The sequence below is a fragment of the Rhizobium sp. WSM1328 genome (assembly GCF_057653715.1).
The window spans coordinates 1,566,764-1,623,140 of record NZ_CM172788.1 but is presented as its reverse complement, the minus strand read 5'-3'; the positions used below and the strand labels follow the sequence as shown (position 1 = coordinate 1,623,140).

At 60.7% G+C, this 56,377-nt stretch carries 56 protein-coding genes, 1 tRNA gene and 1 pseudogene (2 of these 58 cut by a window edge); 33 read left to right on the top strand and 25 right to left on the bottom strand.

All coding sequences use genetic code 11. The annotated features are described in order from the left end of the window. Positions 1-116 carry the final stretch of a glycerate kinase type-2 family protein gene (locus AC2444_RS08345; RefSeq protein ID WP_012757201.1) on the top strand. It extends 1,150 nt beyond the left edge of the window, so only the last 116 of its 1,266 coding nucleotides appear in the window; its start codon lies beyond the left edge, outside the window; the stop codon is at positions 114-116. Between the two features lie 87 nt (positions 117-203). On the opposite strand, the gene AC2444_RS08340 is transcribed toward AC2444_RS08345, so the two are convergent. Next, positions 204-1,160, bottom strand: a complete 957-nt coding sequence (locus AC2444_RS08340) for an NAD-dependent epimerase/dehydratase family protein (protein WP_171815683.1) — start codon at positions 1,158-1,160, stop codon at positions 204-206. A 92-nt stretch (positions 1,161-1,252) separates the two neighbouring features. Continuing rightward, entirely contained in the window at positions 1,253-2,209 is a 957-nt protein-coding gene (locus tag AC2444_RS08335; protein WP_012757199.1) for a lytic transglycosylase domain-containing protein, read from the bottom strand. Positions 2,210-2,430: 221 nt separating this feature from the next. Between AC2444_RS08335 and AC2444_RS08330 the strand changes: the two genes are divergently transcribed. Both AC2444_RS08330 and AC2444_RS08325 read left to right on the top strand, forming a co-directional pair. Then, entirely contained in the window at positions 2,431-3,153 is a 723-nt protein-coding gene (locus AC2444_RS08330) for a glutathione binding-like protein (protein WP_012757198.1), read from the top strand. Positions 3,154-3,397: 244 nt separating this feature from the next. Then, on the top strand, positions 3,398-4,168 hold the full coding sequence (locus AC2444_RS08325) for a gamma-glutamyl-gamma-aminobutyrate hydrolase family protein (protein WP_017993734.1): 771 nt from the start codon (positions 3,398-3,400) through the stop codon (positions 4,166-4,168). A gap of 67 nt (positions 4,169-4,235) precedes the next feature. On the opposite strand, the gene AC2444_RS08320 is transcribed toward AC2444_RS08325, so the two are convergent. The 6 genes from AC2444_RS08320 to AC2444_RS08295 are packed head-to-tail and all read right to left on the bottom strand — an operon-like array spanning position 4,236 to position 10,069. Continuing rightward, positions 4,236-4,895 (bottom strand): peroxiredoxin, encoded by a 660-nt coding sequence (locus tag AC2444_RS08320; RefSeq protein ID WP_003538881.1) that lies wholly within the window; start codon positions 4,893-4,895, stop codon positions 4,236-4,238. After that, the gene (locus tag AC2444_RS08315; RefSeq protein ID WP_244432251.1) at positions 4,892-5,146 is read right to left on the bottom strand and encodes a hypothetical protein; all 255 of its coding nucleotides are present in this window, start codon (positions 5,144-5,146) and stop codon (positions 4,892-4,894) included. The genes AC2444_RS08320 and AC2444_RS08315 overlap by 4 nt, the downstream gene beginning before the upstream one ends. A gap of 42 nt (positions 5,147-5,188) precedes the next feature. Next, positions 5,189-6,187, bottom strand: a complete 999-nt coding sequence (locus AC2444_RS08310) for a TRAP transporter substrate-binding protein (RefSeq protein WP_012757197.1) — start codon at positions 6,185-6,187, stop codon at positions 5,189-5,191. 13 nt (positions 6,188-6,200) lie between these two features. Continuing rightward, positions 6,201-8,033: a TRAP transporter large permease gene (locus AC2444_RS08305; protein ID WP_012757196.1), complete on the bottom strand. Its 1,833-nt coding sequence runs from the start codon at positions 8,031-8,033 to the stop codon at positions 6,201-6,203. 24 nt (positions 8,034-8,057) lie between these two features. Then, on the bottom strand, positions 8,058-9,188 hold the full coding sequence (locus tag AC2444_RS08300; RefSeq protein WP_012757195.1) for an LLM class flavin-dependent oxidoreductase: 1,131 nt from the start codon (positions 9,186-9,188) through the stop codon (positions 8,058-8,060). 14 nt (positions 9,189-9,202) lie between these two features. Next, complete coding sequence (locus AC2444_RS08295; RefSeq protein ID WP_012757194.1) at positions 9,203-10,069, bottom strand: ABC transporter substrate-binding protein; 867 nt, start codon at positions 10,067-10,069, stop codon at positions 9,203-9,205. A gap of 220 nt (positions 10,070-10,289) precedes the next feature. On the opposite strand from AC2444_RS08295, the gene AC2444_RS08290 reads away from it, so the two are divergent. The 8 genes from AC2444_RS08290 (at position 10,290) to AC2444_RS08255 (ending at position 20,542) form a co-directional block, all read left to right on the top strand. After that, entirely contained in the window at positions 10,290-10,655 is a 366-nt protein-coding gene (locus AC2444_RS08290; protein WP_012757193.1) for an ArsR/SmtB family transcription factor, read from the top strand. A gap of 7 nt (positions 10,656-10,662) precedes the next feature. Continuing rightward, a complete protein-coding gene (locus tag AC2444_RS08285) occupies positions 10,663-11,292 on the top strand; it encodes a glutathione S-transferase family protein (RefSeq protein ID WP_128449067.1) in 630 nt (209 codons plus the stop codon). A gap of 134 nt (positions 11,293-11,426) precedes the next feature. Next, positions 11,427-12,014 carry an ANTAR domain-containing response regulator gene (locus tag AC2444_RS08280; protein ID WP_018241751.1) on the top strand — a complete coding sequence of 196 codons (588 nt, stop codon included), beginning with the start codon at positions 11,427-11,429 and terminating at the stop codon, positions 12,012-12,014. A 34-nt stretch (positions 12,015-12,048) separates the two neighbouring features. Next, positions 12,049-13,329: a CmpA/NrtA family ABC transporter substrate-binding protein gene (locus AC2444_RS08275; protein ID WP_171815682.1), complete on the top strand. Its 1,281-nt coding sequence runs from the start codon at positions 12,049-12,051 to the stop codon at positions 13,327-13,329. 478 nt (positions 13,330-13,807) lie between these two features. Further along, complete coding sequence (locus AC2444_RS08270; protein WP_012757189.1) at positions 13,808-15,076, top strand: MFS transporter; 1,269 nt, start codon at positions 13,808-13,810, stop codon at positions 15,074-15,076. A 17-nt stretch (positions 15,077-15,093) separates the two neighbouring features. Then, the gene (nirB, locus tag AC2444_RS08265) at positions 15,094-17,544 is read left to right on the top strand and encodes a nitrite reductase large subunit NirB (RefSeq protein ID WP_012757188.1); all 2,451 of its coding nucleotides are present in this window, start codon (positions 15,094-15,096) and stop codon (positions 17,542-17,544) included. Positions 17,545-17,548: 4 nt separating this feature from the next. Continuing rightward, positions 17,549-17,884, top strand: a complete 336-nt coding sequence (gene nirD / locus AC2444_RS08260) for a nitrite reductase small subunit NirD (protein WP_041935510.1) — start codon at positions 17,549-17,551, stop codon at positions 17,882-17,884. Further along, positions 17,885-20,542: a nitrate reductase gene (locus AC2444_RS08255; RefSeq protein ID WP_012757186.1), complete on the top strand. Its 2,658-nt coding sequence runs from the start codon at positions 17,885-17,887 to the stop codon at positions 20,540-20,542. Between the two features lie 29 nt (positions 20,543-20,571). Here AC2444_RS08255 and AC2444_RS08250 read toward each other — a convergent pair whose 3' ends face one another. Beyond that, positions 20,572-21,249 (bottom strand): HAD family hydrolase, encoded by a 678-nt coding sequence (locus tag AC2444_RS08250; protein ID WP_017993725.1) that lies wholly within the window; start codon positions 21,247-21,249, stop codon positions 20,572-20,574. A gap of 116 nt (positions 21,250-21,365) precedes the next feature. Then, positions 21,366-21,683, bottom strand: coding sequence for a hypothetical protein (locus tag AC2444_RS08245; protein WP_012757184.1), 318 nt, complete (start codon positions 21,681-21,683; stop codon positions 21,366-21,368). 210 nt (positions 21,684-21,893) lie between these two features. Here AC2444_RS08245 and AC2444_RS08240 point away from each other — a divergent pair, with 210 nt between their 5' ends. From AC2444_RS08240 to AC2444_RS08220, 5 genes are all read left to right on the top strand, one after another. Further along, entirely contained in the window at positions 21,894-22,220 is a 327-nt protein-coding gene (locus AC2444_RS08240) for a hypothetical protein (RefSeq protein ID WP_012757183.1), read from the top strand. A gap of 262 nt (positions 22,221-22,482) precedes the next feature. Next, a complete protein-coding gene (locus AC2444_RS08235) occupies positions 22,483-23,931 on the top strand; it encodes a cryptochrome/photolyase family protein (protein ID WP_012757182.1) in 1,449 nt (482 codons plus the stop codon). Further along, entirely contained in the window at positions 23,928-25,259 is a 1,332-nt protein-coding gene (locus AC2444_RS08230) for an NAD(P)/FAD-dependent oxidoreductase (protein WP_012757181.1), read from the top strand. The genes AC2444_RS08235 and AC2444_RS08230 overlap by 4 nt, the downstream gene beginning before the upstream one ends. Beyond that, entirely contained in the window at positions 25,256-26,107 is an 852-nt protein-coding gene (locus AC2444_RS08225; RefSeq protein WP_012757180.1) for a DUF1365 domain-containing protein, read from the top strand. The genes AC2444_RS08230 and AC2444_RS08225 overlap by 4 nt, the downstream gene beginning before the upstream one ends. 97 nt (positions 26,108-26,204) lie before the next feature. Next, positions 26,205-27,464: an SAM-dependent methyltransferase gene (locus AC2444_RS08220; RefSeq protein ID WP_012757179.1), complete on the top strand. Its 1,260-nt coding sequence runs from the start codon at positions 26,205-26,207 to the stop codon at positions 27,462-27,464. Here the strand turns inward: AC2444_RS08220 and AC2444_RS08215 are convergent, their stop codons facing one another. Together AC2444_RS08215 and AC2444_RS08210 are read right to left on the bottom strand one after the other, a co-directional pair. Further along, positions 27,465-28,298: an SDR family NAD(P)-dependent oxidoreductase gene (locus AC2444_RS08215; protein WP_012757178.1), complete on the bottom strand. Its 834-nt coding sequence runs from the start codon at positions 28,296-28,298 to the stop codon at positions 27,465-27,467. Positions 28,299-28,396: 98 nt separating this feature from the next. Further along, a complete protein-coding gene (locus AC2444_RS08210; protein ID WP_017993720.1) occupies positions 28,397-29,056 on the bottom strand; it encodes a ChrR family anti-sigma-E factor in 660 nt (219 codons plus the stop codon). 226 nt (positions 29,057-29,282) lie between these two features. On the opposite strand from AC2444_RS08210, the gene AC2444_RS08205 reads away from it, so the two are divergent. The 4 genes from AC2444_RS08205 to AC2444_RS08190 are packed head-to-tail and all read left to right on the top strand — an operon-like array spanning position 29,283 to position 32,518. After that, the gene (locus tag AC2444_RS08205) at positions 29,283-30,320 is read left to right on the top strand and encodes a cysteine synthase A (RefSeq protein WP_012757176.1); all 1,038 of its coding nucleotides are present in this window, start codon (positions 29,283-29,285) and stop codon (positions 30,318-30,320) included. 6 nt (positions 30,321-30,326) lie between these two features. Further along, positions 30,327-31,064 carry an alanyl-tRNA editing protein gene (locus AC2444_RS08200; protein ID WP_012757175.1) on the top strand — a complete coding sequence of 246 codons (738 nt, stop codon included), beginning with the start codon at positions 30,327-30,329 and terminating at the stop codon, positions 31,062-31,064. A gap of 18 nt (positions 31,065-31,082) precedes the next feature. Then, positions 31,083-31,952 carry a 3-mercaptopyruvate sulfurtransferase gene (sseA, locus tag AC2444_RS08195; RefSeq protein ID WP_012757174.1) on the top strand — a complete coding sequence of 290 codons (870 nt, stop codon included), beginning with the start codon at positions 31,083-31,085 and terminating at the stop codon, positions 31,950-31,952. A 5-nt stretch (positions 31,953-31,957) separates the two neighbouring features. After that, positions 31,958-32,518 (top strand): GNAT family N-acetyltransferase, encoded by a 561-nt coding sequence (locus tag AC2444_RS08190; protein WP_012757173.1) that lies wholly within the window; start codon positions 31,958-31,960, stop codon positions 32,516-32,518. Between the two features lie 31 nt (positions 32,519-32,549). Here AC2444_RS08190 and AC2444_RS08185 read toward each other — a convergent pair whose 3' ends face one another. Beyond that, complete coding sequence (locus AC2444_RS08185) at positions 32,550-32,717, bottom strand: hypothetical protein (protein WP_003558735.1); 168 nt, start codon at positions 32,715-32,717, stop codon at positions 32,550-32,552. 80 nt (positions 32,718-32,797) lie between these two features. Continuing rightward, a pseudogene (locus AC2444_RS08180) lies at positions 32,798-33,625 on the bottom strand (class I SAM-dependent methyltransferase). A gap of 392 nt (positions 33,626-34,017) precedes the next feature. Between AC2444_RS08180 and AC2444_RS08175 the strand changes: the two are divergent. Further along, complete coding sequence (locus AC2444_RS08175) at positions 34,018-34,521, top strand: DUF1203 domain-containing protein (RefSeq protein WP_012757171.1); 504 nt, start codon at positions 34,018-34,020, stop codon at positions 34,519-34,521. 16 nt (positions 34,522-34,537) lie between these two features. On the opposite strand, the gene ald is transcribed toward AC2444_RS08175, so the two are convergent. Then, complete coding sequence (gene ald, locus AC2444_RS08170) at positions 34,538-35,656, bottom strand: alanine dehydrogenase (RefSeq protein WP_003558729.1); 1,119 nt, start codon at positions 35,654-35,656, stop codon at positions 34,538-34,540. Between the two features lie 156 nt (positions 35,657-35,812). Here ald and AC2444_RS08165 point away from each other — a divergent pair, with 156 nt between their 5' ends. The 4 genes from AC2444_RS08165 to AC2444_RS08150 all read left to right on the top strand — a co-directional run bounded on the left by AC2444_RS08165 (position 35,813) and on the right by AC2444_RS08150 (position 40,067). Next, positions 35,813-36,274, top strand: a complete 462-nt coding sequence (locus AC2444_RS08165) for an Lrp/AsnC family transcriptional regulator (protein ID WP_012757170.1) — start codon at positions 35,813-35,815, stop codon at positions 36,272-36,274. Between the two features lie 179 nt (positions 36,275-36,453). Then, entirely contained in the window at positions 36,454-37,335 is an 882-nt protein-coding gene (locus tag AC2444_RS08160) for a DMT family transporter (protein WP_012757169.1), read from the top strand. Positions 37,336-37,419: 84 nt separating this feature from the next. Beyond that, complete coding sequence (locus AC2444_RS08155; RefSeq protein WP_012757168.1) at positions 37,420-37,824, top strand: PilZ domain-containing protein; 405 nt, start codon at positions 37,420-37,422, stop codon at positions 37,822-37,824. Between the two features lie 254 nt (positions 37,825-38,078). Beyond that, entirely contained in the window at positions 38,079-40,067 is a 1,989-nt protein-coding gene (locus tag AC2444_RS08150) for a bifunctional 2',3'-cyclic-nucleotide 2'-phosphodiesterase/3'-nucleotidase (RefSeq protein ID WP_012757166.1), read from the top strand. 42 nt (positions 40,068-40,109) lie between these two features. Here the strand turns inward: AC2444_RS08150 and AC2444_RS08145 are convergent, their stop codons facing one another. After that, positions 40,110-41,078 (bottom strand): LysR family transcriptional regulator, encoded by a 969-nt coding sequence (locus tag AC2444_RS08145; RefSeq protein ID WP_012757165.1) that lies wholly within the window; start codon positions 41,076-41,078, stop codon positions 40,110-40,112. Between the two features lie 139 nt (positions 41,079-41,217). On the opposite strand from AC2444_RS08145, the gene AC2444_RS08140 reads away from it, so the two are divergent. Next, the gene (locus AC2444_RS08140; protein ID WP_012757164.1) at positions 41,218-41,832 is read left to right on the top strand and encodes an FMN-dependent NADH-azoreductase; all 615 of its coding nucleotides are present in this window, start codon (positions 41,218-41,220) and stop codon (positions 41,830-41,832) included. Positions 41,833-41,880: 48 nt separating this feature from the next. Here the strand turns inward: AC2444_RS08140 and AC2444_RS08135 are convergent, their stop codons facing one another. Next, positions 41,881-42,456, bottom strand: a complete 576-nt coding sequence (locus AC2444_RS08135) for a TetR/AcrR family transcriptional regulator (RefSeq protein WP_012757163.1) — start codon at positions 42,454-42,456, stop codon at positions 41,881-41,883. A gap of 108 nt (positions 42,457-42,564) precedes the next feature. On the opposite strand from AC2444_RS08135, the gene AC2444_RS08130 reads away from it, so the two are divergent. Next, the gene (locus tag AC2444_RS08130) at positions 42,565-43,341 is read left to right on the top strand and encodes an SDR family oxidoreductase (protein WP_012757162.1); all 777 of its coding nucleotides are present in this window, start codon (positions 42,565-42,567) and stop codon (positions 43,339-43,341) included. Positions 43,342-43,399: 58 nt separating this feature from the next. On the opposite strand, the gene AC2444_RS08125 is transcribed toward AC2444_RS08130, so the two are convergent. From AC2444_RS08125 to ilvA, 4 genes are all read right to left on the bottom strand, one after another. Further along, complete coding sequence (locus tag AC2444_RS08125; RefSeq protein WP_012757161.1) at positions 43,400-44,629, bottom strand: MFS transporter; 1,230 nt, start codon at positions 44,627-44,629, stop codon at positions 43,400-43,402. A 197-nt stretch (positions 44,630-44,826) separates the two neighbouring features. Next, positions 44,827-46,098, bottom strand: coding sequence for a GGDEF domain-containing protein (locus AC2444_RS08120; RefSeq protein ID WP_012757160.1), 1,272 nt, complete (start codon positions 46,096-46,098; stop codon positions 44,827-44,829). Positions 46,099-46,332: 234 nt separating this feature from the next. Next, the gene (locus tag AC2444_RS08115; RefSeq protein ID WP_003538786.1) at positions 46,333-46,659 is read right to left on the bottom strand and encodes an HlyU family transcriptional regulator; all 327 of its coding nucleotides are present in this window, start codon (positions 46,657-46,659) and stop codon (positions 46,333-46,335) included. Between the two features lie 37 nt (positions 46,660-46,696). Next, positions 46,697-47,947, bottom strand: coding sequence for a threonine ammonia-lyase (gene ilvA, locus AC2444_RS08110; protein WP_012757159.1), 1,251 nt, complete (start codon positions 47,945-47,947; stop codon positions 46,697-46,699). A gap of 137 nt (positions 47,948-48,084) precedes the next feature. Here ilvA and AC2444_RS08105 point away from each other — a divergent pair, with 137 nt between their 5' ends. After that, complete coding sequence (locus AC2444_RS08105; RefSeq protein WP_171815716.1) at positions 48,085-48,519, top strand: VanZ family protein; 435 nt, start codon at positions 48,085-48,087, stop codon at positions 48,517-48,519. Between the two features lie 10 nt (positions 48,520-48,529). On the opposite strand, the gene AC2444_RS08100 is transcribed toward AC2444_RS08105, so the two are convergent. The 3 genes from AC2444_RS08100 to wrbA all read right to left on the bottom strand — a co-directional run bounded on the left by AC2444_RS08100 (position 48,530) and on the right by wrbA (position 49,686). Next, entirely contained in the window at positions 48,530-48,661 is a 132-nt protein-coding gene (locus AC2444_RS08100; RefSeq protein WP_012757157.1) for a hypothetical protein, read from the bottom strand. A gap of 133 nt (positions 48,662-48,794) precedes the next feature. Beyond that, positions 48,795-48,879, bottom strand: a tRNA-Leu gene (locus AC2444_RS08095). Between the two features lie 210 nt (positions 48,880-49,089). Further along, positions 49,090-49,686 carry an NAD(P)H:quinone oxidoreductase type IV gene (wrbA, locus tag AC2444_RS08090; protein ID WP_003538774.1) on the bottom strand — a complete coding sequence of 199 codons (597 nt, stop codon included), beginning with the start codon at positions 49,684-49,686 and terminating at the stop codon, positions 49,090-49,092. Between the two features lie 284 nt (positions 49,687-49,970). Between wrbA and AC2444_RS08085 the strand changes: the two genes are divergently transcribed. From AC2444_RS08085 to AC2444_RS08070, 4 genes are all read left to right on the top strand, one after another. Further along, the gene (locus AC2444_RS08085; RefSeq protein WP_012757156.1) at positions 49,971-50,747 is read left to right on the top strand and encodes a competence/damage-inducible protein A; all 777 of its coding nucleotides are present in this window, start codon (positions 49,971-49,973) and stop codon (positions 50,745-50,747) included. A gap of 107 nt (positions 50,748-50,854) precedes the next feature. Further along, positions 50,855-51,697: a universal stress protein gene (locus tag AC2444_RS08080; RefSeq protein ID WP_012757155.1), complete on the top strand. Its 843-nt coding sequence runs from the start codon at positions 50,855-50,857 to the stop codon at positions 51,695-51,697. A gap of 180 nt (positions 51,698-51,877) precedes the next feature. Next, a complete protein-coding gene (gene gpt / locus AC2444_RS08075) occupies positions 51,878-52,372 on the top strand; it encodes a xanthine phosphoribosyltransferase (RefSeq protein WP_128439336.1) in 495 nt (164 codons plus the stop codon). A gap of 194 nt (positions 52,373-52,566) precedes the next feature. Continuing rightward, positions 52,567-53,157 carry a hypothetical protein gene (locus AC2444_RS08070; RefSeq protein WP_041935508.1) on the top strand — a complete coding sequence of 197 codons (591 nt, stop codon included), beginning with the start codon at positions 52,567-52,569 and terminating at the stop codon, positions 53,155-53,157. Between the two features lie 186 nt (positions 53,158-53,343). On the opposite strand, the gene AC2444_RS08065 is transcribed toward AC2444_RS08070, so the two are convergent. Beyond that, entirely contained in the window at positions 53,344-53,625 is a 282-nt protein-coding gene (locus tag AC2444_RS08065) for a hypothetical protein (protein WP_157628321.1), read from the bottom strand. A gap of 121 nt (positions 53,626-53,746) precedes the next feature. Between AC2444_RS08065 and AC2444_RS08060 the strand changes: the two genes are divergently transcribed. Then, positions 53,747-56,377: the 5' portion of a vitamin B12-dependent ribonucleotide reductase gene (locus AC2444_RS08060; RefSeq protein WP_012757152.1), read on the top strand. It continues 1,185 nt past the right edge of the window; 2,631 of the gene's 3,816 nt are visible here — the first part of the coding sequence; it begins with the start codon at positions 53,747-53,749; its stop codon lies off the right edge, out of view.

The window sequence follows — 56,377 nt, the reverse complement described above, 5'->3', positions numbered from 1 at the left end:
GCCGGCTGCTCGACGGCAATAACAGCTATTCGGGCTTTGCGGCCACCAGCGATCTCTTCGAAACCGGCCCGACCGGAACCAATGTCAATGATTTCAGGGCTATCCTGATCCGTTAGAGCAATTTCAGGAAAAGTGCGAAGCGGTTTCCCGTCCGGAATTGCGTAAAATAAAAGCAGCCGACCGCTACGCGCGGCGCTGGCGGATCAGGTCTCGATCCGCCCCTGCCCGACCAGCCAACCCACGGATTCCTGCACCGCCTGCAGGGAGGTGTATCTCGGAGTGTAACCGAGCAGGCGTCCGGCTTTTGCGATCGAACAATTCGGGCTGCGGGCAATATGTTCCCAGGTCGCCTTCGCATCCTCAGCCGTCTGACTTTCGGCCCAGGCGTCGAATGGGGCGAAGCTGAGCTTCGGCTCGTGCCCGAACCAGCGAGACATGGATTCGGCATAACCGCGAAGGGTCAATGCCTGCTCCGAAACCGCGTGGAAACTTTCGCCGGTCGACGCATTCCAGTTGGCGATCGCATCCATGAACATCGCCGCCACGTCATCGGCATGGACGTGATGAACGGTCTCCAAGCCGAAATGGGGCAACGCCAGGGTCTCTCCGCGGGCAAGGGTTGAAAAGACCTGCAGGTTGAAATTGCCGGCCGGATTGAGCGGCGTCCAGCCGGGACCGACAATGTGCCCGGGATGGATGATGGTTGCCGGAAATCCGCGAAGCCTTGCCTGCTGCAGCAGATAGGTTTCGATTGCCGCCTTCTGCGTCCCATAGTCGCCGAAGGGAAATTTCGGCGTCTCCTCCAGCGTGGGTACGACCGTCGAATGGCCATGCGTCCAGATCGTGCCGGTATGCAGGAAGTGACCGACATGCCCCGACAGCGCCGTCACCAGATGCTCGGCACTTTCCAGCGAGAAGCAGATCATGTCGATGACGATGTCGGCTTTCACACCACGCACGGCCGGGCCGAAATCACCCGTCTGCTCCATCGCTGCCCGATCCATCTGACGCTGATCGACGGCAGCCCAGGCGTGGTTTGCCGTATAGGGCTTTGCCGTGCCGCGGCTGATCGTGACGACGTCGTGACCGGCTTCCACCAGACGGGGAACGAGATAGGTTCCGACATGGCCCGTTGCTCCGATTACCAAAACCCGCATCATCGTTCCTCCCTTGGCATTTCCGTGTTGAATATGCTGCGCTTGGGTGATCCTGCAAGCGGACTTTTCGTGATCAAGGGGCTGGACCAGGCCCGCTATCGATTTTTGAAAACAAGGCAGGTGCCGCCGTGTTTGCGGATCTGGTTGCAGAGGTTGTTGGCGTCCATGCGCGTCTGCCGGCCGATGCGGGCAGCATAACGTGGGCGAAAACCAAAGCTGCGATCACGCTGGCGCAAGATCAGCGGCTGCTCCGCATTCAGGGGCGCGGGCAGATCCTGCACGGCATCGAGAAACATTCGCCTGACTATCGCGACATTCGCATTCGCGGCGATCTGGACGCCCCAGGGCGCCCATTCACCCTCCTGACGCCAGGGCGTGTCCTTTAACGTCCGTCTCTCCGCAAGCGCCACGCAGCCGTCCAGGAAGGACTTGTCCTTGTCGAGCGGGGCAGCCGCGTCTTCCGGCGGATTATCCTTCCATTCCTCGACCGTATGCGCGGTGATTGCCAGGACGTAACCGCGCGTGTCGTAAGGTAATCTCCCTGACGTAAGGTAAGAGGAAAGTCCATTTTCGCCGGCATTGTAGGCAGCGGCGGCAAGGCCGAGATTGCCGAAACGATTGCGCAATTCGTTGAGATACTGCGCCGATTTCCGCAGGGCTTCCAATACCTGGTAGCTGTCCTCGAGACCGCGCAGTTTCGCCGTTCCGGGCATGAATTGCGCAATCCCCTGCGCTCCCTTGAAGCTAACGGCATCGGGGCGAAAGGTGCTTTCCCGCCAGATGAGACGGGCGAAATAATCCGGCGGCAAGTGACTGGCGCTGGCGAAATGCTCGATCGCGACGCAAAGATCGCGGTTGAAACTATCTTTCCGGATGCAGAGCGTCTCACCGGATCCCAACGCCGAAGGTCCCGAATACAAGCAGGCCGCCGGCCCGACGCTCCCCTCAGGCTGGGCCTTTACCGTGTCCACTTGGGAAAACAGAAGACAGAGCGAAAGCATGGCCTTGGCCAATCTCTTCCCAATGTCGGACTGACGTTTTCGGCGTGTCATCGGATCTCATGAGGTTCGAACTTCCATCGCGACGCTGGATTCTAGATACCATCGATCAAGGCGCGACGCTTCCCCATTTCCATATCTGCACCTCGGTTGTTGGCACGGACGGTCACAGGTTTCTAATTTCGCCATCGATTTTGGAACAAACATATTCGACCTGCCATGGTCGTAGCGGCATCCTGTTTGCCAGGAAGTCCCGAGCGAACGAGGATACGCAGATGATTGATCTCCACTACTGGCCGACGCCGAACGGCAAGAAGGTCTCGATCTTCCTGGAGGAAACCGGCACGCCCTACCGGCTGGTGCCGGTCAATATCGGCCGAGGCGACCAGTTCAAGCCTGATTATCTCAAACTCAACCCCAATCACCGCATGCCTGCCATCGTCGATCACGAGCCTGCCGATGGCGGCGGTCCGTTGAGCGTGTTCGAATCCGGCGCGATCCTCTTCTATCTCGCCGAGAAGACCGGCAAATTCTGGCCGCAGGATCTGCGCGGCAAATACGAGGTTACGCAATGGGTGATCTGGCAGATGGCGAACCAGGGGCCGAAGCTCGGCGAGGCAGGTCACTTCCGTCGCCTTGGCGATCGCGAAGGCGATCAGTCCTATGCGGTGCGGCGCTTCACCGACGAAGCCAACCGCCTCTACGGCGTTCTCAACATGCGGCTTCGCGACCGGCGCTATCTGGCCGGTGACGAATTCACCATCGCCGATATCGTCAGCTATCCATGGACCGTCAACTGGCAGGCACAGGGTCAGGACATCAACGAGTTCAAGCATTTCAAGCGATGGTTCGAGGAGGTCGGCGCAAGACCTGGCGTCCAGCGCGGCCTTGCGGTCGGCGCCGATCTTAGCACCGACAACAGTAAGCTCTCAGAAGAGGAACAGGCACGCATCCGCAAGATCCTCTACAACCAGCGCGCCCTTCCCGTTCCGGATTGAGCATCGGCTCGGCCAAGGAAATTCGCTTCTCCGAGCTTCGCCTTGTTCAGGCTTTTTACGGACCTGCCTTGGCGGTCGCAAAAGCTCTTGCACCTGCATCGCGACCAAGGATAACCATATAGTGACAACCGAGCCGGCAGTCAGCCCGGGGCCGGTTCCGGTTTCGCGGCGTTGCAAATCACCTGCCCGAGGGGCCAGGCGGCTTGGGTAGCAGCTGGCGTTGCGACTTGGGGTGTGACAAGCAATGGCAAGACCTGTAATCGGCATCATCGGGAACGCCCGCATCATCGAAAGCCGATTCTCGACCCAGCTTGTCGGAGAATACAATTTGCGGGCTGTGGCCGATGTCGCCGAAGCGTTGCCGCTGATGTTTGCCGGCAATCCTAAACTGGCCGATATCGCGGATCTGCTGGCTGTCGTCGACGGCATTCTGCTGACGGGTGCCAGAGCCAATGTCCATCCCAGCCGATTCAACATGGTGCCGGATCCCAAGCATGAGCCTTATGATGAGGATCGTGACGGGCTGGCGCTGCCCTTGATCGAAGCCTGTGTTGCGCAAGGCGTTCCTATTTTCGGCATATGCCGCGGTTTTCAGGAAATGAATGTCGCCGCCGGGGGCTCGCTGCATCCCGAAATCCGGGAATTGCCCGGACGCATGAACCACCGGATGCCGCGCCTTGAGACCGGCGAGATCCATCCCGACCCCACCATCGTTTTCGGCGATCGTCACGATGTTCGACTTATAGAGGACGGGATGTTTGCGCGCATCCTCGGCCGGGAGACGATCCGGGTGAACTCCCTGCATGGACAGGGAATCCTCGAACTTGGTGAGAGGGTCGTTGCCGAAGGCATTGCCGAGGACGGGACGATCGAGGCGATACGGTTCAAGGACGCGTCGGGATTTGCTCTGGGTGTGCAATGGCATGCCGAATACGATCCGCAAACCAACCCTGTTAATCGTGCGCTGTTTCAGGCATTCGGCGATGCGGTGAGAGCTCATAAAGCCATCGCTTAGTCTGATCAATAAAAAGCCGCCGCGAAGTGCTTTCGCGGCGGCTTGAGGAATGGCTTGAAAGCAGTAGTCAGGCCGTCGGCTGCTTGGTCTTCCTGAGATAGGGCAGAACCGTATCGAAGGAGCCGAAACGCGTGATCGCGTCTTCGTTGGAAACCGCGGCGGTGATGATGACGTCTTCGCCCTGGTTCCAGTTCGCCGGTGTGGCCACCTGGTGCTTGGCCGTCAGCTGGATGGAATCGATGGCGCGCAGGATCTCATTGAAATTGCGGCCCGTCGTCATCGGATAGGTCAGAATCAGCTTGATCTTCTTATCGGGACCGATGATGAAGACCGAACGCACGGTGGCGTTGTCGGCAGGCGTACGGCCTTCCGAGCTCTCGCCGGCGCCGGCCGGCAGCATGTCGTAGAGCTTGGCGACCTTGAGGTCCTTGTCACCGATCAGCGGATATTCGACGTCGAAGCCGGTGGCGGTCTTGATGTCGTTTTTCCATTTGGCGTGGCTTTCCACCGGATCGACGGAGATGCCGATGACCTTGGCGCCACGCTTGGAAAATTCCCCGGCCAGGCCGGCCATGGCGCCGAGCTCGGTCGTGCAAACCGGCGTGAAATTCTTCGGATGCGAGAACAGGACGGCCCAGCCGCTGCCGATCCACTCATGGAAGCTGATCGGTCCCTGGGTGGTATCGGCGGTAAAATCGGGGGCAATATCGTTGATGCGTAAGCTCATGGTCGGCCCTCCAAAGCCTTGTGTTCAATGTTGTTTATCTCAAATCGAGGCCATGGGATCCGTCCGCCGGAAGCGGTAGCAACATTGCGGTCAACAGGATCGCACCGGCCGAAGGTAAAAACTTCCCATTCCAGGATTTTAAGTAAGTCATATACCACGATCACCGAAGGCATGCTCTTTCGATTTCCGGCCTGCTCCGGCATTATTTTTCCGGCAAGTGCGCGCGATGAAGAGACCGATGGTTTTTCCATCGGTCCCCGTTCAAAGCTGCAGGAGAACCGTCCGCCGCTTGCTCAGGCGGCCTGGATCGATTTGATCCTGTCGATGCCGCCGACAACCGGCGCGAAATCGTCCCACACCCCCTGGGCGCCCTTCTGCCATTCGTCGAAGGCTTCCGGCTTCAAGAGTTTTCCGCCGTTGGCAAGCGCCGTCTCGACGGATTTGGATTCGTCATCGACGATCAACTGGTTGAAATAGGCAGCCCCCTCGCTGGAGGCCTGCTGGAACACCGCCTTCTGCTCGTCATTGAGGCCGGCCCAGAAGGTCGAGGCATAATAGATGACGCCGGATGCCCAGATGTGGCCGGTCTCGGTCATATCGGGCACGACCTCGTAGAGCTTGAAGCCGGCATAGGCCGACTTGGTCAGATCCATCGCGTCGGCGACGCCGGTTGCGAGCGCATTATAGGTCTCGGTGATCGGAATGCCGATCGGCGTCGTGCCGAATGCGCTCCAGAGCTTGGTGTGCAGAGGGCTCTGGATGACGCGAATGCGCTTGCCCTTGAGTTGTTCTGGCCGCGTCACCGGCTCCTTGGTCAGGAGATGGCGGGCGCCGTAATTGATGAAATCGCCGACGACGAAATTCTGCGCCTGCAGTTTCTGCTTGAGATCGGCGCCGACATCACCGGCGACGGTCCTGCGAACATGGTCGGCATCGCGGAAGAGAAAGGGCAGATCGAGGATCTGCAGTTCCGGCGCCCAGCCGGAGAGCGACGAGACCGTCGAGAGGCTGGCCTGGATGGAGCCGAGGCGCACGCCTTCGGCCACTTCCTTCTCGCCGCCGAGCGCGCCGTTCCTGACGATATTGAACTTGAACTGGCCGGGGAGTTTCGCTTCGACCAGTTCGCCGATCTTCACCCAGATCTTCGTTTCCGGCTTGTCGTCACCGAGCAGCGAGGCGATCGTGATCGTCGTCGTGCGGGCGGCGGCCGTGCGGACGAAGGCGGGCGCTGCAAGCGCCGTTCCGGCGAGAGCTGCGGTCTTCAGGAAATTGCGTCGGTTGAAATTGTCCATGGGGTTGTCCTGTTTACGAGAAGATGATGGCCCATGCGCAGAGGATTGCGAGCGAGACCAGGAGAGCGAGCAGATAGGGAACCACCGCCCGAAAGAGCTCTGAGGCGGGAATGCGCGTGACGCCGCTGACGACGAAGATCAGCATGCCGAGCGGCGGTGTGAGTCCGTGGATCATCAGGTTGACGACGATGATCACCCCGAACTGGATGGGATCGATACCGGCGGCGACCGCTGCCGGCAGCAGGATCGGGCCGAAGAGTAGGATCGCGGCGCCGATATCGAGAACGAGGCCGACGACCAGCAGGATGACATTCGACAGCAGGATGACCGTAAGCGCGCTGCCGCCGAGCACTGTCGTCAGGTGCGAGATCAGTCCGGACACGTCGTCGACCGCCAGCAAAAAGGCAAAGGGGCCGGCCGTGCCGATGAGAAGGCCGATCGCCGCCGCTTCGACTGCTGCCTGACGGAAGGCGGCATAGAGCGAGAGAATGCCGAGGCGCGCGCCGATGCCGAGCAGCAGCGTGTAGAAAGCAGCAAGAGCGGCTGCTTCCGTGGTCGTGACGATACCGATGCGGATGCCAACGACGACGATGACGCCGAGCCCGAAAGCCGGGATTGCCTGGACCGCCGATTGCCAGCGCTGTCTCGCATTTGCGCGCGGCAAGGGCACCTGTTCGCTGACCGTCAGATGGATTGCGACCGCCAGGCATATGGCCATCAAGCCGCCGGCAAAGAAGCCGCCGACGAGCAGCGAACCGACGGAGAGATTGGTCGCGGTCGCAAGGATGAGAAATGCGATCGACGGCGGGATGACATTGTCGAGAACCGATGTCGAGGCGATGATCGCCGCCGCCTGCGCCGGCCGATAGCCGTGTTTGACCAGCTCGGGCTGGAAGGTCGAGGCGCCGAAGGCGGCATTTGCAACCGACGAGCCGGAAGCGCCGGAAAAGAGGACGCTGGTCAACAGTGTCGTCTGCGCCAGCCCGGCCCGGCGATGTCCGACCATTGCGGCGGCGAAGCGCACGAGCTGGTTGGCGACGCCGGAAGCCGTGAGAAGACCGCCAGCGAGCAGGAAGAAGGGAATGGCGAGCAGCAGGAATTTCGAGACGCCGGTGACCGTCGCGGAGACGATCGCCGGCTCCGGCAGGCTGCTGCCGAAGGCGATGACGACATAGGCCGCGGCAAGAAAGGCGTGCGGCAGCGGCGCAGCAAGCACGAGGCCGACCGCGGCGATCAACCCCAGGAAGATGCTCGGCGGCCAGTCGAGATCGAGCGAGACATGCGGGATGCCGGCATAGAGCGCGACACCGACGGCAAGCGAGATCACAACCGGCAGGATCTTGCCTTCGGCGATGCGCTGCAGAAGCAGCACGACGAGGATCAGTGCGCCGCCAGCGCCGAGGAAGCCGAAGCGGATCCATTCCGGCACGCCGAGCGTCGGCGAGACGCCGCCAAGCATCGTCATGATCTCGCTGCCGCCGAAGCTCAGGATCAGCGCCGAAAGCACGGTGAAGACGTCGGCGCCGATCGGCGTGACCTTCTGCAGGTTTTCCGGCAGCATCTTGACGAAGACGTCGAGGCGCATGGCAAGCGCGCTGTTGAGGCCGAGCGGCGCGCCGAGCGCGATCAGGCCCACATGCAGCCAGATGCCGAGATCCTCGGCACCGATGAAGCCGGCGCTGAAGAAATAGCGCAGGCAGACGGTGACGAGCACCATCACGAGCAGCACGGCCAGAACGACTGCCGCGGCAATGCCGAGAATCGCCTCGATCGCCCGCAGCAGGCGCGCTGCCACCCCGCTATCCGGAGCGGTTTGTTCGATCGGATGAAATTCACTGGTGGCCACAAAACTTACCTTCTGGCGAGAGGATCAGGCGCTCTTGACGGTCGAAAGATCGCGATCGAAGAGCGTCGACCAAGTGTAGTTCCGCGCCTTCGAGACTTCCCTGCTGACATCGAGCCGCGGCAGCACCTTTTCGCCGAAACGATAGGCTTCCTCAAGCAGCGGCATGCCAGAAAGAATGAAAGTGTCGACGCCAGCCTTCTGATAGGCTTCGAGCGTGCGCAGAACCGTATCCGGCGAACCGACGATCGCCGTACCCGGGCCTGGCCTGACCAGACCGATCCCGGCCCAGAGGTTCGGCGCAACTTCGAGATCGCGCAGGTTTTCCGGCTTGAGGCCGCCATGCAGTGCGGTCATGCGCTGCTGGCCGACGGAATCGCTTCTTGCGACGAAGCGCTGGTTGGCGGCGATCGCCGCATCGTCCATGCGACCATAGAGATCGGCCGCCGCCTCCCAGGCCTTTTCGTCGGTGTCGCGAACGATGACATAGAGGCGGATGCCGTATTCGAGTTCACGCCCGTAGTGGGCGGCGCGCGCCTTCACCGCCTCGACCTTCTCGCCGATCTGGGCGGGCGTCTCGCCCCAGGAGAGATAGGTGTCCACATGTTTTGCCGCGACCTCCAGCGCCTTGTCCGAGGAGCCGCCGAACCAGAGCGGCGGCGGTGCGATGCTCTCGCCGACCGGCAAGGCGAGCTTGGCGCCGTCGGTCGAGAAATACTTGCCCTGATAAGTGACGCTCTCGCCGGCAAAGAGCCGGTGCCATAGCTGAAGATATTCGTCCGCCATGTCGTAGCGCTCGTCATGCGGCAGCGTCATGCCATAAGCGCCGAGCATCTTGGCGTCGCCCGAGACGACATTGATCAGCAGCCGGCCGCGGGCGAATTCCTGAAAGGTCGCCGCCATCTTGGCAAGCAATGTCGGCGCGACGAGACCGGGATGGATGGCGACGAGAAAGCGTAGCCGCTCGGTGTGGGCAAGCAGCGCGCTGGCCAGCACCCAGACGTCGTGGGCGCCGGTCGCAAACAGGGCGCCGGTGTAACCCAGATGGTCATAGGCCTGGGCAAGCTGCTTGTAGTAGCCGTAGTCGACCTGGCGAGAGCCTTCCGGCTGCCAGGGATAGGCGCCGTCGGGCGCGCACATGTACCAGAAAACGTTCATCGCCTGATTCCTTGTTATCTCGTCGTTTCCCGGCGTTTCAGCACGATGGGCTTGGAGAAATGGCCGTGACGCAGCAGCGTGTCGGCCTCTTCCTGCTGTTCGGCGATGATCTCATCGTCGATCGGAAAGACCGTGAAATCGCGCGAACGCACCACTTTTTCCCAGGCGTCGATATCCGTTCTCCCGCGGTCGCCAGATCCGCCGCGGTCGCCAGATGCAAGAAGCCGGGCGGCGGCACGCGGATCGGCAGTGATCTCGACGCCGATCCGGCTGAGCTCGGAGACGATTGACCGGATCTCCTCCGCGGAAAGGCCGTTCCGCTCCAATGTCCAGAACAAAGAACGGTTGGGAATGGCCGCGCCACAGCGGACGATCAATCTGACGTCATCGCGCTCCAGCGCCTTTTCGAGACGCGGCGACATGGCAACCCAGGCATCGACGCGCCCTTCGAGCAGGTCCGCGAGCGAATCGCGCGCGCCGCTTTCGACGCGCTCGCGCTCGACATCCGGCAGGCTCAGTCCCTCGCCTTCCAGGCTGCGGGCTAGGAGATAGGTGTGAAACGAACCGTCGATCAGCGAGATCCGACGACCTTTCAGTTCAGCGACGGAGCCGATCGGACTGCCGCGCCTGACGAAGACGGCGCCGTTGGCAGGGCGCGGCGCCGAGGCAGCGACATATTCGACGCCGAGCCCACGCATATCCGCCTCGATCGGCGGCGTGGAGCCCGTGCCGCCGAGATCGATGTCGCCACTTTCCAGCAGCGCCGCCGTATCGCGGCCTTCGGCATAGGAGATGAATATCGGCTGCAGATCGACGAAAGCGCCGGGCCAGAGCCGCGCGAGGCGAAGATGCAGATTGTTGGGATGAACACCAATTTTCATTCTGTGCGACCGATGACGTAGCTCCTAGTAATCAATTTACTTTTTTATAAATTGATTACTAGGAAGCGATTGTCGTCGACGAGCGGAAATCGGATTGCATATTCCATAAAATCTAGAGGCAATAAAATCTTTTATCGGTTTGACCGAAGTGGGTTTCTTGGCAGTTGAAATTTCACCTCCGTCACTTTACTTTTTTATAGAACATTCAAGGACGATGCCGTTGACGAAGCCCGTTTCCTCAAGAGTCTGCCGCGATGTCGGAGCAGCCAGCGAATTGCTGAAGCTGATCGCCAATTCCAACCGCCTGGCGATCGTCTGCTACCTCATGGAGACGGAAGCCTCGGTCTCTGGGATGGAGGACGAACTCGGTATCCGCCAGCCGACGCTTTCCCAGCAGTTGAGCGAGCTTCGCGAGGCCGGTGTGATCGAAGGACGCCGCGACGGCAAGGCGATCGTCTATCGCGTCATCGATCCGCGCGTCGAGACAATCGTGCAAACTCTGCGGGACATGTTCTCTGGCCTCGACGATGTCACCGGGCGCTTCGGAATGACGAAGCTGCCGGTCGACGAAATGATGTTCGATTGAACCTGGGATGATCGACCTCTATACTTGGATCACGCCGAATGGCTTGAAGGTCTCGATCGCACTCGAGGAGTTCGGCCTCGCCTACCGCCCCCACACGATCGACATCACCAAGGGGGATCAATTCCAGCAGGATTATCTCGCCATCAATCCGGGTGGCAAGATTCCTGTTATCGTCGATCACGAGACCGGCATCACGCTTGCCGAATCCGGCGCCATCCTGCTCTACCTCGCCGAAAAGACCGGCCGCTTCCTGCCCCGGCATGGTGCCGCCCGGCATCACACGATCGAATGGCTGATGTGGCAGATGGGCGGCTTCGGGCCGACGCTCGGCAACGCCCATTATTTCCTGACCTACAATGCAGGTGAAGCGCCGTTCGCAGAGGATCTCTTTCGCAGGGATACCCGCCGCCTGTACGAGACGTTGAACGTGCGGCTCGAAGGCCGCGACTATCTCGTCGACGATTATTCCATCGCCGACATGGCGGTCTGGCCCTGGGTTTCCCGTTTTAAGCGCCACGAGATCGACCTGAATGCATTCCCGAACATCAAACGATGGTATCTCAGGCTTGCGGCGCGGCCACAGGTCAAGCGCGGCTATGACGTTCCCCATTTCACATCCGAAATACCGCAGCCCTGAAGACTTTGCCGACGCGGTATATTGATCCCGCCCGAAATTTCGGCAATTTGATTATTTTTTGCGCACACCTATTTTTGCACATTTTTCAGGCGAACGCCTTGCTAAATTTGCTGCACTGCGTCATGAATATAGCAATGACGCATCTCGATCTGACAATTCTGGTGATCGACGAAAATGCCATTCGCGCCTCCATCATCGAAGAAGGCCTGCGCGAGGCAGGGCATGTGCGCGTCACCGTGGTGCATGAGGTCAACGGCATCGCGCGAATCATCGAAACGCTGATGCCCGACGTGATCATCATCGATATCGAGAATCCCAACCGCGACATGATGGAGCACCTGTTCCAGCTGACGCGCACCGTCAGCCGCCCGATCGCCATGTTTGTCGATCGCTCCGACACAGCCTCGATCGAGGCTGCCGTCGATGCCGGCGTCTCGGCCTATATCGTCGACGGATTGAAGAAGGAACGCGTCAAACCGATCCTCGACATGGCCGTCAGCCGCTTCAATGCCTTCAACCGGCTACGGCGGGAGCTTGCCGATGCCCGCTCCGCGCTGGAGGAACGCAAGCTGGTCGAGCGCGCCAAGGGCATATTGATGAAGATGCGCGGCCTCTCCGAGGAAGAGGCTTTCGCCCTGCTGCGCCAGACAGCGATGAACGAAAAGAAGAAGATGTCGGAAATTGCCCAGAGCGTCGTCACTGCCGCGGGGCTGTTGATGTAATGGCCGACCTGATGAATTTCCGGAGGAAACCGGAGTGGATATGATGACAACGACCTCCAACTCCGGCGACGACATGCCGTCGCCCGTGCGGGTGAACAGCGAAGGACCGAAAGTGCTGCGGGCCGGTTTCATTCCGCTCGTCGATGCATCGGTGCTGATTGCGGCGGCGGAATTCGGCTTCGCGCGGAAGGAAGGCCTGACGCTCGATCTCGTCAAGGACGTCTCCTGGGCGAATGTGCGCGACCGCCTGGCATTCCGCCAGTTCGACATCGCCCACATGCTGTCACCGATGCCCGTCGCCTCCATGCTCGGTCTCGGCTCCAATCCCTCACCGACGATCACGCCATTTTCGCTGGGGCGCGGCGGCAACGCGATCACGCTATCGACGCGGCTCTTCGACAGGATGCGGAATGACGTGGGATTGCCGGAAACGGCAAGCGCGCTCGACAATGCCCGCGCCCTGGCAAAAACATTGGCGGCAATGAAGGCCCGCGGCGAGCCGCTGCCGACTTTCGGGGTCACCTACCCCTTCTCCTCGCACAATTACGAATTCCGCTACTGGCTGGCAGCCGGCGGCATCGATCCCGACAAGGATGTCAAGCTCGTCGTCGTGCCGCCGCCCATGACTTCGGATGCGCTGGCGGCCGGTGCGATCGACGGTTTCTGCGTCGGTGCGCCGTGGAACATGGTCGCTTCAGAGCGCGGCGTCGGCCGCATCGTCGCCGCCAAACAGGATATCTGGCCGTCGGCACCTGAAAAGGTGATCGGCATGCGGCCGGACTGGGCGGAAAGCCATCCGGAAACCGTTTCCCGGCTGATCGTGGCGCTCGACGCGGCAGCCCAGTGGTGCGATCGGCCGGAAAATCACGATGCGCTGGCGGCAGCTCTTGCCGACCCGCGCTATATCGCTGCCCCCGTCGAAATCATTCGCCGTGTGCTCGCCGGCGAATTCAGCCTCGACGCAAAGGGCAACCGCCGCATCATCGCCGATTATTTCATGTTCCATTCCGGCTTCGCCAATTATCCCCGGCCAAGCCATGCTCTTTGGATCTACAGCCAGATGATCCGCTGGGGACAGGCCGAGATCAGCCTTAACATGGCAAGGGCCGCAGCATCCGCTTACCGCCCGGATCTCTATCGCACGGCTCTCGGTGACGACAAATCACCTGAAGATGCCGATATCCGCATCGAAGGCAGTGACGAGGGCGACCGTTTCATGGACGGCCACGTCTTCGACCCGGCGAGGTTGCCGGACTATGTCGCAGGTTTTGCCGTCAAAAGCGCCCTCGCCTTCGTTTGCGACGACGAGGTTTAACCGATGCCGGCCTGCACAAAACGCCAGCAAGTATCTGCCCGCCTCACGACAAGCGCACAAAATATTTGCATGAGCGGGTGGCCGCCCGAAAAACAAGCAGGCGGCGCGTTTCGTAAAATATCATTTGTATTCAGTGGATTGAACGCAGATCACAAAACTGGCACGCAGTTTGCATGATCTTTATTGCACCGGTCAATGGCGATCAGCGCAGAGTGAGTGATAGACGCTCGCGGAAGATACAGAGACTGCTCTTCGGTTTGAAGAGGTAGGTTTTTAGCTTGAGCAATCCGGCCAACGGATTGCTTCCAGGCAAGTGGGCCAGAAGGCCCAAGAATTCGGCGTCCAACGGCGGGCGCCACCAGCAAAGCCGCTGATCAGGATATTTTGCGCGCCTCGGGTATGCGCGTCCTGACCAGCGGCTTTTTGTTTTAACCCTCAGCGATGGATCGGCACGACCTTGTCGGGCCTCGGAGAAGTTATGTCTGTCATCGAGAAATCACAGTTCATGTCCGCCGGCGAACCAGCCAAGGCATTGTGGATCTCCACTGTAGCCTTCACCCTCTGTTTTGCCGTCTGGACGATCTTCGCGATCATCGGCATTCGCATCAAGCAGGATCTCGGCCTGAACGAGGCCGAGTTCGGATTGCTGGTCGGCACCCCCGTGCTCACCGGTTCGCTCGTGCGCATCGTCCTTGGCATCTGGACGGGGCGTTACGGCGGCCGTCTCGTCTACACGCTGACCATGCTGGCCGCCGCATTGGCGACCTTCCTGCTCTCTTACGCCCAGACTTATACGCAGATGCTGATCGCCGGCCTCGGCGTCGGCCTCGCCGGCGGCTCCTTCGCGGTCGGTGTCGCCTATGTCTCGCCTTTCTTCCCGGCTGAGAAGCAGGGAACCGCGCTCGGCATCTTCGGTGCCGGCAATGTCGGCGCCGCCGTGACCAAGTTCGCCGCTCCCTTCGTGCTGCTCGCATGGGGCTGGCAGGCGGTTGCGGAGATCTGGGCCGTCTGTCTGGCGCTTATGGCAATCGTCTTCTGGTTCACCACGACCGATGATCCGGCCTTCCGTCTCCGCCGCGAACGCCGCGCTGTCTCCAAGAGTTTCGCGCAGGAATTCGCGCCGCTGCAGAACGTTCAGGTCTGGCGCTTCTCGCTCTACTATTTCTTCGCCTTCGGAGGCTTCGTCGCCCTGTCGCTGTGGCTGCCGCGTTATCTGGTCGGCGTCTACGGCTTCAACCTGGAAACCGCCGGCATGGTCGCCGCCGCCTATTCCATCCCGGGCAGCATCTTCCGCGCCTTCGGCGGCGTGCTGTCGGATAAAAAGGGCGCGCGCAGCGTGATGTATACGATGCTTGCCGTGTCGGCCGTCGCCACTCTCATCCTTTCGCTGCCGGCTGCTTCTGGTGGCGGGGCGGGTCCGGCGTTCGGCATCACCCCTGTCATCTTCATCGTCGTCATCTTCGTGCTCGGCTTCTTCATGAGCCTCGGCAAGGCTGCCGTCTACAAGCACATTCCGGCCTACTACCCCGAAAACGTCGGCGCAGTCGGCGGTGTCGTCGGGATGATGGGCGGCCTTGGCGGCTTCATCCTTCCAATTGCCTTTGGCCTCCTCAAGGACATGACCGGCCTTTGGTCCAGCTGTTTCCTGCTGCTCTTCGCGATCGTCGTGATCTCTCTCATCTGGATGCACCTGTCCGTAAAGCAACTGTCGCGCCAAGGGCATTCGGCGCCCGTGGCTGCAACCTGATCTAAGGACCTGGAAATATGACCGAAAAACTCGTCATCATCGGCAATGGCATGGCGCCCGGGCGCATGCTGGAGCACCTCTTCGAGCAGGCGCCGGGACGCTATGAAGTTACGATCTTCAATGCCGAGCCGCGCGTCAATTACGACCGCATCATGCTGTCGCCGGTTCTCTCCGGAGAAAAGGACTACGAACAGATCATCATTCACGGTGACGGCTGGTATATCAAGCACGGCATCATGCTCTACAAGGGCCACAAGATCGTCAACATCGATCGTGCCGCCAAGACCGTCACCTCCGACCACGGCGTCACCGAAAGCTACGACAAGCTGGTGATCGCAACCGGTTCCGTGCCTTTCATCATCCCTGTTCCCGGCAAGGATCTGCCTGGCGTCATCACCTATCGCGATCTCGACGACGTGCAGGCGATGCTGCTTGCCGCTCAGTCGCGCGAAAAGGCTGTCGTCATCGGCGGCGGCCTGCTTGGCCTGGAAGCGGCGGCCGGCCTTGCCCAGCGCGGCATGGACGTCACCGTGCTGCACGTCATGCCGACGCTGATGGAGCGCCAGCTCGACCCCGCCGCCGGTTATCTGCTGCAGAAGGCAGTCGAGGAACGCGGCATCAAGGTCATCTGCAAGGCCAATACCAAGGCGATCGTCGGCAACGGCAAGGTCGAGGGCATCGAGCTTGACGACGGCCGCATCATCCCGGCAACGCTGGTCGTCATGGCCGTCGGCATTCGTCCAAGCGTCGGCCTGGCAAAGGACGCCGGCATTGCGGTCAATCGCGGCATCGTCGTCGATGCCGGCATGCAGACCTCGGACGGCAATATTCTCGCGCTCGGCGAATGCGCCGAGGTGGGCGGCATGGTCTATGGTCTCGTTGCGCCGCTCTATGAAATGGCCCGCATCGCCGCCGCGCATCTCTCCGGCGATCGCTCGCCGGCCTTCGTTCACGCGGATACGCCGACCAAGCTCAAGGTCACCGGCATCGAGCTTTATTCACTCGGCGATTTCGCCGATGGCGACGACCGCGAGGAGATCGTGCTGCGCGATGCCAGCGCCGGCGTCTACAAACGCCTGGTGCTGAAGGACAATAAGATCATCGGCACCGTGCTTTACGGCGAAACCGCCGATGGTGCCTGGTTCAACGACCTGAAGAAGAAGGCGACCGATATTTCGGAGATGCGCGAGACGCTGATCTTCGGACAGGCCTATCAGGGAGGGTCGCCGCTGGACCCTATGGCGGCCGTTGCAGCCTTGCCGGATGACGCGGAGATTTGTGGCTGCAACGGCGTATGCAAGGGCAAGATCACCTCGACGATTTCAGGCAAGGGGCTGACGTCGCTCGACGACGTACGCGCTCACACGAAGGCATCCGCCTCGTGCGGTTCCTGCACCGGCCTTGTCGAACAACTCATGGCGCTGACGCTCGGCGACAGCTACAATCCGACTGCGGTCCAGCCGATGTGCACCTGCACCGAACTCGGCCATGACGACGTTCGCCGGCTGATCAAGGCCAAGGGTCTGAAGAGCATCCCTGCCGTCATGCAGGAGCTCGAGTGGAAGACCTCCTGCGGCTGCGCCAAATGTCGGCCGGCACTCAACTATTACCTGGTCAGCGACTGGCCGGACGAATATGCCGACGACTATCAGTCGCGTTTCATCAATGAACGCGTGCATGCCAACATCCAGAAGGACGGCACCTACTCCGTCGTTCCGCGCATGTGGGGCGGCGTCACCAATTCGAACGAGCTGCGCGCTATCGCCGATGTCGTCGACAAGTTCGAGATCCCGATGGTGAAGGTCACCGGCGGCCAGCGTATCGACCTGCTCGGCATCGAGAAGGAAGACCTGCCCGCCGTCTGGGCCGATCTCGGCAAGGCCGGTTTCGTCTCCGGCCAGGCTTATGCCAAGGGCTTGCGGACGGTGAAGACCTGCGTCGGCTCCGACTGGTGTCGCTTCGGCACCCAGGATTCCACCGGCCTCGGCATCCGCATCGAGAAGTTCATGTGGGGTTCCTGGACGCCGGCCAAGCTGAAATTGGCTGTGTCCGGCTGCCCGCGCAACTGCGCGGAAGCAACCTGCAAGGACATCGGCGTGATCTGCGTGGATTCCGGTTTCGAGATCCATTTCGCCGGTGCGGCCGGCCTTGACATCAAGGGCACGGAGGTCCTCGGGCTTGTCCGGACCGAGGACGAGGCGCTGGAGTATATCGTGGCGCTGACGCAGATGTACCGTGAGCAGGCCCGTTACCTCGAGCGCATCTACAAGTGGGCAAAGCGCGTCGGCCTGGAGGAAATCCGCCGCCAGATCATGGGTGATGCCGAAAAGCGCAAAGCCTATTACGAGCGCTTCGTCTTCAGCCAAAAATTTGCCCAGATCGACCCCTGGTCGGAGCGTGTTTCCGGCAAGGACAAGCACGAGTTCAAGCCGATGGCGACGATCGGCTATCCGCAGGCTGCAGAGTAAGGAGATGGACATGAAATGGATCGCAATCGGTGACATCTCCGACATCCCGCTGCGCGGCGCGCGTTGCGTGAAGACACCGCAGGGCAAGATCGCCGTCTTCCGCACCGCCGAAAACGAAGTCTTCGCCATCGAGGATCATTGCCCGCACAAGGGCGGCCCGCTCTCCCAGGGCATCGTCCACGCTAAGTCAGTCACCTGCCCGCTGCACAACTGGGTGATCTCGCTGGAAACCGGCAAGGCGCTCGGCGCCGACGAAGGCGAGGTCCGGACGATATCGGTGCTGAACGAAGACGGCAGGCTGTTCATCGCCCTGGAAAGCCTGATGATGGCGGCGGAATAGATGGCTGCTGAGGTCAAGACCACCTGTCCCTATTGCGGTGTCGGCTGCGGCGTTGTCGCCACGGTCGATGAGGCAGGCGCAGTCAGCGTGAAAGGAGATCCGGAACATCCATCGAATTTCGGCCGGCTCTGCTCGAAGGGTTCAGCCCTTGCCGAAACCATCGATCTCGATGGCCGGCTTCTCCATCCCGAGATCGAAGGCAAACAGAGCGGCTGGGACGAGGCGCTTGATCTGGTCGCCCGCCGCTTTTCAGAAACGATCGCCGAACACGGGCCTGACGCCGTTGCCTTCTACGTCTCGGGCCAGTTGCTGACCGAGGATTATTATGTTGCCAACAAGCTGATGAAGGGCTTCATCGGCTCCGGCAATATCGACACCAATTCAAGGCTCTGCATGTCGTCTTCCGTAGCGGGGCATCGCCGCGCCTTCGGCGCCGATACGGTGCCCGGGACCTATGAGGATATCGAACTTGCGGATCTGGTGATCCTGACCGGCTCCAACCTTGCCTGGTGTCATCCCGTCATCTACCAGCGGCTTGCCGCCGCAAAGACGGCGCGGCCAAACATGCGGATCGTCGTCATCGATCCGCGCCGGACGATGACCTGCGACATCGCCGACTTGCATCTCGCCATCCGTCCTGATGGCGACGTTGCACTGTTCATGGGGCTGCTTGCCCATCTCGTGACAAGTCCGGCAATCGACCAGAATTATATCGGCGCCCATACCGAAGGTTTCGGCGACGCTTTTGCGGCCGCCGCCGCGCTTGATATCAACGATCTCCTGGAACGGACCGGCCTGCCCGCCATGCAGATCAGGGAGTTCTTCCGCCTGTTCGAGACGACGCCGAAGGTCGTGACCTGCTACAGCCAGGGCGTCAACCAATCCTCCTCCGGCACCGACAAGGTCAATGCGATCCTCAACTGCCACCTGGCGACCGGCCGCATCGGCCGCCCCGGCATGGGACCGTTTTCGCTGACCGGACAGCCGAACGCCATGGGCGGGCGCGAGGTCGGCGGTCTCGCCAATATGCTTGCCGCCCATATGGCAATCGAGAATGCCGAAGACCGGGATCGCGTGCAGCGCTTCTGGAACTCGCCCGTCATCGCAGCAAAGCCCGGCCTGAAGGCAGTCGACATGTTCCAAGCCGTAGCCGACGGACGCATCAAGGCGCTGTGGATCATGGCGACCAATCCCGTCGTCTCGATGCCGGATGCCGATAGCGTCGAAAGCGCGATCGCCGCCTGTCCTTTCGTCGTCGTGTCGGACATCCTGAAAGAGACGGATACGACCCGGCACGCAGATGTGCTTTTGCCCTCGCTCGGCTGGGGCGAGAAGGATGGCACCGTCACCAATTCCGAACGGCGCATTTCAAGGCAACGGCCGTTTCTCGACATCCCCGGCGATGCAAGGGCCGACTGGTGGCAACTTGCGGAGGTCGGACGCCGCATGGGATTTGCCGCCGCCTTCGATTTTGATGCGCCGGACGCAATCTTTGCGGAGCACGCCGCGCTTTCCGCCTTCGAAAATAACGGCAGCCGCGATTTCGATATCGGCGCGCGCGCAGGCATAAACGGCAGCGCCTATGACGAGCTGTCGCCCTTCCAGTGGCCGCAGGCGGCAGGGACAGAACCCAGCATCACCCGCTTCTTCGCCGAGGGTGGTTTCTTCCATCCTGATGGCAAGGCGCGCTTCGTCGCGGTCAAACCGCCCGCAACCGATCGCACCAATGCCGAGTACCCCTTCACGCTAAATACCGGACGCATCCGCGACCAGTGGCACACGATGACCCGAACCGGAAAGAGTGCGCGGCTTTCCGCCCATATCGCCGAACCCTTTGCCGAGATCCATCCGCGCGACGCGATCGAGACCGGCATATCAAGCGCGGGCCTGGTCGAGATCGACAGCCCGCACGGCAAGGCAATCGTCAGGGCGCTGGTCACCGATCGCCAGGCACGCGGCGGCATCTTTGCGCCGATGCACTGGAACGACCAGTTTGCTGCAAAAGCGCGGATCGACGCGGTGGTCGCGCCGATAACCGATCCCGTTTCCGGTCAGCCGGCGTCGAAGAACGTTGCCGTCGCCGTCCGGCCCTTCCGCGCCACCCATTACGGTTTCGCCGTCTCTGCCACAAAACCCGCCGCGCCTGATGCCGCCTATTGGGCGCTGGCGAAAGCCGCCGGCGGCTGGCGGCTGGAGCTTGCCTTCGGCGAAACCGTCGAAGACTGGACGGCCTGGTGCCGCGCGGTTTTCGCCATTCCGGCCGAGATCGAACCGCTTGGTTATGCCGACCGGCAATCCGGCGACCTCAGGCTCGCCTTCTTCGACGGCGAGGTCCTGCTTGCGGCGCTGTTTCTGGCACGCGAGCCCGTCGCCGTCGCGCGCAACTGGGCGATCTCGCAGCTTTCAGCCTCGCATGGCGACCTCAGGAAACGCTTTGCGCTCGTTGCGGGTCGTCCGGGAGCAGGCAGGCCAGATCCGGGCGCCACCGTCTGCTCCTGCTTCAGTGTCGGGGTCAACCAGATCGCGGCTGCCGTGCGCGGCGGATGTCACAGCGTCGAGGCGGTCGGCAAGGAAACCAGCGCTGGAACCAATTGCGGCTCCTGCCGCAGCGAAATCGGCAGCATCATCGATCGCTGTCTTGCCGCAGCCGCGGAGTGAACCGCGCAGAAGCAAGCAGGGGAGCACTGTCAGGCCGCGTTCGGGACGATCAGCATCCTGTGATCGGAGGAGATGCGGACCGAGATCTCGTCATAGGATGAAAGCGTCGGGTGCGGCGTCTCCATCTTTTGGTGATGTGTTGCCGTGATGACCATGACATCGGCCCCCGCCGCCTCGCCGGCGGTAATGCCGGCTGCGACATCTTCGAACACCAGGCAATCCTGGGTACTGACGCCGAGGCGCTCGGCGCCCAGAATATAACATTGCGGGTCTGGTTTTCCGACCTTCACGTCCTCCGCCGTCACCATGAATCTCGGCACCGGCAGACCTGCTGCCTCCAGTCGCCGGTGAGCGAGGCGCAATGGCGAGGAGGTGACGATCGCCCAGCGATCCGGGGGCAATGAACTCAGAAAGGTCGCGGCGCCGGAAATGGCAACGACGTCGCCGACATCGACGATTTCGGCTTCGGTCACCAGCTTCGATTCATGTTCGGGATCGACTCCCGGCAGGTTCAGCCGGGTGATCGTGTCAATGCCGCGCGACCCATGCATCTTCGGCAAAAAGGTGGCGACATCGAGCCCATGGCGCCTTGCCCAGTCACTCCAAACACGCTCGGCCGCATGGATCGAATTGAGGATGGTGCCGTCCATATCGAACAGGAAGGCGGCATAGGGCTTCTCGAAGCCACGGGGCATCGGCATAGACAAAAGGCTGAATCCTTCAGGGAAAGAGTCGGACGGTGGTCGCTATCGCGATGAAACGGCAAATCATTGGGTTTTGCAAGCTTTCGGGGATGGCGGTGACGCCTCCCGACCGCCTTCACCTAAAAAGCCGCCGTACCGGAGGTCACGATCAAGTCGCAGGAAAGCCGCAGGCCGATCGGGTCGTGGCAGAGGTCGTCGGCACCATCGGCGAGTTCCAGTGCGGCCGAAACATCGGCGCGCAGGTAGGCTTGCGTCGCCGGATCGACGCGCATCGGAGCGGCGGTCCAGAGTGAGGGACGGCTGACGTCGATTGCCGAAATTTTAGCCTTGTCATTCCTGACGGCGTAGGAGGCGACCGCCATGCCACTCAGCGTCAAGGTGAGTGCAAGTACGATCTGGAGACCGAGATCTGCGGCTTCGCGAAAGGAGATGAACATAGCGGCCTCATGCCACGGTTTTTTAGTATCTCCGCATGCAAGTAGGGCATGCGCCGGCGCCGATCCAGCGACATCGCCCGTTAAGGTTTACGCATAACCATGCCGTACAGGCCGCGCGTGAATGCAGGTTTTTAGCAAATTTCGGAACAATGATTCCATCAGGCAGTTACCCCAGGGTCATCCAAGATGAAAATCCAAGGAGGATATCCCATGTCTAGATCCCTTATTGCCGCTTCGCTGCTCGCGATCGGCATGGCGTCGTCGGCTTTTGCCCAGTCTAACCCGAGTCCCATCGGGCCAACGAATGGCGGCTCGACCGATCCCGGTTCCGGCACCTATTCATCCGACTACACCAACGATGACAACGGCATTCGTCCGGTACCCGCCTCGCCGGTCGATCCGACGACGACACAGAGCATCGGCCGACCGCAGACGATGGAATGCCCCGGCATGCCGCAACAGATGTCCGGCGTCGACACGCGCGGCGGTCAGAGCGGCGCATCGATCAGCGAAGCCTGCCGCGAATACGACAACTAAAGCGCGTCGCGATCTTTCAGATTCGCTTGTCGCGCTTTACGTCTTTGTTTTTACGCATGTCGTTGTCGCAAAACCGCTGCACACTTTTGCGCGACATGCTTTAAGCGACAGACTCCCGCTCTCAGAAAAAGGCCGGTTCACACCGGCCTTTTTCATGCCGCCGACAGCCGTGAAAGCTTTTTTCCACCGGATGAAACTTTTGATCCGGGCGTTCCGTACATGCGTAGCGGGTTGAAAAGAACACAAGCGGGGAACGGCTTCATTGGCAAAGGACGCGGCAAAACCGGTCATCCTCTGGTTTCGCAAGGACCTGCGCCTTGACGACAATCAGGCACTCACCGCCGCCCATCGCTCCGGGCGGCCGATCATCCCGCTCTATATTAGAGAACCGGCGGCAGCAGGCACCGGTCCGCTGGGTGCTGCACAGGCCTGGTGGCTGCATCATTCACTGGAAGCGCTCAACAGGTCGCTGCAAAAGCTGAATGGACGGTTGGTGTTGGCAAGCGGCGAGGCGCTCGAAGTGCTTTGCGCCTTTATCAAGGAAAGCGCTGCCGAAGCCGTCTTCTGGAACCGGCGCTACGATCCAGCCGGAATCTCCATCGACGCCCGTATCAAGCACGAACTGGAAAAGCAGGCGATCGAGGCAAGAAGCTTTGGCGGCCAGCTGCTGCACGAACCTTCCCGGCTGATGACCGGCAACGGCACGCCCTATCGCGTCTACACGCCATTCTGGCGCGCGCTGGAGGGCGGCGGCGAACCGGAGCCGCCGCTGGACGCGCCGGCAAAACTGCGGCTTGCGTCGCAACCGAAATCAGAAGTGCTGGGGAGCTGGAAGCTGCTCCCGACGAAGCCGGACTGGGCAGGCGATTTCGTTGATCTCTGGACACCCGGCGAAGAGGGTGCCCAGCAGAGACTCCACGTCTTCGTTGAAGACGCGCTCGAGGGCTACAAGGAAAACCGAGACTATCCAGCGAGGCCGGCGACGTCGATGCTGTCGCCGCATCTGGCGCTGGGCGAGATATCCCCTGCCCGCATCTGGGATGCCACACGCGGCCTGTCGCAACGCGTGCCGGCGGCTGACATCGTGCATTTTCGCGAGGAGATCGCCTGGCGCGAATTTTCCTATCACCTGCTTTTCCATTTCCCGCGTCTTGCCTCTGCCAACTGGAACGATCGTTTCGACGGCTTCGAATGGCGCAACAACAGCGGAGATTTCGAGGCGTGGCGCCGCGGCATGACCGGCTATCCGATCGTCGATGCCGGCATGCGCCAGCTCTGGCGCCATGGCTGGATGCACAATCGCGTGCGCATGATCGTCGCCTCCTTCCTCATCAAGGATCTGATGATCGACTGGCGCCGGGGCGAGGCCTGGTTTCGGGATACGCTCGTTGATGCCGATCCCGCCAACAATGCCGCAAGCTGGCAATGGGTGGCGGGCTCGGGAGCCGATGCCTCGCCATTTTTCCGCATCTTCAATCCGGTGCTGCAGGGCGAAAAGTTCGATCCCGACGGCGACTATGTCAGGACCTACGTGCCGGAGCTTCGAGAACTCGGGCCAAAATACATCCACCGGCCGTTCGAGGCGCCGAAGAGCATGCTCGACGAGGCCGGCATCACGCTTGGCCAAACCTATCCGAAACCGATCGTCGATCACGCGAGCGCCCGCAACCGGGCGCTTGCCGCCTACAAAGCAATAAGGGATGCCGCATGAACGCGCACTTCTGTCCCGCTCCCCGCCGGCTGAGGATCGCCGTCATCGGCTCTGGCATCTCGGGCGCCTCCGCAGCCTGGGCACTGTGTCAGGTGCATGACGTTACGCTGTACGAAAGCCAGGCGCGGGCGGGAGGCCATACGGCGACGGTGGACGTGGAATACGACGGGGTTCAGATTGCGGTCGATACCGGCTTCATCGTCTATAACGAACAGAATTACCCCAATCTGACGGCGCTCTTTGCCGAACTCGGCATCGCGACGCATGCAAGCGATATGAGCTTTTCGCTCTCGCTCGACCGCGGCAGACTGGAATGGAGCGGCGGCGGGCTGTCCTCAGTCTTTGCGCAAAAGCGCAACCTGCTGCGGCCCTCGTTCTTGTGGATGATCCGCGAGATCCTCCGCTTCAACCGCACCTGCCTCGAAGATCGCACCGCCGGTCATCTCGCCTCGCGCTCGATCGGCGATTATCTCGACTGGCGCGGCTTCTCGCCCGGTTTCACCAACAACTATCTCGTGCCGATGGCGGCGGCGATCTGGTCGACACCATCAGCCCGCATGCTGCAGTTTCCCGCCGAGCAGTTCGTCAATTTCTTCGATAATCACCGGCTGATCTACCGCCGGCAGCACCAGTGGCGCACAGTGACCGGCGGCAGCCGCACCTATCTCGACCGGCTGCTTCAGCCGCTCGGCGAACGCGTGAGACTTTCCTGCGGCGTGCGCGGGGTCATCCGCTCCGAACGCGGCGTCACGATCATCGACGAAACGGGCGGCGAACACCCGTTCGACAAGGTGATCTTCGCCTGCCACAGCGATCAGACAGCCCGCTTGCTTGTCGATGCCACCGATCGGGAAAGCAGGCTGCTCGCCGCCATCCCCTATCAGCCGAACCGCGTCGTCCTGCACCGCGACCAGTCGCTAATGCCGCAGCGACGCAAGGTTTGGGCCTCATGGAATTATCTCCGTTCCAGCCGTGAAGATGGAAAGGCCGACGTCGCCGTGACTTACTGGATGAACCGGCTGCAAGGCATCGACAACAGATTCCCGCTGTTCGTGACCCTCAATCCCGACCGCGAGCCGGACCCCCATAAGATGTTTGCCGAATTCACCTACGAACATCCGCAGTTCTCGGCGGACGCCATGGCTGCGCAACAGGCGCTTGTCACCATTCAGGGACAGAACAATTGCTATTTCGCCGGTGCCTGGACGGGATACGGATTTCACGAGGATGGACTGGTTTCCGGTCTGGCGGCGGCAGAAGCCTTGGGCGGGATCATACCCTGGCGGACGGCCCGAACCTGGGAACCTCAACCGGACGTGGCGGCATGACAGAGCTCGGCGAAAAGCGTGGCATGAACGCGGTGGCCAACGGCCCTCCACCGGATGCCGCCGCAGGTCTCTATGTCGGCGAGATCATGCATCAACGCATGAAACCCTTCGGCCATCGCTTCCGCTACCGTGTCTTCTCGCTGCTTGTCGATCTCGACAGGCTGGACGAGGCTGGCCGGCTATCGATGCTGTTTTCCGTCAACGGGCGCAATCTCGTCTCGTTCCAGGAAAAGGACCACGCCGAAACCAGAAATACGTCGCTGCGCGCCTATGCCGACCGGCTGCTCGCCGAGGCGGGGCTCGACCGCGCCGACAGGATCCTGCTTGTCTGTTATCCCCGCATTCTCGGCTATGTCTTCAATCCGCTTTCCGTCTATCACGCCTATGATGCCGCTGGCGCAGTCATCGCGATGATCTACGAGGTGCGCAATACTTTCGGCGAGCGGCACAGCTATGTCTGTCCCGTCGGCCGTGGCGAGATGTCGGAAAGCGGGCTTCGCCAGAGCTGCGACAAGCTCTTTCACGTCTCGCCCTTTATCGGCATGGCGGCGCGCTATCATTTCCGCATGCTGCCGCCCGGTAAAGAGATCCGCTGGCGCATCCTTGAAACAGATAGTGAAGGACCGCTGCTCTCGGCGACATTTTCCGGACGGCAGGTGCCTTTGACAAACGCTTCGCTGCTGGGCTTGACGGCGCGCATACCCATCCTCACTTTCAAGATCATGACCGGAATTCATTGGGAAGCACTCAAATTGTGGCTGAAGGGCGCGCGGTATGTCAGGCGTCCTGCGCCCCCACCTGAAGTCAGCGTCCGCCAAACCCGCCCGCTTGCGGAAGCGGCGGAATGACATTAGCGTTCGATGCAATGGCCGGGGGGCGGCTGCGTGTATCATCAAGGGTGGCTTCGTCCCTAACCGGCAGGAAAATGCTGGAGGAGGAAGAGAAATGAGCAAGGCGCAGGACTGGAATCTGCTGGCTCGTGATGCTGTGACGCTGACGGCCGAAAACATGTCCCGCATGGTGAAGGGTCTGCCCTTCAAGGCAAAGCTGGCGCTGCGCGGACTTCTGCATATGCAGCACGGTTCGCTTGCCGTTACCCTTCCCGACGGCCGCAGGCTGCTGGTCGAGGGCAAGAAGGCCGGGCCAAAGGCGGCGCTCAGCCTCCACAACTGGAACCTTGCCTATCGAGCGCTGACGAGCGGCACGATCGGGGTCGCCGAAACCTATATGGACGGCGATTGGGACAGCCCTGATATCGCCGCCTTCCTCGAACTCTTCCTCGTCAACGGCGAGGCCGTATACAGCTATGCGCATGGCAAGGGCGGTCTTGGCCGCCTGTTCGAGCGCGTCCGCCATTGGATGAACACCAACACCAAGACGGGCTCGAAGCGCAACATTTCCGCTCATTACGATCTCGGCAACGATTTCTACAGGGAATGGCTCGATCCGAGCATGACCTATTCTTCTGCACTCTATTCGACCGGCGCCAACGATCTGCAATCGGCCCAGAACGCCAAATACCGGGCGCTTGCCGAGGCGACCGGCATCGGGCCCGGCGATCATGTGCTGGAGATCGGCTGCGGCTGGGGCGGGTTTGCCGAATTTGCGGCGAGTGAGCTGAACTGCAAGGTGACGGGGCTGACGATCAGCCGCGAGCAGCTCGCCTTTGCCGAGGAGCGCATTCGCAAAGCCGGCCTCGATGACCGCGTGGAATTCCGCTTTCAGGATTACCGCGATGAGGCAGGGCTCTACGACCGGATCGTCTCGATCGAGATGTTCGAAGCGGTCGGCGAGAAATACTGGCCGTCCTATTTCTCCAAGCTCAGGCAATGTCTGAAGCCGGGCGGGAAGGCTGGGCTGCAGATCATCACGATCAAGGACGAGTCCTTCGACCAGTATCGCAGCAACCCCGACTTCATCCAGAAATATGTCTTTCCCGGCGGTATGCTGCCGACGCGCAATCATCTGGCCGAACTTGCCGGCAAGGTCGACCTGTCGCTGGTCAAGGACTTCGGCTTCGGGCTCGATTACGCCCGCACGCTGGCCGAATGGCGCGAGCGTTTCTGGTCGGTCTGGGAACGCATCCGCCCGATGGGCTTCGACGAGCGTTTCAAGCGGCTCTGGGAATTCTATCTGTTTTATTGCGAGGCCGGCTTCCGTGCCCGCAATATAGATGTGCGCCAAGTCGTGTTCGCGCGCCGTTGATCATTCCGCCGCATGCGGTGTCACCGGGTGGCGACCAGCCGATGGCGGTCGCTCCCGCCAGCCGGTCACGCGGTTCACCAGCGTGAAATAAGCGCTGTAGGGGAGCAAGCGCGCGAGCTTCAGCATGGTGGTGAAGCGCTTCGGAAACGTGATCTCGAAGGCCTGCGATTTCAACCCGGCGGCAATCTCCCGGGCGGCCTCCTCGACCGATACCAGCGACGGCATCGGAAAGGCATTCTTCCTCGTTGCCGGCGTATCGACAAAGCCCGGGCAGACGAGCTGGATGCGGATGCCCATCTTGTCGAGATCGAATTTCAGGCTTTCGGCCATATTGATCAGCGCCGCCTTGGTAGCACCATAGGCAGCCCCCGTCGGCAGGCCGCCATAACCGGTGACGGAGGAAACGATGGCAATTTGTCCCTGCCCCTTCGCCTTCATATGGCGGATCGCCGGCAGCAGACAGTTGACGACGCCGGAGAGGTTGACGGCAAAGCTCTTCTCGAAATCGGTGCGATTCAGATCCTCGGCATGGACAGGCAGGTAGACGCCGGCATTGAGGATCGCCATGGCGAGCGTGCCGTGCTCATATTCGATGGAGGCCATGACATGTTCCATGTCCTCGGCATCGGTGACGTCGCCGTCGAGCACAATGATACTGCCCGAGAGGCCATTGGCTTCGGCTTGCAGTTCGACAAGCTTTTCGTGGCTTCTGGCCGTGACGGCGACCTTGTATCCTTCGCCGACGAGCCTCAGTGCAAGCGCCCGGCCGATGCCTGAGCTCGCGCCCGAAATCCAGACGATTCCATGTTCGGGATGGGCAATGAAGTCACGCATGACATGTTCCTCCGGGCTGCCTGATCAATGCGAAAACAGGTCCGGAAGTTCCTCAACCCCGCCGGATTTACGGCTCTATCACACCATTGTGGCTGCTTTCAGCCGATCAAGTCGCCGATCATCTGACGAAAGGATCCGGTGAGCTTGACCGGTCCATCCGAGACGGCAAAGGCGATGCAAGGCCTGTCCTTTTCGGCTACCGGCCGGTGGTCGACCGTCTCGTCGGCAATGGAGATGTCGCCGGGACCGAAACGGCCGCGTTCATCGTTGAAGGCGCCGTCGAGAATGAGGATCAGTTCCATGCCTTTGTGGGTGTGCGCCGGCAAGGCTCGGCCCGGCCGGATCCACATCAGGCTGACCTCGCAGCCGTCCATGTCGAGCGAATATTCCCTGAAACCGGGCAACCGCCGACGCCAGCGAACGTCCTCGGCCTCGAAGCCCAAGAGATTGCGCAACGCTTGGGGAAACAGCGCGTTCTCCGGCCGCGCGGCCGTCTGCGGCGCCGTGACGGGAGACGCAGAGGAAAAGATCGCCGCAAGCCGCCCGTCGCGATCGGCAATGGCGACTTCAGGCGCGTTTTCCAGAGCTTCGCCGGCCAGCAGCTCGAGGCTGTTCACCAGGCTGCGATTATCCGGTTTCATTTCGAGATGAGACTGCACCAACACACGCGCCGGCTCGGGCAAGGAGCCGGCAACATAATGCGCCATCAATGCATCGATCGTGTCGATCTGCTCGTGAACCATGTCGGTTTTGGTCACGCCCTGTTGCCGCGCTCCGTTTTCGCTTTGTCGTCATCCGTACGGGGAAAGTCAATCTTCGGATCACCTCTCACACCGCTGGATTGCCAGCCATGCGTCATTTCGGGGGAGGAAAGCCAAATTTTATCGCGTCCGACAGAGGTGTGGAATAGCTTTTCTTGCCAACTCAGCCTTGTGAAGGGAAAAGACCGTTCCTAAAGTAAGAGTTCGAATAGAGGCAGATTCCATGACCTTCCACCCCTCCGTCCTTGAAGCCATCGGCAACACGCCCCTAATCAAACTCAAGGGCGCCTCAGAGGTGACCGGCTGTACCATTCTTGGCAAGGCGGAGTTCCTGAACCCCGGCCAGTCGGTGAAGGATCGGGCCGCGCTCTACATCATCCGCGACGCAGAGCGGAAGGGATTGCTTCGTCCGGGCGGCGTCATCGTCGAGGGTACGGCCGGCAATACCGGCATCGGGCTGACGCTGGTCGCCAAGGCGCTCGGTTATCGTACCGTCATCGTCATCCCGGAAACGCAGAGCCAGGAAAAGAAAGACGCGCTGAAGCTGCTCGGCGCCGAACTCGTCGAAGTACCCGCCGTTGCCTACAAGAACCCGAACAACTACGTGAAGGTGTCCGGGCGGCTGGCAGAGCAACTGGCGAAGACCGAGCCGAACGGGGCAATCTGGGCAAACCAGTTCGACAACGTCGCCAACCGTCAGGCGCATATCGAAACAACCGCCAAGGAAATCTGGAAAGACACCGACGGCAAGGTCGACGGCTTTGTCTGCTCGGTCGGCTCCGGTGGCACGCTGGCAGGTGTGGCGGCCGGCCTCAAGGCTTTCAGGTCTGCCGTCAAGATCGGCATCGCCGATCCCGATGGCGCTGCTCTCTATGAATTCTACCAGAACGGCGCGCTGAAATCCGAGGGATCCTCGATCACCGAGGGCATTGGCCAGGGCCGCATCACCGCCAATCTCGAGGGTTTCACGCCTGACTATGCCTATCGGATCTCGGATGCCGAAGCGCTTCCCTATCTCTTCGACCTTGTCGAGAACGAGGGCCTCTGCCTTGGCGGCTCGACGGCGATCAACATTGCCGGCGCGGTCAATCTCGCCCGGGACCTTGGACCTGGTCACACGGTGGTGACGATCCTCTGCGATTACGGCAACCGCTATCAGTCCAAGCTCTTCAACCCGGACTTCCTCACCTCGAAGGGGCTGCCCGTTCCGGGCTGGATGGCCAAGTCGCCCGATATCCACGTTCCCTACGAGCCCGTGTGAGACCCCATGTCCGTCAATGCCCTCTATCGTGACGACTTCTATCTCTCGACGTGCGATGCGGTCGTCACCGCCGTTCACGAAGACGGGGGCATCGAACTGGACCAGACCTGCTTCTATGCGACATCAGGTGGCCAGCCTGGTGACACCGGAGAGCTCGAACGCGCCGACGGCAGCAAGATCGCGCTCGGCCAGACGAAGCATGGTCCAAGCAAAGATGTCATCATCCATGTGCCGCTCGAAGGTGCGCCGCGGCCCGTGGTCGGCGAGACGCTGGTGCTGCATGTCGACTGGCCGCGCCGCTACAGGCTGATGCGCATGCACACGGCCTGCCACCTGCTTTCCGTCGTCTGCTCCTATCCGATCACCGGGGCTGCCGTCGGCGAAGAGGAAAGCCGCGTCGATTTCGACATGATCGAGACGATCGACAAGGACGCGGTGACGGTCAAGCTGATGCAATTGGTCGAGCAGAATCATCCGGTCACTCTGCAATGGATCACCGACGAGGAGCTTGTGGCCAATCCCGATATCGTCAAATCGAAGAACGTGCGCCCACCGATGGGGCTCGGGCGCGTCAGCCTCGTCTGCATCGGCGAGAACTCCTCGATTGACAGCCAACCCTGCGGCGGCACACATGTCTCCGAGACTCAGGAAGTCGGCCGGATCCATATCGCCAAAATCGAGAAGAAGGGCAAAGAGAACCGGCGCTTCCGCATCCGCTTCGGCACGCCCGGCGACGAAGCCTGACCATCAAGGGAGACCATCATGAGTGAGACCAAGAGCCGTTTCGTCGTTTCGGCCGACTGGCTGCAGTCCGAGCTCGGCAAAGCTGACCTTCGGGTGCTGGACGCCTCCTTCTATCTGCCGGCGCAGAAGCGCGATGCCGATGCCGAATATGCTGCCGGCCATATTCCCGGCGCCATCCGCTTCGATCAGGACAAGATCGCCGACCATTCGACATCGCTGCCGCACACGATCCCCTCGCCCGATTATTTCGCCGCCGAAGTCGGCCGGCTCGGCATCAGCGAGAATGATCGGATCGTCGTCTATGACGGTATCGGTCTGTTCGCCTCGCCCCGCGTCTGGTGGCTTTTCCGGGTGATGGGCGCGAAAAACGTCTTCGTGCTCGATGGCGGTCTCGACGGCTGGAAGGCCGAGGGCCGTCCGCTGGAAACCGCAGCACCCAATCCTGCGTCGGCGACCTTCACGCCCAATTTCGATGAAAGCCGCGTGGTGACGCTCGATAGGATGCGCGACATCGTCTCCAGCGGCGCGATGCAGATCGCCGATGCCCGCAGCGCCGGCCGCTTCGCAGCCGCCGAGCCCGAACCGCGCGCCGGCATGCGCTCCGGCCATATGCCCGGCGCCCGCAGCCTGCCCTCCGGTGTCTTCGCCAGTCAGGGCCGTTTCAAGTCGCTGCCCGAACTCAGGCAGACGATCGAGGATGCCGGCATTGATCTTTCAAAACCCGTCGTCACCTCCTGCGGCTCGGGAATCACCGCCGCGATCATCACGCTGGCGCTGGAATCGCTCGGCCATCACGACAACAAGCTTTATGATGGCTCGTGGAGCGAATGGGGCAGCCGTGACGATACACCCATCGTTACCGGTCCGCCGACGCCGGTCAAAGCCTGATCGCCATGGGAAAGGCACCCGCTTCGCTGAAAGCTCACATCACCCGGCTCGAAATGACGGCGCCGCCAAAGGCAAGCATGCCGGTGCCCGTCAATATCCAGACGGCGATCATGCGCGCTCCCGAGATCCCGCTGCCCTTCTACCGCTATCTCTACCGGCAGGTGGGTGCCCGCTGGCAATGGGTGGATCGGTTGCGCATGAGCGACGAGCAGCTTGCCGAGACGCTGAACGACAAGCGCAACAATATCAGCGTTCTCTACGTGAACGGCGCGCCCGCCGGCTTCTACGAATATTTCTGCGAAGACGAGGATATGATCGAGCTCAGCCATTTCGGCCTGATCGAACATGCGCTCGGTCTCGGCATCGGCAAGTGGTTCCTGCTGCAGGCGCTCTATGCCATCTGGTCGCTCAATCCGAAGCGGGTCACCACCACCACCAACAACCTCGACCATCCGCGCGCGCTGCAGCTCTACCAGATGTACGGCTTCTCCCCCGTCTCGACCGGCACCGGCATCGTCCGGCCGCTCAGCGACAAGGAGCTTCTGGAGATTGCGCGGAAAAGCTGACGGCTTCTTTCCCTGACGTAGCCAGAGGCAACTAACGCTGCGTCAGGCTGTTCGGGCGGCGTGGGTCGTTGCGGCGCTCGAAATCGAGCGTGCGGCCCGACTGCTCCTTCAGTTCCGCCACTTCCCGGCGCAGAGCCCTGAGCTCTTCCAGTATTTCCGCATTCTGTTGCGCCAGCAGCGCGAGATCGATGTCGGGCAAGGGCTTCTCCTTTTCGTCATGCAGTTTTGCGGAATTCGATAGCAAATGCCAGCAATGTCGGCTTGACCCAAAGCCGACATTCACGCTGAGCGGAAATCACATAACGCACGAGGGACTGTCGCCGTACCGGCGGCCGCTGATCAGCCATGCGCGCGAATCGAATTGAATTCCGTGGGGTGTCTGGTGCGCCTCCAGCATGTCGAGCAGCCCCGCGCCCGTATTTCGGCTGTCGCGACGGAACGATCGAGGGCGTTCTTCACATTTTCAAATGTCTGAATCGTCGCCAATGCAGTCTCGGGATCTGGACCGTAGAACACAGGCTCGTTGATTTCACGAAACTCGATGGTAGCGAACCCTGCCGTTTCGAGCAGTCCAGACGTAACCGAGGGTTCGCTCAGCGAAAAGGCTTTGCTGGCCGCAACCGGACCGGTTGAATCCGGGTCAAGCGCCTCATGTATGGCGGTCGCCCACTCATTGCGGTCTCTGTCCTGCCAGACCATGAAAATGAAACGCCCACCCGGGCGTACGGCGTTGGCGATGTTGGCGAAAGCCACCGCCGGATCGGCGAAGAACATGACGCCAAATCGACTGATGCAAAGGTCGAATTCCCCTTTTGCGAAGTGGTAGTTCTGTGCATCCGCCACTTCGAACGTCGCATTGGGTAATCCCTCCTCGGCGCTGCGCCGGCGGGCAATCTCCAGCATCGTGACGGACAGGTCTATTCCGTGCGCTCGTCCTGCTTCAGCAGCGCGCGCGGCGTCACGTGTGGTTTGTCCGGCGCCGCAACCGATATCGAGAACACGATCAGACCGCCCCACCGCGGCGGCGACCCGAAAATGCGCGTTATGGAGAGCAAGCTCGGCATCATAGAAGTCCGCGAAGTTCAATGCTGCTTCTTCAGCCATCATCTGTCCCTCCAAACCGAAATTCGTGAGGCCGCCAGCCAGCGCACCCTCTCAAAACCGAACAGCGGCCCGACCCTGTGCCACCCGATCGTGTACCACGGTATGAAGACGCCAGACATACCCGGCGCAGCGACGAGAGACACGATCGAGCCGACGAGCAGCGAGAAGAAAGCTGGTCCATGACAGGCGTCGACCCGCTTGGGGGCGACCCGTGGTGACCCGCTTTTGGCGCACTCCCGCAGTGTCTGAGGTTACGCGGAGGGTGGAAGCGTGCGCTTTGAGGACGAAGCATATTCCGCGTTTCACTCGATCGCCCAATGCCTGCGGCGCGCAAGAATCGGGTGGCTTGCGCGCTCGTCGAGGTGCATTTCATGGCAATACAAAGGAGATCTATCGTGACCGCCATTCGTTTTGTTGCCATGCCGACGACCGACGCCGAACACCTCTGGAACGGCGGCCGCGACGCCTATGACAGGCTGCCCGAGACGATCGTTTCCGATGGTCCCGGTCATCCCTGCCGCCATTGCCTTGAAAATATCGATGCGGGCGAGGCGTTGCTGGTCTTCGCCTATCGGCCCTTCCCCGAACTGCAGCCCTATGCCGAAACCGGCCCGGTCTTCCTGCACAAGCAGCCTTGTGCACGCTATGCCGCCGAAGAGATCATGCCGCCGGTGCTGACGACGAGCCGCGACTTCATCGTCCGCGGCTATAGTGAAAACGACCGCATCGTCTACGGCACCGGCGCGGTGACCGCTATCGGCGATATTCCAGCCTATGGCGAAGAGCTGCTGGGACGATCTGGTATCGCCTATGTGCATGTGCGCTCAGCGCGCAACAACTGCTTCCAATGCCGGATCGACAAAGTAAAGGCGCCGGCCCTGGTGGAGGCCGGCGCCTGACCTTGAGTCAGCAAGCTTACGCTACGTTCAGTACGCTCTCCGGCGCAAAGGCTTCGTAGCCCAGCGCGTCGGCGACGGGCTTGCTGGTAATGCGGCCCTTGTGCACGTTGAGGCCGTTCCTCAGGTGCTTGTCTTCGGCAATAGCGCGCAGGCCGCGATCGGCAAGCGCCAGGCCATGAACCAATGTGGCATTGTTCAGCGCGTGCGCCGAGGTGACCGGCACGGCGCCCGGCATGTTGGCGACGCAATAATGCACGACGCCGTCGACTTCATAGGTCGGATCGGAATGGGTCGTCGCATGCGAGGTCTCGAAGCAGCCGCCCTGGTCGATGGCGACGTCGACGATGACGGAGCCCTTCTTCATGCCGGAGAGCATCTCGCGGGTGACGAGCTTCGGAGCGGCAGCGCCGGGAATCAGCACGGCGCCGATAATGAGATCGGCCGAGAAGACTTCCTCCTCCAGCGCCTGGATGCTGGAATAACGGGTGTGGATGCGGCCGGCGAAGATATCGTCAAGCTGGCGCAAGCGCGGCAGCGACTTGTCGAGGATGCTGACATCGGCGCCGAGGCCGGCGGCCATCCTGGCGGCATGCAGGCCGACAACGCCGCCGCCGATGACCGCGACCTTGGCCGGCAGCACACCAGGTACGCCGCCGAGCAGGACGCCGAGGCCACCATTGGCCTTCTGCAGCGCGGTCGCCCCTGCCTGGATCGACAGGCGTCCGGCGACCTCCGACATCGGCGCCAGCAACGGCAGACCGCCGCGCTCGTCGGTCACCGTCTCATAGGCGATCGCGGTAACGCCGGAGGCGATGAGACCCTTGGTCTGTTCAGGATCCGGCGCCAGATGCAGATAGGTGTAGAGAAGCTGGCCGTCACGGAGCTGCGCCCATTCGGCGGGCTGCGGCTCCTTCACCTTGACGATCATATCGCACTTTTCGAAGATATCCTTGGCGGAGGCGGCGATCTTGGCGCCAGCCGCGGCATAGGCGGCATCATCAGCGCCGATACCGACGCCTGCCTTGGTCTCCACCCAGACATCGTGGCCGTGGGCAACATATTCTCGCACCGAAGCCGGCGTCAGACCGACGCGATATTCATGATTCTTGATTTCCTTCGGGCAACCGACACGCATGCGCGTTCCTCTCATTTTATCTCCGCGGCCGCGGATTTTTTCAGATGAGGAATCCAACCATCAAGACAGTGAAATGTCCTTGCAAAGACGATTTGCGAAGACGCGATTTTTCGGCGATTATTGCATTTATCCTATCTTTTTTCGAAGGTTCTTCGAATGGCCGATCTCGACACCATCGATCTTGCGATTCTCGGGGCATTGCAGGCCAATGCCCGCATGACCAATGCCGAGCTTGCCGAAAGGATCGGACTGTCGCCTTCGGCCTGTTCGCGCCGGCTCGACATCTTGGAAAGAAGCGGCGTCATCGGCGGCTACCACGCGCGGCTTTCACACAAGGCGCTCGACTACAAGATGATCGCCATCGTGCATATCTCGCTCTCCGGCCAGTTCGCCAAGACACTGGCGGAATTCGAGGCAGCGGTGAAGCTCTGCCCGAACGTGCTCGTCTGCTACCTGATGTCGGGCGAATACGATTACATCCTCAGGGTCGCCGCCCGTGATCTCGAGGACTATGAGCGCATCCACCGCGACTGGCTGTCGGCCCTTCCCCATGTCGTCAAGATCAATTCCAGCTTCGCTCTCAGAGAAATCATCGACAAGCCGAATGTCGGCCTTTGAGGCCTTGCATCTTTGCCGAAAGCCTGCCCAGACTTTCGGCGCGCGCGGGCGCTTCCCCACTACAGCGCTGCGCGTCTTTTCAGACGCGCAGAGGACGCTGTAACACTTTGGACTTCTGCATAATTTCACTCTTAAATCGGAATCGATTTAAGGGTGAAATTATGCAGTAATGGCAAGTCATGACATCGAAGACCCAAGGCTATATCTTCGTTCTGCTGGCGCTCACCATCTTTTCACTGCAGGACGCCATCTCGAAACATCTGGCGACGGCCTATCCGCCGATCTTCGTGACGATGATCCGCTATTGGGCCTTTGCGCTTTTCACGATCATCCTCGCGTCGAAGATGCGCGGCGGTATCAAGGCGACGGCCCGCACCAAACGCCCCTTCCTGCAGGTGACGCGCGGCGTTCTGCTTGCAGTTCAGGTGGTTCTGGCCATCACCTGCTTTGCCGTGATCGGCCTTGCCCGTTCACAGGCGATCTTTTCCGCGACGCCGATCCTGATCGCGCTGCTGGCGATGCCGATCCTCGGCGAGCGGGTCGGGTGGCGGCGGTGGGCAGCGATCGGCGCCGGACTGTTCGGAGTGCTGCTGATCCTGAAGCCGGAAGGCGAATTTTTCGACCTTAAGCTGCTTCTCGCCGTCCTTTCCTGCTTCAACTTCGCCTTCTACGTTATCGCCACCCGCTTGGTCAGCCGCGACGATTCGTCGATGACCAGCTTCTTCTATACCGGCGTCGTCGGTGGCGTTACGATGACGCTGGTCGGACCGTTCTACTGGAGCTGGATGTCGCCGGGCGATTGGGGCTGGATGGCGCTCGTCTGCGTCACCAGCATTTCCAGCCATTATTTCCTGATCCGCGCCTATGATATTCTCGATGCCGCCGCCGTCCAGCCGCTGACCTATCTGTCACTTGTCTACGCCTCTGTCATCGGCATGGTGATCTACGATGAAACGCTCAGTCTCAATATGATCGCTGGCTCGATCATCGTGGTTGCCGCCGGGATCTTCACGGTCTGGCGCGAACATGTGGTGGGACGCAGGGCCGCTGCTGCCAATTGACGTTTCACTGCAATTTTAGCCAAGCCCCTAAAACCATTTCAATTTTCCGGCGCTATGCTCCCTGGCTATATCAAGGGAGACAGTATGACCCGCAACTTGAAAATCACGGCTCGAAAGGCCGACCGAAAAAACTGCCGCGTGTTCGGCCATGTCAAATATCTGAACAGCCAGGTGGATGCCCGCATCCTCAACCTATCGCCAACCGGTGCCGCCCTGGAGATGAAGGGGCCGCTCCATGCCGCCTCCGGCAGCAAGGTGCGCATCGAGGCCGAAAACCTCGGGCTGCTCGAAGGCATCATCCGCTGGAAGCATAATGGCCGCGTCGGCATCCAGTTCGACGTGAATTCGAATGCGCGGGCGCAGATCTCCTCCTATTTCCGCTTTTTCCATAAGGAGATGCGGCCGGTGCTGGCGGTGCGTCCGCTGGTTAGAACCGCCGTCAACGTCGAGCGGACGCCTCACTTAACAACATCGGCACCAAACTCGTAAGGTGCCCGGCCTTTGCGCCGAAGGAGCGGCTGAGATCGCTCCAGCAACTGCGGTTGACACCGACGCCGAGGGTGACCGCGCCTTGCGTCTGTGGCAGCCTGGCGCTGAGGGACTGCACCATAAATTGCATTTCGGAGCGATGACGCTTTTCCGGCGGATTGTTTTGACGTCCTGTCATTTTCGCAGTGTACTCCTCGCCAAATCGTCCTAATTCTGACGGGCCGGACGATGCATGATCCTGAAGGAGAGTTTCCATGTCTTCCATTTTCGATGTTGGCGTAATGAGCCGCCGTTCCCTGCTCGGCGGCCTCGCCGCCACTTCCGCCCTGGTGCTGCTGCATCCTTTCAGCGCGCGCGCCAGCGCCAACCAGGCGCATCTGAGGCTGATGGAAACGACTGACATTCATGTCAATGTCTTCCCCTATGACTATTATGCCGACAAGCCGAACGACACGATGGGCCTGTCGCGCACCGGGACGATCATCGACGGCATCCGCGCCGAGGCCGTCAACTCACTGCTGATCGACAATGGCGACGTGCTGCAGGGCAATCCGATGGGTGATTACATGGCCTATCAGCACGGCATGAAGGACGGCGACGTCCATCCGGTGATCAAGGCGATGAACACGCTCGGCTATACTGTGGGCACGCTCGGCAATCACGAGTTCAACTACGGCCTCGACTTCATGTTCAAGGTACTATCAGGCGCAAACTTCCCCTTCGTCTGCGCCAACCTGACCAAGGGCCAGCTCGCCTCGGACCCGAAGCAGGACAATCTCTTCTTCAAGCCCTACATCATCGTCGAAAAGCAGATCAAGGACGGCGCCGGCAATGAGAGCCCCGTCAAGATCGGTTTCATCGGCTTCGTGCCGCCGCAGATCATGCTCTGGGACATCAAGAACCTCGAAGGCAAGGCGCAGACGCGCGACATCGTCGAGGCCGCCAAGGCCTGGGTTCCCGCCATGAAGGAAGCCGGCGCCGATATCGTCATTGCGCTCTCGCATTCCGGCATCGATGGCAGCGCACCGTCTGACAAGATGGAAAACGCCTCGCTGCATCTCGCCGCCGTCGATGGGATCGACGCGATCTTCACCGGCCACCAGCATCTCGTCTTCCCCGGCCCGAAGAGCTGGGACAGCGTCGCCAATGCCGACCCCGTCAAGGGCACGCTGCATGGCAAGCCCGCCGTGATGGCTGGTTTCTGGGGCTCACATCTCGGCCTTATCGACCTGCTACTCGAGAAAGACGGCAATAGCTGGAAGATCGTCGATTTCACCTCGGAAGCACGGCCGATCTATCATCGCGACGACAAGAAGAAAGTGGTTGCCGACTACGCCGACAAGAAGGACGTGGTCGAGGCCGCCAAGGCCGAGCACGAGGCGACACTTGCCTATGTCCGGACCCCGGTCGGCAAGACGTCCGCACCGCTCTATTCGTACTTCGCGCTGGTCGCTGACGATCCCTCCGTGCAGGTCGTCAGCCAAGCCCAGACCTGGTACATCAAGCAGATGCTCGCCGACACCGCGTTCAAGGACCTGCCGGTGCTTTCGGCGGCGGCCCCCTTCAAGGCCGGCGGCCGCGGCGGCGCCGATTACTATACCGATGTTCCGGCCGGCGATATCGCCATCAAGAACGTCGCCGACCTCTATCTCTACCCAAACACGGTGCAGGCTGTCGCCATCACCGGCGCCCAGGTGAAGAACTGGCTCGAAATGTCGGCCGGCATGTTCAATCACATCAAGGCTGGCTCGAAGGATACAGCACTGCTCAACAACGATTTTCCGTCCTACAATTTCGACGTGATCGACGGCGTCACCTACCAGATCGACCTGTCGCAGCCGCCGAAGTATGATTCATCAGGCAAGCCGATCAATCCGGACTCCAACCGCATCCAGAACCTCGCCTTCAAAGGCAAGCCGATCGATCCGGCCCAGAAGTTCGTCGTCGTCTCGAACAACTACCGCGCCGGTGGCGGCGGCAATTTCCCTGAGATCACCGCGGACAAGGTGATCTTCCAGGCGCCTGATACCAACCGCGACGTCATCGTACGCTATGTCCATGATCAGGGCACGATCAATCCGTCGGCCGACGCAAACTGGACCTTCAAGCCGCTTCCGGGCACGACCGCGACCTTTGAAAGCGGCCCGAAGGCAAAGCAGTTCCTCACCGAGGTCAAAAGCGTCAAGATCGAGGATGCCGGCGAAGGGGCCGACGGTTTCTCGAAGTTCAGGCTGGTTCTTTAGGCCGAAGAGGATGCCGGCGAAGGCGCGCCCGCCGCGCCTTCGTCATTCGGCCGCGAGCGGTGTCGCGGGTTCCTGGAGTTCCGCCATCTGAGCATGGAAATCGGCCTGGTTCGGGCAATGGGAAAGCCGCGTGCGGAACGCGTCGATCATCCAGGTGGCGGCAGGTCCGGGCGGGTTGGCGAGCTGGCGCACCGAATATATCGGATACTCCCCCTGTTCGTAGGCATCCAGATCGAGATGGACGAGCGTGCCGCTGACGAGATCGCCATGAATCACGGAAGCCGGAAGGCCGCCCCAGCCAAGGCCGGCCTTGATGAGCTGGTGCTTCGTCGCGATATCGCTGACACGCCATGTCTTGTAGGAGAGAACGTTGAAATCGCGCCCCTTCGTCCGGCCCGACGCATCGGTGACGACAAGCTGCACTTCCTCGCGGACGTCGCCAAGCGTCAGCGGCCGGCCGATCCCGGCAAGCGGATGGTTGCGCGCGGCAACCGGCAACATGAAGGAATGACCGATCCGCTCCGTGACGATCGAATCGTCCTGCTGGACGACCGCGCCACCAATCCCGATCGTCGCCTTGCCGCTGAGGACGAGATCCATGACCATTCCGAGCTCGCCGACATTGAGGCTCAACGAAACGGATGGAAACATCTCGCGGAATTCGTGGAGTACATCCACCAGGGCTCGTGAAGGCACCATGACACTGATGGCGACGGATACCTCCGCTTCGAGCCCTTCCCTCAGGCTCTTGACGCGCGCCCGCATGACTTGCAGGTCGCCCAGAATGCGCCGCGCATCCTCCAGCATCGCCTTGCCCGCCTCCGTCAGCTTCGGCTGGCGGGCGCCGGAGCGCTCGAAAAGCGGCACTTCAAGCTGTGCCTCCAGATTGCCGATCGTATAGCTGACGACCGACTGCGCACGGTTCAGCGCCCGCGAAGCGGCCGAGAAGCTGCCGGTCTCGGCAACGGTCAAAAACACCTGTAATTGGTCCAGAGTCGGGTTCGGCAGCATCTTCTATCCATTCCATCGATAGTTTCGATCGACATTATCACCGTTTTTTCGATAGCAGGCCAGATCTATTTTCCTCATCGAGACTGCGGCTCACCTCCCAGCAACGGGCCGTCAAATTCCATTCGAAAGGAAATGCACCATGTCGTCCATCCTTCTTCTGACGTCCAGCCCGCGTGCCGAATCGCTCTCGACGCCGATCGCCGTCGATCTCGCCGAAAAGCTGAAGAACCAGAATCCGGGCAGCGTCGTCGTCCGCCGCGACCTTGCCGCCACCCCGCTGCCGCATATCGATGACCTCTTCACCGGCGCAATCCGCAAGCCGGCCGAGGCCCGCACCGCTGAGGAAGCCGTGGCCGTCAAGACCTCCGACGAACTCGTCAGCGAACTGCTTGCCGCCGATACGATCGTCATCAGCACCGGCCTCATCAACTTCAACATCTACTCGTCGCTGAAGACCTGGATCGACAACGTCGCCCGCGCCGGCCTGACCTTCAAGTACACGGAAAGCGGCCCGGTTGGCCTCGCAACCGGCAAGAAGGTCTATGTGGTGCTCGCCTCGGGTGGTGTCTACTCGCAGGGACCGGCAGCCGCCTTGAACCATGCCGTGCCGTACCTGAAGTCGGTTCTCGGTTTCCTCGGCATTACCGATATCGAGACCATCTATGTCGAAGGCTTGGCCTTCGGTCCGGAAGCTGCCGAAAAGGCGATCGACGCCGCTAAGTCGCGCGTCCAGGAAATCGCACTGGCCGCCTGATCGGCTCTTCAACGCTCTGTGGAACGGCCGGCTTTTGCCGGCCGTTTTTCATTTGTCGATATCGGCGACAAAATCCCGGACCGTCGCCAGGATTTCGGCCGAGAGTTCCTCATCGGACGAAATTCTGGCAAGGCCGACGCCGCCGGCCATCATCGCGAAGGCCATGATCGCCTTGCGCCGCCGTTCGCTATCGTCCGCTCCCGCAGCCTTGCTCGCCAATGACGCGAAATTACGCCTGAGCCCCTCCGTCGCGATCCCCCGCGCCTTCTCACCGCTGCGTGATATATCGGAGGTCAGCGCGGCAAAAGGGCAGCCCTCACCCGGATTGTCGCGGTGATAGGCGCTCACATAACGGTCGGCGACATCGGCGGCCGTCATCTCCGCCGGGTTCACCCCCTCGGCCTCCAGCTTGCGCCCCCATGAATCGAAAGCGGATTGGATCGCCTCGGCGACCAGATCGTCACGGCAGGCGAAATGCTTATAGAAGCCGCCGACGGTCAGCCCGGCTTCCTTCATCAGATCGGCGACGCCAATACCTTCGAGCCCCTCTTCGCGTAGTCGCTTCGACGCGATCTCGATAATCTTCTCGTGCGTCTTCTGTTTTTCCAGCTGCGAACGGCCCATCGGACATCTCCCCGGCACTGCCTATTGACTCATGTAGATTATTATCATAATCCTTATAGATAACGATCATAATCTATATCATTGTCAATTCCAAGAGGAGCATGAATCATGCGTCTAAGAAACAAGGTTGCCCTGATCACCGGCGGAAACAGCGGCATCGGTCTTGCGACCGCCAGGGTCTTCATCGACGAGGGTGCCAGGGTGGTGATCACCGGCCGCAACCCGGAAACCCTCGCTGCCGCCGAAAAGGCGCTGGGAGCCGGCGTGTTGGCGCTGAAGGTCGATGTCACCGATGCCGCCGCCACCGAGAAGGCCTTTGCGGAAGCCGCCGGAAAGGTCGGCAAGTTCGACATCATCTTCGCCAATGCCGGCATCGGCGGCGCGACGCCGCTCGGCGAGACATCACTGGAGCAGTTCAACCAGATCATCAGCACCAATCTCACGGCGGTTTTCTTCACCGTGCAATCGGCCCTGCCGCACCTCAATGACGGCGCTTCCGTGATCCTCAACGGTTCCGTGCATGCCGTGCTCGGCGCTCCCGGCTGGACAGCCTATGCGGCGACCAAGGCGGCAGTCCGGGCCATGACGCGCAATATGGCATCCGAGCTCGCACCGCGCGGCATCCGCGTCAATCAGGTAACGCCCGGCGGCACGAAAACGCCGATCTGGTCGCCGATGGCCCAGACGGAAGACGCCATGTCGGCGCTCGAGGCGCGCATCGGAGGCATGAGCCCGCTCGGCCGCATGAGCGAAGCCGACGAAATCGCCAAGGCGGCGCTCTATCTGGCTTCGGATGATGCGGCCAATGTCACCGGCATCGAGATCACCGTCGACGGCGGCATGACGAGTGCCCCCTCCGGCGCCAAGATCTTCCGCGCTGCCTAAGTGAGCCGGGCTGGGCAGGTCAAACTTGCCCGGCCCCTTCGCCGGCCTCGGCCACCCGTCATAGAGTGCTTGTATTGTCTCCTACGGATGCTTTGTTTCGTTCTTGCGTCGCACGGTGGGCAACACGAAACAGGACGATTGCAAAATTCAGGACGGCAAGCAGAAGCACGACGTACAGCATGGTCTGCACGCCGGAGGAAACGATCAGATTGCCGGCGATCAGTGGAAAGCCGAAGACGCCGATGGAATAGGCGAGCGAAAATAACAGCAGCGATTGCGGCATAAGGCCGGCGGGAGCCTCATTGGCCGCCAGGCCGTTGATGACGGAATAAGTCAAGCCATAGCCCACTCCCAGCATCGCCGCGCCTCCCAGATAGGCAAACTGATTTGATGTCAGCATCAGGAACAGCACGATCGATGCCAGCGTCAGACTTGTCAGGACCACAAGCGAATAGAGTGGGTCTTTCTTGACCACATATCCCGCCACGAACAGCCTGCTCAGAATCGCGGCGGACGTGAAGCCGATGAAGAACAGGGAGTAGTCGAATCCGTGCGCCTTGGCGTAGCTGGTCTGAAAGCTGGACAGCCCGCCGAAAATCGCGCCGCCGATGCCGACCATGACGATGGAATAGATGGCCCGCGAGCCGATCACCTCGCGTGCTGAGCCAAATGAGATCTTGTTAACATGGGGCAAAATCTTGCCGGCATTGGTCAGCCGGATATGGAGCAAAAAGTAAAGCGCACCGCCGGCGAGACTGGCAAGGAACGCAAATGCGAAGGCCGCCTCGATCGGCATCGACCAGCTGGTAGCAATGCGGCCAATGATCGGTCCGGCTCCGATGCCCGACATCATCGATCCCGAAAGCAGGGCAAAAAACCGGATCCGATGTTCGGGTTCGACGATCGCGGCGACCAGAATAGGGCCGAGCGCATAGAAGGTGCCCCAGCCTATGCCGAGGATGAAACCGACCACCATCAGGCTCAGCCCAGCTGAGGGAACCATGGCGAATCCCAGCGCTGACGCGGCAAGAAACAATCCCGAAACAGCCACCGCCCGCGCCGAGCCAATGGCATCCGCGATGTGGCCGGACAGGATCACGAGAATGACGGTGCTGACAGTCGCAGCCGAAATGATCAGGCCGGCCAGCGCCTCGTCGCCACCACGCTGGCCAACCAGCACCGGGATCAGAAAGGTCACGCCATAGGCAATCGAAAGAAGAAACCCTCCGATGCACAAAACGGCAAACTCGCCGCCATCGACTTTCTGTGCTGCAACTGAATCACTCATGTCCACGCCCCTCGCAGGAAAGCTCATCCGGAATGCTGCGGCAATGGAGATCACGTTTGTGTTATGCTAACAAGCCGTTTTTATGGCTCTCATAACATGTTGAAAATACGTAAATATACGGGAATGTGTTGCTGTTTACGCAACATCCTAAACACCCGCGGCCGACCGCGCTGCGCTGATCGACGAGCCCACCAGGTCTAACTGAGTTTCACCACGCCGGAGCGGCCGACGACACAGTTGCGGCCGCTCTTCTTGGCCACATAGAGCCTGCCGTCGGCAGCCGTCAGCACGGCGGTGAAATCGACGCCGTCCTCGTCGGCAGTCGCAACACCGATGCTGACCGTGATCGGCCTGTCATCCGGCGTCTTGACGCTGGTTGCAATCGTCCAGCGCAGGCGCTCGGCAAGCAGCAGACCTTCCTCGTGGTCAGCGCCTGGACAGACGGCAACGAATTCCTCGCCGCCGAAGCGGAAGACGCGATCGCTCGAGCGCAACGTCGTGCCCAATCGGGCGGCGATCGCCTTCAGCACCTCGTCGCCCTGGAGATGGCCGTAGCCGTCATTGACATCCTTGAAGTGATCGGCGTCGAGAATAAGAACGGTGGCGTATAGCCCCTGCCTCAGCGCCTCACGCAGCATCAGCGGCGCTTCAACCTCCATGCGCGTCCGATCGTAAACGCCGGTGAGCATGTCGCGGCCGGTGCGCTCCAGAAGGTCGTTATAGCGCTCGCGGAACGTCAGGTCGCCGAACACGTCGCTGATGGAGCGTGCGGACCCGCCCGCACCGACACGGCGAATACGATACTCATAGAATGCGAACATCGCCGCGTAGAGGCAGACGGCAAGCATTTTTGCCTTCCATCCGCCCCAGAATGCGGCGATCGGCACATCCAGGAAGTAATGCAGCGCGGCGAAGAAGCCGATCTGGTCGAAGGTCAACAGCGCGAACCCCGAAATCAGGAAACGCAGGACGACCCGGCGGCGGAAGAAATCGCCGAGTTTTTCGTAAAGCAGGATGATGCCGAGCGAATCGACATAGAGCAGCGCCGTGCCCCAGACCATCAGCCAGCCCATCTCCTTGAGGAAATCGACGTCGGGTGTGAGGTTGGTCGATATCTGCAGCGGCTGATGCAGTTGCAGCACCCAGGCAATACCGACGGTGAGCAGGTTGCCGAGGAAGAGACCGTAGATCGGCTGGCGCACCGTCGCGGCATCCTCCTGCAGGTAAAGCATCAGGATCATCATCAGCTTGCCGGAGAAGAAGACGGATGAGCCCGGCGACACATCCCCGAACGGCAGCGAAACATAAAACACCGCCGCCAGATAGGTCTCCATGAAATGCATGACGCCGAGCGCCGTCAGGAAAACCCCGAGACCGAGCCGGTGACGGAAATGCAGAAGCGTCACCATCAGCACGAAATAGGCGATGGCTTCGACGACGAAGAGAAGGAGGTTGAGTGTCTCCATCATGAGACCTCGGCTCCGGACGTTCGGCCTCCTGCTGGCGCGGTGATCGCGACAGAGAATCCTTTGGTCAATCGTCCGAAACAGTCAAACACGGGGGTGTCCTGCAAATCCTGCAGGCGATACCTTTCACCGCAATCCTTTAAGATTGCGTGAGTGAGAACGCGCTCGCTGGAGAGCACCCCGGTCACACAGGAATAGTTACAGCCGGTATCAAGGACCCATCCCCGGATCCCGATTTCAGACCTGACGAAGCTTCTCGCCGTCGCCAAAGAGCGACGAACCATGCTGATCGATGATCTGCTGCGCCTTGCGCACCGTGCATTCGAGCGCGTCATCGGAGGAGGAAAACAGATCGGCGCGGATGAAATTGCGCACCAGTACCTCGTCGCCGACCTTCTTTTCGATGCGGCCGGCAAGGCGATACTGGCCGCCTTCCTTGCGCGGCTCGGCATAGATCGTGCAATCGCCGTAAAGCTGCGGCTCGCCGGAAGGGCCTGCTGCCTCCGAAGCCGGTTTGCCGCCGCCGGAGAACATCGAAAAGATATTTGAAATGAACGAAGCCATGCTCCGCCTTTAGCACGACGATATCGCTGTCGCCAAGTCAAATGATCAGGTTGGCGAGGATCTCGTTTTCGGTGATATCCTCGTAACCCATGCCGGCTGCTTCGAAATTTCCGATCAGCCGGGCGAAATTCTCTGGCGCCTTGGTTTCGATTCCGATCAGGATGGAGCCGAAGTTGCGCGCCGATTTCTTCAGATATTCGAAGCGGGCGATATCGTCGTCGGGGCCGAGCAGATTGAGGAAATCCCGCAGCGCGCCGGGGCGCTGGGCGAGGCGCAGGATGAAATATTTCTTCAGCCCTGCGTAACGCATGGCTCTTTCCTTTACGTCAGGCAGGCGCTCGAAATCGAAATTGCCGCCGGAGACGACAGCGACGATGGTCTTGCCGCGGATCGCTTGGACGTCCATCGCGGCGATCGCCGTCAGCGACAGGGCGCCGGCCGGCTCCAGCACGACGCCTTCGACATTCAGCATTTCCTGAATGGTGACGCAGATGGCGTTCTCCGGCATCAGTTGCACTTGGCTTGCCGGGAAATCGCGAAGAGCGGCGAAGTTCAGGTCGCCAATGCGCCCCACCGCCGCGCCGTCGACGAAATTGTCGACCTTGGCAAGTGTCACTACCGCGCCCGCCTCAATGCTGCGCTTAAGGCTCGGCGCGCCGGCTGGTTCGGTGAAGACAAAAGCCGATTTTGGCACGGTGCCGTCGAGATAGCCGGTGATGCCGGCAGCAAGTCCGCCGCCGCCGACCGGCAGGACGACCATGTCTGGCACCGTTCCTTCCGGCAGCTGCTGCATGATTTCGGCGGCCACCGTCGCCTGGCCTTCGATGATGTCGGCATGGTCGAAAGGCGGCACCATGACACCGCCGACCGCCTCTACGTGTTCGCGCGCGGCCTGGTAGCACTGGTCGAAGAAGTCGCCGAACAGCCGGATGGTGATGAATTCGGCGCCGAACATACGCGTTTTGTCGATCTTCTGCTGCGGTGTCGTCACCGGCATGAAGACGACGCCCGGCACGCCGAAATGGCGGCAGACGAAGGCAAAGCCCTGGGCGTGATTACCGGCCGAGGCGCAGACGAAGGTCTTGCCGGCCGCACCCTGCCCGATCGCCTTGCGGAAGAAATTGAAGGCGCCGCGGATCTTATAGGAGCGCACCGGCGACAGATCCTCGCGCTTCAGCCAGATATCGGCCCCGTAGCGGGCCGACAGATGATCATTGAGCTGCAGCGGCGTTGCCGGAAACAGGCTGCGCATTGCCTCTTCGGCACTTTCGACATCAAGTTTCGTCACGGGCGTGGTCCATTCTCAAGAATACCACCGCCGCTATGGCACGAGCCGACCGGCAAAAGAAAGCCCGTTTCGGCCGTTTCCGGTTCGCTCCCGGACAGGTTCGCTCCGAGGAAGGCTTTCTTAAGCCAATCGCGAAATTGGCGGCACATGACCTGATTTTAACTGTCAATGAAAAGGGCGGCCACTTATATGAAGCTATGATGATCTTCAAATTCGCAAAACCGCTCGCCTGGCTGCTGCTTGCCTTCATCATCTTCGCTACGGTTTCCCCGATCGGAGAGAGGCCGGACACGGTCACCACGGTCGATGTCGACCGTGCGGCCGCCTATCTTCTCGTCGGCTTGGCCTTTGCGCTCGGTTATCCCAAACAGTGGAAGATGGTGGCGGTGCTGCTGATCGTCGGCGCATTCGCCATCGAATATCTGCAATATCTCGCGCCTACCCGCCATCCGCGCCTGCATGACGCGAGCATCAAGGCGATGGGCGCAGCCCTCGGGCTGCTGGCTGGCTGGGTGATCAACAGGTGGCGCGAGACCAAAGCGCCAAACGCGCTTCCTTTCGCAGAACGCTGATTATCTGGAGTTAGAAATCGCTCAACTGCACTGCCCAGAAGAACAGTGGTATCGCAGCTATCGCAGTTCCGAGAACAAGTGCGACGCTGGTCTTGAAGATCCGGATACGCCGAACCTTGGTCCCATTCCAATCGTAAACCATCGTCTTACTCCCACAAGACAATACTTACTCAACCGCCTTACTGTCGCGGCGCAATCCTTGCATCGAAAATGTCATTGTCAAGCAAAAACACGCTTTTACGCGCAGATGCGGGCAAATTCAAAGTGGATAGTTGTGGTGCGGGCGACGGGGGTCGAACCCGTACAGCCAAGGCCGAGGGATTTTAAGTCCCTTGCGTCTACCAGTTTCGCCACGCCCGCTTGCGGCATTTTCAATATCTTGCGCCATTGGCGATGGGAAGAGCCGGGAGGCGTAAAAATCGCGCCTGTTTTGGCCGGCAGCACCGACGAATGATCGGCCAAGCATTTCCGCTCGAAAGCCGCCACTGATCAAGGGCCGCCAGTCTGTGGACAAAAAGAGGCGCGGCGAGCCCCATGCCCGCCGCGCCTTCATTATTTCAGCGTCAAAGATCAGGCGAGCTTGGCAGCAAGCTTGGCGACATGGGCGCCCTGGTATTTCGCGCCTTCCAGCTCGATCTCGGAAGGCTGGCGCGAGCCGTCGCCGTTGGTGATGGTGGAGGCGCCGTAAGGCGAGCCGCCCTTGACTTCCTCGGTGCCCATCTGGCCCTGGAAGGCGTAAGGCAGGCCGGCAACGACCATGCCCTGGTGCAGGAAGGTCGGGATGAAGCCGAGGATGGTCGATTCTTGGCCGCCGTGCTGGGTTGCCGAAGAGGTGAAGACCGAACCGAGCTTGCCGACAAGCTTACCGGCGAACCAGAGGCCGCCCGTCTGATCCCAGAAATTGCGCATCTGCGAGGCGACCGTACCGAATCGGGTGCCGGCGCCGACGATGATGGCGTCATAGTCCGCCAGTTCATCGACGGTGGCGATCGGAGCCGCCTGGTCGACCTTGTAATAGGAAGCCTTGGCGACATCTTCCGGAACCAGTTCCGGAACGCGCTTGACGGTGACCTCGGCACCGGCCGATTTCGCGCCTTCGGCGACGGCATAGGCCATGGTTTCGATATGGCCGTAAGCCGAATAATAAAGAACGAGAACCTTCGCCATCTTCTATCTTCCTTGAAACATCGTTGAATTTCGTGCCCGACGTGACTTCTATCAGCGCGCCTGGTTGAACAAAGCCCCGCCCTCAAGAACTCAGTGTTCAACACCCGGAGACGAAAATTCGCTTGCGGTTTTCATTTCGGCAAAAATGACGCATCGCCCCAATTTAAAAGTTAGAGCATCATGTCGTCCGAACCCGCCTGCACTTTTCGGCATCATGCTCTTGGTGTTTGCAAAGCGACCGAACGGCGCTACCTATTCCCCAGCCTCACATCACGGAACATCCTATGAGCCAAGACATCGTCGTCACCGCCGCCATGCTCGCCATCGGCGACGAACTTCTCTCCGGCCGCACCAAGGATAAAAATATCGGCCATCTCGCCGATTTGCTGACGCTTTCCGGCATCGATCTCAAGGAAGTGCGCATCGTCGCCGACGACGAGGACGCGATCGTCGAGGCGCTGAACGCGCTTCGCGGCAAATATGATTATGTCTTCACCTCGGGCGGTATCGGGCCGACGCATGACGACATCACCGCCGACGCCATCTCCAAGGCTTTCGGCGTGCCCTGCGAATATGACGAGACGGCGATGACGCTGCTTGCCGAGATGTATCGGCGCCGTGAAATGGAATTCACCGAGGCGCGCCAGCGCATGGCGCGCATGCCGCGCGGGGCTGCCCATATTCCCAATCCGGTCTCGACCGCGCCCGGCTTCATCATCGGCAACGTCTACGTCATGGCCGGTGTGCCGCAGGTCTTCCAGGCGATGGTCGACAATGTGCTGCCGACGCTTCGAACCGGCACGCCGGTGCTTTCGCTCGCCATCGCCTGCCCTTACGGCGAAGGTGAGATCGGTACGCCGCTGACCGCGATCCAGAAAGCACATCCGGAGACCAGCATCGGCTCCTACCCGCGTTATATCGGCCAGAAATTCTCGACCGAGATCGTCGTGCGCGGCCGCTCCCAGGCGGTTATCGATGCAGCCGGCGCCGAGGTGCGGGCGATGATCGACGCTATCCGCCAAAGAAAGGACATTGCCGAAAACCATTCCGCCGAGGCTTGAGGGCAACGCCGGAACCTGGGGCATCCTTGATCCCTATCAAGGAACAGGAGAACGGTCCGGCGCATTCCTTCCCTCGCGCAAGCCGTTTCAGCGCAAGGAGAATTGATATGTCTTACAAAACCATTCTCGCCATTCTCGATACATCTGACAATAGTACCGCGGTTGCCGATTTCGCCTTTGCCATCGCTGCTGAAAGCGGCGCCCATGTGATCGGCCTGCATGCCGAAATCATCTCCGCCGTGCCGCTAGTGGCGCCGATGGAAATCCCCGATCCCGTTGCCGTGCAGGCGCTGCAGGACATGGCGCATAGCGAAACGATTGCGGTTGAGCGCATCTTCAGGGCGAAAGCGGAGGCATCAGGCGCCTCCTCCGAGTGGCGCAGCTTTGCCACATCGACCGGATACGGCTCCGCGCCGCTGATCGAAAGTGCGCGCAGCGCCGACCTCTTGATCGCCTCGCAGGCCGACCCGGCCAGACCTTCCGACAGCCACGTCGACGTCGACAGCTTTCTCTTCGAAACCGGTCGGCCGGTGCTGATGATCCCCTATATCATCCGCCAACCGAAGCCGATCAAGCGCGTGCTGATCGCCTGGAACGGTTCGAAGGAGGCGGCGCGCGCGACCTTCGACGCGCTGCCGATCCTCAAAGCCGCCGACGAGGTGGAGATCTTTTCGGTCGATCCGGCCGAAACGGCGCTGCAATCGCCGCTGACGGCAGGCGCCGACATCGCCGCGACGCTTGCGCGTCATGGCGTGAAGACGACGCTTTCGACGGCACAAAGTGTGGACAAAAGCGCATCGCATGTCATCGAGAACCGGCTTTCGGACAGCAGCATCGATCTTCTCGTCATGGGCGCCTATACGCACTCCTGGCTCTGGCAGATGATCTTCGGCGGCACGACCAAGACCCTGCTGCAATCGATGACGGCGCTGACCCTGTTGTCGCGTTGATTGGCTGCTCTTGCCTTTTGCCGGCAAATCCCGCTAATTGCGGCGACCGATGACAGCTTCGAGCTCGGCCCCCTCTCGCGCAGTTCCGGCTGCGCGATTTGCGTTTTGCCAATCGCCGCTTCAAGCCTGTCCGGTCGCCGGCCAACGGCGTGTCGTTTTTTCATGCCGCGGAGCAGCCCGATGTCCCTTCCCGATAAAGCCTTTCCCGTTTCCTGGGATCAGTTCCACCGCGATGCGCGCGCCCTTGCCTGGCGGCTTGCCGGCTTGAATCAGACATTTAAGGCGATCGTCTGCATCACCCGCGGCGGCCTCGTTCCGGCCGCGATCATCTCGCGTGAACTGAACATCCGGCTGATCGAGACCGTCTGCGTCGCGTCCTATCATGACTATGTGAACCAGGGTGACATGGTGCTGCTCAAGGGAATAGCGCCCGAACTTATGGAGAATGGCGGCGAAGCCGTGCTGGTCGTCGACGATCTGACCGATACCGGCAAGACCGCCGCACAGGTGCGCACCATGCTGCCGAGGGCACATTTCGCCTGCGTCTACGCCAAGCCGAAGGGCGTGCCGACGGTCGACACTTTCATTACCGAGGTGAGCCAGGATACCTGGATCTATTTCCCCTGGGACATGGGTTTCACCTATCAGGAGCCGATCGCCAAGGGCGCGGGCTGATCGTTACAGACCAAAGCGCGCGACAATCGTATTTACTACTTGAAATTGTTCCAGATTTTGTCAGCGAGGTCTTCGGAATCCGCTATCGGGATCTGCACATCTATTTTATCTTTTGCTCATAAAATCGACAGATGCGAATCGTGTCGGGTTGCGCCTCAAGCGTGCGGCGAACAATACGGGTATAGGGAAGCAAGATGGCTCGATGGGGGCATATAGGAGCGGTTGTGACTGTCGGGCTGGGGACCTTTCTGTTGCCGCTGGCGCCTGTCCACGCTGAGCCTGCCTACGTTCCCCTCGTGCACGACTACGTCGAGAAGCGGATCCGACCAATTGTGGAAACGCCATTGGTACTGAAGGCCATTGCCGAGCAGAACGCGAAATTCGGCAATGTCAGCGAAATGGATATGCGGGTACTCGATGAGACCTACCGGTCGGAAGTCAATCAGCACCACCTGCAGATGGTCAAGCTGTTGCTCGACAAATCCGTGTCGCAGTACCTGAGGGAAAATCAGGATGCTTCGCAGGGCGCGATTCTCGAATTTTTCGTCACGGACTCGCATGGGCTGAATGTCGGGCAGAGCACCATCACCGCCGACTTCTGGCAGGGCGACGAGGAGAAATATCTCCAAACCTTCGCCAGCGGCTCCCGCGAGATCTTCATCGACCGGGCGGAACGCAACGAATCCACCCAGAATCTCGAGACGCAGGCGAGCTTCGTCGTCATGGACGAAGAGAACAGGCCTATCGGCGTCGCCATCGTTACCATCGCCATCGATGCGCTTTGACAGGCACTTGCACCCGGGCGAATCGGCATGCCCATTTGCACCGGAAATGCCATCACAAGATTTGCCGCATGACGCTTTTTTGCCGTTTCGACCTTTTCCTTAGCCGGCAACACCTGCAAGCCATTGTAATATCAGCGCTCCCCGGCTTTCCCCAATCTCCACAGGCGCATCCACAACATGTTGTGGTTAGCAATCAATTAAAAGCCAGCCCTTGACGGAATCAGCTGTTTCAAACTTTACTGATCCTGATGTTGCGGCGGCGACAGGACCGGAGGTAACGAGCCCGGTTCCCTTTTGAAAATTAGGACGCGGAATCAGGGCGATGGACCGGAAACAGTTCAGGCCCGACAGGATTTTTGCGCGGTTTTCAGCCTCCAAAAAAAGTGACATCGGGGCTGGCGATAATAAGCTGTTAATACTATATTTAGTGTTTGCAGCCACCATCACCACAAGATACAGGAAGGACATCTCCGGATGACACCCCTGTCACAATACGGAAACGAGACTGGCTGCGCGACGACAAAGTGCCGCCGGATAGGAATTTTGCGCCGAGGTCGCGGGGACCAGGCGCCAACACGAGGTCAAGACAATGCGCATCGAACGTCGTTTCACGAAGGCCGGCCAAGGCGCCTATGCGGATATCGAATTCCGCAAGGCGACGAGCGAGATCAAGAACCCCGACGGTTCGATCGTGTTCCGCCTCGAGAATATCGATGTTCCCGCGCAGTTCTCCCAGGTCGCGACCGACGTTCTGGCGCAGAAGTATTTCCGCAAGGCCGGCGTTCCCACCCGACTGAAGAAGGTCGAGGAAAACGATGTTCCTTCCTTCCTGTGGCGCTCCGTTCCCGACGATGCTGCGCTGAAGACCCTGTCCAAGGACGAACAGACCGGCTCCGAAATCGATGCGCGCCAGGTCTTCGACCGTCTTGCCGGCACCTGGACCTATTGGGGCTGGAAGGGCGGCTATTTCTCCTCCGAGGAAGATGCCTCGGCCTTCAAGGACGAGCTTGCCTATATGCTCGCCACCCAGCGTGTCGCCCCGAACTCGCCGCAGTGGTTCAACACCGGCCTGCATTGGGCCTACGGCATCGACGGCCCCGGCCAGGGTCATTTCTACGTCGATCCCTTCACCGGCAAGCTGACCAAGTCCAAGTCGGCCTACGAACACCCGCAACCGCATGCCTGCTTCATCCAGTCTGTCGAGGACGATCTCGTCAACGAAGGCGGCATCATGGACCTCTGGGTGCGTGAAGCGCGCCTCTTCAAATACGGCTCCGGCACCGGCTCCAACTTCTCGATGCTGCGCGGCGAAGGCGAAAAGCTTTCCGGCGGCGGCCGCTCCTCCGGCCTGATGAGCTTCCTGAAGATCGGCGACCGCGCCGCCGGCGCCATCAAATCGGGCGGCACGACACGCCGCGCCGCCAAGATGGTGGTCGTCGACATCGACCATCCCGATATCGAGGAATACATCAACTGGAAGGTCAAGGAAGAGCAGAAGGTTGCGGCTCTCGTGACCGGCTCGAAGGTTGTCGCCAAGCATCTGAAGGCGATCATGAAGGCCTGCTTCAATTGCGAAGGCGGCGACAACGGCGATTGCTACGACCCCAACAAGAACCCTGCCCTGAAGCGCGAAATCCGCGCCGCCAAGAAGGACCAGGTTCCCGAGAACTACGTCCAGCGCGTCATCCAGTTTGCCCGCCAGGGCTACAAGGATCTCCAATTCAAGACCTACGACACGGATTGGGATTCGGAAGCCTACCTCACGGTATCCGGCCAGAACTCCAACAACTCCGTCTCGATCAAGGACGACTTCCTGCGCGCCGTCGAGAATGATGGCGAATGGAACCTGACCGCCCGCAAGGACGGCCGAGTGATGAAGACGCTGAAGGCACGCGATCTCTGGGAAACCATTTCCTACGCTGCCTGGGCCTCGGCCGATCCGGGCATCCACTTCAACACGACGATGAACGACTGGCACACCTCGCCGGCCGGCGGCCCGATCCGTGGCTCGAACCCATGCTCGGAATATATGTTCCTCGACGACACGGCCTGCAACCTTGCCTCGCTGAACCTGCTGCAGTTCAAGGACAAGGCCACCAAGCGCATCAACATCGCCGACTACGAACATGCGGTTCGCCTGTGGACCGTCGTGCTCGAAGTCTCGGTGATGATGGCGCAGTTCCCGTCGAAGCGCATTGCCGAACTCTCTTACGAATACCGCACGCTCGGCCTCGGCTACGCCAATATCGGCGGTCTGCTGATGTCAACAGGCATTCCCTACGACTCCACTGAGGCCCGCGCCATTGCAGGCTCGTTGACCGCGATCATGACCGGCATCTGCTATGCCACCTCGGCCGAAATGGCTGCCGAGCTTGGGCCCTTCCCGAACTTCGCGCCGAACCGCGAGAGCATGCTCAAGGTCATTCGCAACCATCGCCGTGCGGCGCATGGCGAGAGCTCCGGCTATGAGGCGCTGTCGATCAACCCGGTCGCGCTGATCCATTCGGAAAACCCGGACCAGGATCTCGTCGCCCACGCCAAATCGGCCTGGGACAAGGCGCTCGAGCTTGGTGAACAGCATGGCTACCGCAATGCCCAGGTTTCGGTCATCGCGCCCACCGGCACGATCGGTCTCGTCATGGATTGCGACACGACCGGCATCGAGCCCGACTTCGCCCTCGTCAAGTTCAAGAAGCTCGCCGGCGGCGGCTACTTCAAGATCATCAACCGCGCCGTGCCCGACGCGCTGCGCACGCTCGGCTATTCGGAAAGCCAGATCGCCGAGATCGAGGCCTATGCCGTCGGCCACGGCAACCTGAACCAGGCACCGGCTGTCAATCCGTCGACGCTGAAGACCAAGGGCTTCACCGACGAGAAGGTCGAAGCCGTCAACGCCGCGCTGAAGAGCGCCTTCGACATCAAGTTCGTCTTCAACCAGTGGACGCTCGGCGCCGACTTCCTGAAGGAGACGCTGAAGGTTTCCGACGAACAGCTCGGCGACATGAGCTTCAGCCTGCTCGACCATATCGGCTTCTCGAAGAAGGACATCGAAGCCGCCAACATCCATGTCTGCGGTGCGATGACACTGGAAGGCGCGCCCTTCCTCAAGAATGAGCACCTGCCGGTCTTCGATTGCGCCAATCCCTGCGGCAAGGTCGGCAAGCGCTACCTCTCGGTCGAAAGCCATATCCGCATGATGGCGGCTGCCCAGCCGTTCATC

What these genes read in the sequence shown, in the direction of transcription:
- wrbA (WP_003538774.1), bottom strand. Translation starts at nt 49,686, where the DNA reads ATGGCGAAGGTTCTCGTTCTTTATTATTCGGCTTACGGCCATATCGAA.
- nirD (WP_041935510.1), top strand. Translation starts at nt 17,549, where the DNA reads ATGGACATGAAATGGATCGCAATCGGTGACATCTCCGACATCCCGCTG.
- AC2444_RS08070 (WP_041935508.1), top strand. Translation starts at nt 52,567, where the DNA reads ATGGCTCGATGGGGGCATATAGGAGCGGTTGTGACTGTCGGGCTGGGG.
- AC2444_RS08225 (WP_012757180.1), top strand. Translation starts at nt 25,256, where the DNA reads ATGACAGAGCTCGGCGAAAAGCGTGGCATGAACGCGGTGGCCAACGGC.
- AC2444_RS08080 (WP_012757155.1), top strand. Translation starts at nt 50,855, where the DNA reads ATGTCTTACAAAACCATTCTCGCCATTCTCGATACATCTGACAATAGT.
- AC2444_RS08065 (WP_157628321.1), bottom strand. Translation starts at nt 53,625, where the DNA reads ATGTCCTTCCTGTATCTTGTGGTGATGGTGGCTGCAAACACTAAATAT.
- AC2444_RS08240 (WP_012757183.1), top strand. Translation starts at nt 21,894, where the DNA reads ATGTCTAGATCCCTTATTGCCGCTTCGCTGCTCGCGATCGGCATGGCG.
- AC2444_RS08200 (WP_012757175.1), top strand. Translation starts at nt 30,327, where the DNA reads ATGTCCGTCAATGCCCTCTATCGTGACGACTTCTATCTCTCGACGTGC.
- ald (WP_003558729.1), bottom strand. Translation starts at nt 35,656, where the DNA reads ATGCGTGTCGGTTGCCCGAAGGAAATCAAGAATCATGAATATCGCGTC.
- gpt (WP_128439336.1), top strand. Translation starts at nt 51,878, where the DNA reads ATGTCCCTTCCCGATAAAGCCTTTCCCGTTTCCTGGGATCAGTTCCAC.
- AC2444_RS08255 (WP_012757186.1), top strand. Translation starts at nt 17,885, where the DNA reads ATGGCTGCTGAGGTCAAGACCACCTGTCCCTATTGCGGTGTCGGCTGC.
- AC2444_RS08165 (WP_012757170.1), top strand. Translation starts at nt 35,813, where the DNA reads ATGGCCGATCTCGACACCATCGATCTTGCGATTCTCGGGGCATTGCAG.
- AC2444_RS08300 (WP_012757195.1), bottom strand. Translation starts at nt 9,188, where the DNA reads ATGAACGTTTTCTGGTACATGTGCGCGCCCGACGGCGCCTATCCCTGG.
- AC2444_RS08100 (WP_012757157.1), bottom strand. Translation starts at nt 48,661, where the DNA reads ATGGTTTACGATTGGAATGGGACCAAGGTTCGGCGTATCCGGATCTTC.
- AC2444_RS08120 (WP_012757160.1), bottom strand. Translation starts at nt 46,098, where the DNA reads ATGATGGAGACACTCAACCTCCTTCTCTTCGTCGTCGAAGCCATCGCC.
- AC2444_RS08280 (WP_018241751.1), top strand. Translation starts at nt 11,427, where the DNA reads ATGACGCATCTCGATCTGACAATTCTGGTGATCGACGAAAATGCCATT.
- AC2444_RS08135 (WP_012757163.1), bottom strand. Translation starts at nt 42,456, where the DNA reads ATGGGCCGTTCGCAGCTGGAAAAACAGAAGACGCACGAGAAGATTATC.
- AC2444_RS08125 (WP_012757161.1), bottom strand. Translation starts at nt 44,629, where the DNA reads ATGAGTGATTCAGTTGCAGCACAGAAAGTCGATGGCGGCGAGTTTGCC.
- AC2444_RS08145 (WP_012757165.1), bottom strand. Translation starts at nt 41,078, where the DNA reads ATGCTGCCGAACCCGACTCTGGACCAATTACAGGTGTTTTTGACCGTT.
- nirB (WP_012757188.1), top strand. Translation starts at nt 15,094, where the DNA reads ATGACCGAAAAACTCGTCATCATCGGCAATGGCATGGCGCCCGGGCGC.
- AC2444_RS08285 (WP_128449067.1), top strand. Translation starts at nt 10,663, where the DNA reads ATGATCGACCTCTATACTTGGATCACGCCGAATGGCTTGAAGGTCTCG.
- AC2444_RS08315 (WP_244432251.1), bottom strand. Translation starts at nt 5,146, where the DNA reads ATGGAAAAACCATCGGTCTCTTCATCGCGCGCACTTGCCGGAAAAATA.
- AC2444_RS08140 (WP_012757164.1), top strand. Translation starts at nt 41,218, where the DNA reads ATGTCGTCCATCCTTCTTCTGACGTCCAGCCCGCGTGCCGAATCGCTC.
- AC2444_RS08335 (WP_012757199.1), bottom strand. Translation starts at nt 2,209, where the DNA reads ATGACACGCCGAAAACGTCAGTCCGACATTGGGAAGAGATTGGCCAAG.
- AC2444_RS08340 (WP_171815683.1), bottom strand. Translation starts at nt 1,160, where the DNA reads ATGATGCGGGTTTTGGTAATCGGAGCAACGGGCCATGTCGGAACCTAT.
- sseA (WP_012757174.1), top strand. Translation starts at nt 31,083, where the DNA reads ATGAGTGAGACCAAGAGCCGTTTCGTCGTTTCGGCCGACTGGCTGCAG.
- AC2444_RS08155 (WP_012757168.1), top strand. Translation starts at nt 37,420, where the DNA reads ATGACCCGCAACTTGAAAATCACGGCTCGAAAGGCCGACCGAAAAAAC.
- AC2444_RS08130 (WP_012757162.1), top strand. Translation starts at nt 42,565, where the DNA reads ATGCGTCTAAGAAACAAGGTTGCCCTGATCACCGGCGGAAACAGCGGC.
- AC2444_RS08085 (WP_012757156.1), top strand. Translation starts at nt 49,971, where the DNA reads ATGAGCCAAGACATCGTCGTCACCGCCGCCATGCTCGCCATCGGCGAC.
- AC2444_RS08320 (WP_003538881.1), bottom strand. Translation starts at nt 4,895, where the DNA reads ATGAGCTTACGCATCAACGATATTGCCCCCGATTTTACCGCCGATACC.
- AC2444_RS08115 (WP_003538786.1), bottom strand. Translation starts at nt 46,659, where the DNA reads ATGGCTTCGTTCATTTCAAATATCTTTTCGATGTTCTCCGGCGGCGGC.
- AC2444_RS08150 (WP_012757166.1), top strand. Translation starts at nt 38,079, where the DNA reads ATGTCTTCCATTTTCGATGTTGGCGTAATGAGCCGCCGTTCCCTGCTC.
- AC2444_RS08190 (WP_012757173.1), top strand. Translation starts at nt 31,958, where the DNA reads ATGGGAAAGGCACCCGCTTCGCTGAAAGCTCACATCACCCGGCTCGAA.
- AC2444_RS08220 (WP_012757179.1), top strand. Translation starts at nt 26,205, where the DNA reads ATGAGCAAGGCGCAGGACTGGAATCTGCTGGCTCGTGATGCTGTGACG.
- AC2444_RS08215 (WP_012757178.1), bottom strand. Translation starts at nt 28,298, where the DNA reads ATGCGTGACTTCATTGCCCATCCCGAACATGGAATCGTCTGGATTTCG.
- AC2444_RS08270 (WP_012757189.1), top strand. Translation starts at nt 13,808, where the DNA reads ATGTCTGTCATCGAGAAATCACAGTTCATGTCCGCCGGCGAACCAGCC.
- AC2444_RS08230 (WP_012757181.1), top strand. Translation starts at nt 23,928, where the DNA reads ATGAACGCGCACTTCTGTCCCGCTCCCCGCCGGCTGAGGATCGCCGTC.
- AC2444_RS08330 (WP_012757198.1), top strand. Translation starts at nt 2,431, where the DNA reads ATGATTGATCTCCACTACTGGCCGACGCCGAACGGCAAGAAGGTCTCG.
- AC2444_RS08160 (WP_012757169.1), top strand. Translation starts at nt 36,454, where the DNA reads ATGACATCGAAGACCCAAGGCTATATCTTCGTTCTGCTGGCGCTCACC.
- AC2444_RS08310 (WP_012757197.1), bottom strand. Translation starts at nt 6,187, where the DNA reads ATGGACAATTTCAACCGACGCAATTTCCTGAAGACCGCAGCTCTCGCC.
- AC2444_RS08245 (WP_012757184.1), bottom strand. Translation starts at nt 21,683, where the DNA reads ATGTTCATCTCCTTTCGCGAAGCCGCAGATCTCGGTCTCCAGATCGTA.
- AC2444_RS08325 (WP_017993734.1), top strand. Translation starts at nt 3,398, where the DNA reads ATGGCAAGACCTGTAATCGGCATCATCGGGAACGCCCGCATCATCGAA.
- AC2444_RS08205 (WP_012757176.1), top strand. Translation starts at nt 29,283, where the DNA reads ATGACCTTCCACCCCTCCGTCCTTGAAGCCATCGGCAACACGCCCCTA.
- AC2444_RS08295 (WP_012757194.1), bottom strand. Translation starts at nt 10,069, where the DNA reads ATGAAAATTGGTGTTCATCCCAACAATCTGCATCTTCGCCTCGCGCGG.